At 64.6% G+C, this 56,053-nt stretch carries 52 protein-coding genes and 7 pseudogenes (1 of these 59 cut by a window edge); 25 read left to right on the forward strand and 34 right to left on the reverse strand.

Annotated elements, in window-relative coordinates; genetic code table 11:
- From BLQ77_RS08235 to BLQ77_RS08250, 4 genes and pseudogenes are all read right to left on the reverse strand, one after another.
- Window positions 1-319 (reverse strand): annotated as a pseudogene (locus BLQ77_RS08235) (transposase); the annotation flags it as partial.
- A gap of 279 nt (window positions 320-598) precedes the next feature.
- Window positions 599-1,495: a plasmid partitioning protein RepB C-terminal domain-containing protein gene (locus tag BLQ77_RS08240; protein ID WP_089957782.1), complete on the reverse strand. Its 897-nt coding sequence runs from the start codon at window positions 1,493-1,495 to the stop codon at window positions 599-601.
- Window positions 1,492-2,406, reverse strand: a complete 915-nt coding sequence (locus BLQ77_RS08245; protein ID WP_207545825.1) for a plasmid partitioning protein RepB C-terminal domain-containing protein — start codon at window positions 2,404-2,406, stop codon at window positions 1,492-1,494. The genes BLQ77_RS08240 and BLQ77_RS08245 overlap by 4 nt, the downstream gene beginning before the upstream one ends.
- Window positions 2,403-3,974, reverse strand: coding sequence for a recombinase family protein (locus tag BLQ77_RS08250; protein WP_089957785.1), 1,572 nt, complete (start codon window positions 3,972-3,974; stop codon window positions 2,403-2,405). Before BLQ77_RS08250 ends, BLQ77_RS08245 begins: the two co-directional genes overlap by 4 nt.
- Window positions 3,975-4,093: 119 nt before the next feature.
- Here BLQ77_RS08250 and BLQ77_RS08255 point away from each other — a divergent pair, with 119 nt between their 5' ends.
- The 3 genes from BLQ77_RS08255 (at window position 4,094) to BLQ77_RS08265 (ending at window position 5,051) form a co-directional block, all read left to right on the forward strand.
- Window positions 4,094-4,405: a hypothetical protein gene (locus BLQ77_RS08255; protein ID WP_089957788.1), complete on the forward strand. Its 312-nt coding sequence runs from the start codon at window positions 4,094-4,096 to the stop codon at window positions 4,403-4,405.
- A 75-nt stretch (window positions 4,406-4,480) separates the two neighbouring features.
- Window positions 4,481-4,735: a ribbon-helix-helix domain-containing protein gene (locus BLQ77_RS08260; protein ID WP_008886885.1), complete on the forward strand. Its 255-nt coding sequence runs from the start codon at window positions 4,481-4,483 to the stop codon at window positions 4,733-4,735.
- A gap of 4 nt (window positions 4,736-4,739) precedes the next feature.
- Complete coding sequence (locus tag BLQ77_RS08265; RefSeq protein ID WP_089957791.1) at window positions 4,740-5,051, forward strand: type II toxin-antitoxin system RelE/ParE family toxin; 312 nt, start codon at window positions 4,740-4,742, stop codon at window positions 5,049-5,051.
- A 328-nt stretch (window positions 5,052-5,379) separates the two neighbouring features.
- Here BLQ77_RS08265 and BLQ77_RS08270 read toward each other — a convergent pair whose 3' ends face one another.
- The 6 genes from BLQ77_RS08270 to BLQ77_RS08295 form a co-directional block, all read right to left on the reverse strand.
- Complete coding sequence (locus BLQ77_RS08270) at window positions 5,380-6,240, reverse strand: transporter (protein ID WP_242661658.1); 861 nt, start codon at window positions 6,238-6,240, stop codon at window positions 5,380-5,382.
- 49 nt (window positions 6,241-6,289) lie between these two features.
- On the reverse strand, window positions 6,290-6,811 hold the full coding sequence (locus tag BLQ77_RS08275) for a flavin reductase family protein (protein ID WP_165617051.1): 522 nt from the start codon (window positions 6,809-6,811) through the stop codon (window positions 6,290-6,292).
- A 79-nt stretch (window positions 6,812-6,890) separates the two neighbouring features.
- On the reverse strand, window positions 6,891-8,063 hold the full coding sequence (locus BLQ77_RS08280) for a p-hydroxyphenylacetate 3-hydroxylase oxygenase component (protein ID WP_089957798.1): 1,173 nt from the start codon (window positions 8,061-8,063) through the stop codon (window positions 6,891-6,893).
- A gap of 23 nt (window positions 8,064-8,086) precedes the next feature.
- Window positions 8,087-8,761 carry an alpha/beta fold hydrolase gene (locus BLQ77_RS08285; RefSeq protein ID WP_089957800.1) on the reverse strand — a complete coding sequence of 225 codons (675 nt, stop codon included), beginning with the start codon at window positions 8,759-8,761 and terminating at the stop codon, window positions 8,087-8,089.
- Window positions 8,758-9,228 (reverse strand): nuclear transport factor 2 family protein, encoded by a 471-nt coding sequence (locus BLQ77_RS08290; protein ID WP_089957803.1) that lies wholly within the window; start codon window positions 9,226-9,228, stop codon window positions 8,758-8,760. Before BLQ77_RS08290 ends, BLQ77_RS08285 begins: the two co-directional genes overlap by 4 nt.
- Window positions 9,225-10,139: a VOC family protein gene (locus BLQ77_RS08295; protein ID WP_089957806.1), complete on the reverse strand. Its 915-nt coding sequence runs from the start codon at window positions 10,137-10,139 to the stop codon at window positions 9,225-9,227. The genes BLQ77_RS08290 and BLQ77_RS08295 overlap by 4 nt, the downstream gene beginning before the upstream one ends.
- A 449-nt stretch (window positions 10,140-10,588) precedes the next feature.
- Here BLQ77_RS08295 and BLQ77_RS08300 point away from each other — a divergent pair, with 449 nt between their 5' ends.
- Entirely contained in the window at window positions 10,589-11,332 is a 744-nt protein-coding gene (locus BLQ77_RS08300; protein ID WP_089957809.1) for a TetR/AcrR family transcriptional regulator, read from the forward strand.
- Between the two features lie 2 nt (window positions 11,333-11,334).
- Here the strand turns inward: BLQ77_RS08300 and BLQ77_RS08305 are convergent, their stop codons facing one another.
- The gene (locus BLQ77_RS08305; RefSeq protein ID WP_242661660.1) at window positions 11,335-11,619 is read right to left on the reverse strand and encodes a hypothetical protein; all 285 of its coding nucleotides are present in this window, start codon (window positions 11,617-11,619) and stop codon (window positions 11,335-11,337) included.
- A gap of 116 nt (window positions 11,620-11,735) precedes the next feature.
- Between BLQ77_RS08305 and BLQ77_RS08310 the strand changes: the two genes are divergently transcribed.
- Complete coding sequence (locus tag BLQ77_RS08310; protein ID WP_242661661.1) at window positions 11,736-12,158, forward strand: NAD(P)H-dependent oxidoreductase; 423 nt, start codon at window positions 11,736-11,738, stop codon at window positions 12,156-12,158.
- Here BLQ77_RS08310 and BLQ77_RS08315 read toward each other — a convergent pair.
- Window positions 12,149-12,913 (reverse strand): DNA-binding transcriptional regulator, encoded by a 765-nt coding sequence (locus BLQ77_RS08315; protein WP_089957812.1) that lies wholly within the window; start codon window positions 12,911-12,913, stop codon window positions 12,149-12,151. The genes BLQ77_RS08310 and BLQ77_RS08315 overlap by 10 nt on opposite strands.
- 176 nt (window positions 12,914-13,089) lie before the next feature.
- On the opposite strand from BLQ77_RS08315, the pseudogene BLQ77_RS08320 reads away from it, so the two are divergent.
- Window positions 13,090-13,471: pseudogene (locus BLQ77_RS08320) on the forward strand (transposase); the annotation flags it as partial.
- A 343-nt stretch (window positions 13,472-13,814) separates the two neighbouring features.
- Here the strand turns inward: BLQ77_RS08320 and BLQ77_RS08325 are convergent.
- From BLQ77_RS08325 to BLQ77_RS08365, 9 genes and pseudogenes are all read right to left on the reverse strand, one after another.
- The gene (locus tag BLQ77_RS08325; RefSeq protein WP_089957815.1) at window positions 13,815-14,087 is read right to left on the reverse strand and encodes a hypothetical protein; all 273 of its coding nucleotides are present in this window, start codon (window positions 14,085-14,087) and stop codon (window positions 13,815-13,817) included.
- Window positions 14,088-14,148: 61 nt separating this feature from the next.
- On the reverse strand, window positions 14,149-14,994 hold the full coding sequence (locus tag BLQ77_RS08330) for a formate/nitrite transporter family protein (protein WP_008886915.1): 846 nt from the start codon (window positions 14,992-14,994) through the stop codon (window positions 14,149-14,151).
- A gap of 36 nt (window positions 14,995-15,030) precedes the next feature.
- Window positions 15,031-15,375, reverse strand: a pseudogene (gene nirD / locus BLQ77_RS08335) (nitrite reductase small subunit NirD).
- 570 nt (window positions 15,376-15,945) lie between these two features.
- Entirely contained in the window at window positions 15,946-16,398 is a 453-nt protein-coding gene (locus BLQ77_RS08340; RefSeq protein WP_089957819.1) for an RrF2 family transcriptional regulator, read from the reverse strand.
- A gap of 125 nt (window positions 16,399-16,523) precedes the next feature.
- Complete coding sequence (locus BLQ77_RS08345; protein ID WP_089957822.1) at window positions 16,524-17,210, reverse strand: sulfatase/phosphatase domain-containing protein; 687 nt, start codon at window positions 17,208-17,210, stop codon at window positions 16,524-16,526.
- A gap of 21 nt (window positions 17,211-17,231) precedes the next feature.
- Window positions 17,232-17,795, reverse strand: coding sequence for a sulfatase-like hydrolase/transferase (locus BLQ77_RS08350; protein ID WP_089957825.1), 564 nt, complete (start codon window positions 17,793-17,795; stop codon window positions 17,232-17,234).
- 106 nt (window positions 17,796-17,901) lie between these two features.
- Window positions 17,902-18,000 (reverse strand): annotated as a pseudogene (locus BLQ77_RS29825) (TRAP transporter large permease subunit); the annotation flags it as partial.
- A 769-nt stretch (window positions 18,001-18,769) separates the two neighbouring features.
- Window positions 18,770-19,312, reverse strand: coding sequence for a TAXI family TRAP transporter solute-binding subunit (locus tag BLQ77_RS08360; protein WP_207545826.1), 543 nt, complete (start codon window positions 19,310-19,312; stop codon window positions 18,770-18,772).
- A 7-nt stretch (window positions 19,313-19,319) separates the two neighbouring features.
- A complete protein-coding gene (locus BLQ77_RS08365) occupies window positions 19,320-19,637 on the reverse strand; it encodes a LysR substrate-binding domain-containing protein (RefSeq protein ID WP_165617053.1) in 318 nt (105 codons plus the stop codon).
- A gap of 151 nt (window positions 19,638-19,788) precedes the next feature.
- Between BLQ77_RS08365 and hutC the strand changes: the two genes are divergently transcribed.
- From hutC to BLQ77_RS08390, 5 genes are all read left to right on the forward strand, one after another.
- On the forward strand, window positions 19,789-20,526 hold the full coding sequence (gene hutC, locus BLQ77_RS08370; RefSeq protein WP_165617054.1) for a histidine utilization transcriptional repressor HutC: 738 nt from the start codon (window positions 19,789-19,791) through the stop codon (window positions 20,524-20,526).
- Between the two features lie 407 nt (window positions 20,527-20,933).
- Window positions 20,934-23,333, forward strand: a complete 2,400-nt coding sequence (locus BLQ77_RS08375) for a tetratricopeptide repeat protein (protein WP_165617055.1) — start codon at window positions 20,934-20,936, stop codon at window positions 23,331-23,333.
- Window positions 23,330-24,934: a VPLPA-CTERM-specific exosortase XrtD gene (xrtD, locus tag BLQ77_RS08380; protein WP_089957837.1), complete on the forward strand. Its 1,605-nt coding sequence runs from the start codon at window positions 23,330-23,332 to the stop codon at window positions 24,932-24,934. The genes BLQ77_RS08375 and xrtD overlap by 4 nt, the downstream gene beginning before the upstream one ends.
- 126 nt (window positions 24,935-25,060) lie before the next feature.
- Window positions 25,061-25,591, forward strand: coding sequence for a glycosyltransferase family protein (locus BLQ77_RS08385; protein ID WP_089957840.1), 531 nt, complete (start codon window positions 25,061-25,063; stop codon window positions 25,589-25,591).
- Window positions 25,588-26,127, forward strand: a complete 540-nt coding sequence (locus tag BLQ77_RS08390) for a glycosyltransferase (protein WP_089957843.1) — start codon at window positions 25,588-25,590, stop codon at window positions 26,125-26,127. The genes BLQ77_RS08385 and BLQ77_RS08390 overlap by 4 nt, the downstream gene beginning before the upstream one ends.
- On the opposite strand, the gene BLQ77_RS08395 is transcribed toward BLQ77_RS08390, so the two are convergent.
- The 3 genes from BLQ77_RS08395 to BLQ77_RS08405 form a co-directional block, all read right to left on the reverse strand.
- Window positions 26,113-27,369, reverse strand: coding sequence for a hypothetical protein (locus BLQ77_RS08395; RefSeq protein WP_131821999.1), 1,257 nt, complete (start codon window positions 27,367-27,369; stop codon window positions 26,113-26,115). The two genes, BLQ77_RS08390 and BLQ77_RS08395, sit on opposite strands and share 15 nt — an antisense overlap.
- Before the next feature lie 82 nt (window positions 27,370-27,451).
- Complete coding sequence (locus tag BLQ77_RS08400; RefSeq protein WP_008886572.1) at window positions 27,452-28,069, reverse strand: polysaccharide biosynthesis/export family protein; 618 nt, start codon at window positions 28,067-28,069, stop codon at window positions 27,452-27,454.
- A gap of 149 nt (window positions 28,070-28,218) precedes the next feature.
- Entirely contained in the window at window positions 28,219-28,911 is a 693-nt protein-coding gene (locus BLQ77_RS08405; RefSeq protein WP_089957851.1) for a sugar transferase, read from the reverse strand.
- Window positions 28,912-29,330: 419 nt separating this feature from the next.
- On the opposite strand from BLQ77_RS08405, the gene BLQ77_RS08410 reads away from it, so the two are divergent.
- The 3 genes from BLQ77_RS08410 to BLQ77_RS08420 all read left to right on the forward strand — a co-directional run bounded on the left by BLQ77_RS08410 (window position 29,331) and on the right by BLQ77_RS08420 (window position 31,464).
- Window positions 29,331-30,200, forward strand: a complete 870-nt coding sequence (locus BLQ77_RS08410) for an ExeA family protein (protein ID WP_008887274.1) — start codon at window positions 29,331-29,333, stop codon at window positions 30,198-30,200.
- 157 nt (window positions 30,201-30,357) lie between these two features.
- On the forward strand, window positions 30,358-30,627 hold the full coding sequence (locus BLQ77_RS08415; protein ID WP_131822000.1) for a hypothetical protein: 270 nt from the start codon (window positions 30,358-30,360) through the stop codon (window positions 30,625-30,627).
- A 186-nt stretch (window positions 30,628-30,813) separates the two neighbouring features.
- Window positions 30,814-31,464, forward strand: a complete 651-nt coding sequence (locus BLQ77_RS08420) for a hypothetical protein (RefSeq protein ID WP_131822001.1) — start codon at window positions 30,814-30,816, stop codon at window positions 31,462-31,464.
- Window positions 31,465-31,538: 74 nt separating this feature from the next.
- Here BLQ77_RS08420 and BLQ77_RS08425 read toward each other — a convergent pair whose 3' ends face one another.
- Window positions 31,539-32,570, reverse strand: coding sequence for a glycosyltransferase family 4 protein (locus BLQ77_RS08425; protein WP_165617056.1), 1,032 nt, complete (start codon window positions 32,568-32,570; stop codon window positions 31,539-31,541).
- 273 nt (window positions 32,571-32,843) lie between these two features.
- Between BLQ77_RS08425 and BLQ77_RS08430 the strand changes: the two genes are divergently transcribed.
- The 5 genes from BLQ77_RS08430 to BLQ77_RS08445 are packed head-to-tail and all read left to right on the forward strand — an operon-like array spanning window position 32,844 to window position 37,853.
- Entirely contained in the window at window positions 32,844-33,818 is a 975-nt protein-coding gene (locus BLQ77_RS08430) for a glycosyltransferase family 2 protein (RefSeq protein WP_089957864.1), read from the forward strand.
- A gap of 4 nt (window positions 33,819-33,822) precedes the next feature.
- Window positions 33,823-35,301: an O-antigen ligase family protein gene (locus BLQ77_RS28705; protein WP_165617057.1), complete on the forward strand. Its 1,479-nt coding sequence runs from the start codon at window positions 33,823-33,825 to the stop codon at window positions 35,299-35,301.
- A gap of 5 nt (window positions 35,302-35,306) precedes the next feature.
- Window positions 35,307-36,071 carry an FkbM family methyltransferase gene (locus BLQ77_RS28710; RefSeq protein WP_165617058.1) on the forward strand — a complete coding sequence of 255 codons (765 nt, stop codon included), beginning with the start codon at window positions 35,307-35,309 and terminating at the stop codon, window positions 36,069-36,071.
- Between the two features lie 25 nt (window positions 36,072-36,096).
- Window positions 36,097-36,993, forward strand: a complete 897-nt coding sequence (locus tag BLQ77_RS08440; RefSeq protein WP_165617059.1) for a glycosyltransferase family 2 protein — start codon at window positions 36,097-36,099, stop codon at window positions 36,991-36,993.
- Window positions 36,990-37,853: a glycosyltransferase family 2 protein gene (locus tag BLQ77_RS08445; RefSeq protein ID WP_089957870.1), complete on the forward strand. Its 864-nt coding sequence runs from the start codon at window positions 36,990-36,992 to the stop codon at window positions 37,851-37,853. Before BLQ77_RS08440 ends, BLQ77_RS08445 begins: the two co-directional genes overlap by 4 nt.
- 9 nt (window positions 37,854-37,862) lie before the next feature.
- Here the strand turns inward: BLQ77_RS08445 and BLQ77_RS08450 are convergent, their stop codons facing one another.
- The 3 genes and pseudogenes from BLQ77_RS08450 to BLQ77_RS08460 form a co-directional block, all read right to left on the reverse strand.
- Entirely contained in the window at window positions 37,863-39,014 is a 1,152-nt protein-coding gene (locus BLQ77_RS08450; protein WP_110476887.1) for a right-handed parallel beta-helix repeat-containing protein, read from the reverse strand.
- Between the two features lie 155 nt (window positions 39,015-39,169).
- Window positions 39,170-40,153 carry a glycosyltransferase family 8 protein gene (locus BLQ77_RS08455; RefSeq protein WP_089957876.1) on the reverse strand — a complete coding sequence of 328 codons (984 nt, stop codon included), beginning with the start codon at window positions 40,151-40,153 and terminating at the stop codon, window positions 39,170-39,172.
- A gap of 196 nt (window positions 40,154-40,349) precedes the next feature.
- Window positions 40,350-40,804: pseudogene (locus BLQ77_RS08460) on the reverse strand (transposase); the annotation flags it as partial.
- A 216-nt stretch (window positions 40,805-41,020) separates the two neighbouring features.
- Here BLQ77_RS08460 and BLQ77_RS08465 point away from each other — a divergent pair.
- The 3 genes and pseudogenes from BLQ77_RS08465 to BLQ77_RS29285 form a co-directional block, all read left to right on the forward strand.
- The gene (locus BLQ77_RS08465; protein ID WP_089957879.1) at window positions 41,021-42,079 is read left to right on the forward strand and encodes an acyltransferase family protein; all 1,059 of its coding nucleotides are present in this window, start codon (window positions 41,021-41,023) and stop codon (window positions 42,077-42,079) included.
- Window positions 42,080-42,145: 66 nt separating this feature from the next.
- A pseudogene (locus tag BLQ77_RS08470) lies at window positions 42,146-43,148 on the forward strand (transposase).
- 54 nt (window positions 43,149-43,202) lie between these two features.
- Window positions 43,203-43,464, forward strand: a pseudogene (locus tag BLQ77_RS29285) (transposase); the annotation flags it as partial.
- Here the strand turns inward: BLQ77_RS29285 and BLQ77_RS29290 are convergent.
- Window positions 43,363-43,893, reverse strand: a complete 531-nt coding sequence (locus BLQ77_RS29290; RefSeq protein ID WP_242661663.1) for a recombinase family protein — start codon at window positions 43,891-43,893, stop codon at window positions 43,363-43,365. The pseudogene BLQ77_RS29285 and the gene BLQ77_RS29290 sit on opposite strands and share 102 nt — an antisense overlap.
- A gap of 1,370 nt (window positions 43,894-45,263) precedes the next feature.
- Here BLQ77_RS29290 and BLQ77_RS08490 point away from each other — a divergent pair.
- The 3 genes from BLQ77_RS08490 to BLQ77_RS08500 all read left to right on the forward strand — a co-directional run bounded on the left by BLQ77_RS08490 (window position 45,264) and on the right by BLQ77_RS08500 (window position 51,318).
- Window positions 45,264-48,323 carry a LamG-like jellyroll fold domain-containing protein gene (locus BLQ77_RS08490; RefSeq protein WP_089957885.1) on the forward strand — a complete coding sequence of 1,020 codons (3,060 nt, stop codon included), beginning with the start codon at window positions 45,264-45,266 and terminating at the stop codon, window positions 48,321-48,323.
- Window positions 48,324-48,795: 472 nt separating this feature from the next.
- Window positions 48,796-49,761, forward strand: a complete 966-nt coding sequence (locus tag BLQ77_RS08495) for a glycosyltransferase family 2 protein (protein WP_089957887.1) — start codon at window positions 48,796-48,798, stop codon at window positions 49,759-49,761.
- A gap of 21 nt (window positions 49,762-49,782) precedes the next feature.
- A complete protein-coding gene (locus BLQ77_RS08500) occupies window positions 49,783-51,318 on the forward strand; it encodes an MATE family efflux transporter (protein ID WP_089957890.1) in 1,536 nt (511 codons plus the stop codon).
- A 16-nt stretch (window positions 51,319-51,334) separates the two neighbouring features.
- Here the strand turns inward: BLQ77_RS08500 and BLQ77_RS08505 are convergent, their stop codons facing one another.
- The 5 genes from BLQ77_RS08505 to BLQ77_RS08525 form a co-directional block, all read right to left on the reverse strand.
- Window positions 51,335-52,273: a glycosyltransferase family 2 protein gene (locus tag BLQ77_RS08505; protein ID WP_089957892.1), complete on the reverse strand. Its 939-nt coding sequence runs from the start codon at window positions 52,271-52,273 to the stop codon at window positions 51,335-51,337.
- 93 nt (window positions 52,274-52,366) lie between these two features.
- Window positions 52,367-53,161, reverse strand: a complete 795-nt coding sequence (locus BLQ77_RS08510; protein ID WP_089957895.1) for a CpsD/CapB family tyrosine-protein kinase — start codon at window positions 53,159-53,161, stop codon at window positions 52,367-52,369.
- Window positions 53,162-53,215: 54 nt separating this feature from the next.
- Complete coding sequence (locus tag BLQ77_RS08515; RefSeq protein WP_008886687.1) at window positions 53,216-54,754, reverse strand: GumC family protein; 1,539 nt, start codon at window positions 54,752-54,754, stop codon at window positions 53,216-53,218.
- Window positions 54,755-54,877: 123 nt separating this feature from the next.
- Window positions 54,878-56,047, reverse strand: a complete 1,170-nt coding sequence (locus tag BLQ77_RS08520) for a class I SAM-dependent methyltransferase (protein WP_089957898.1) — start codon at window positions 56,045-56,047, stop codon at window positions 54,878-54,880.
- Window position 56,048: 1 nt separating this feature from the next.
- Window positions 56,049-56,053, reverse strand: partial view of a class I SAM-dependent methyltransferase gene (locus BLQ77_RS08525; RefSeq protein ID WP_089957901.1) — the final stretch only. It continues 1,165 nt past the right edge of the window; only the last 5 of its 1,170 coding nucleotides appear in the window; its start codon lies beyond the right edge, outside the window — the gene reads right to left on this strand; it ends in the stop codon at window positions 56,049-56,051.

A 56,053-nucleotide genomic window follows, 5' to 3' on the forward strand; every position in this document is an offset into this window, starting at 1 on the left:
AAGTCGGGCACCGTCCAGTCAAGGCCGACCAGTCGCAGCAGACTTTCGACGAACCCGGTTGTCTGCCGGAGCGCCATGCCGAACAAAACCTTCATCGAAAGGCACGTCTGGATAGCGGCATCGCTGTAGGTCTGCTGTCGGCCACGCCGGCCTGTCGCCGCGCCATCCCAGCTCATCTCAGGGTCGAACCAACCTCTCGTGACATTGCTGCGCAATGCACTGCCGGTCAGTGGATCGTCAGCGAACCCCGGCGCTTGAGCGCTTCGTTATAGGCTGGCCAGTTCCTGGTCCTGTAGGTCGCGGGTATGGGTCTGCTCATGCATCCCGGCTACCACGCTGGATTCACGAGATGAATCACTCACGCGATTTGTGCAACAGAGCCGGTGGGCGTGCCGAAGTTGCCCGGCCTCCGGCACGCCCCGACGAAACGCAGCCACGAGCGCGGCTGCGCGGCCGGCGAAAACTCGAGCCGGCCTGGTGGGCTCCGAACGGGTTCGCCGCCATCCCCACCGCCGCGCTCGATCCGGCCCACAGTCAGACGTCTCCCGCGGTCCCCGCGCTTGTCGGGTCCGGGTCCCCATCAAGTCTGCCGCGCCGGCTATTCCACCTCGGCCGGTACGACCGACTCCAACTCGGCAATGGTCTGAAACTCGGATAGGAATTCAGGGCACGTCTGCATCAGATACCGCACCACGCGCGCGTTCCCGAGGAGCTTGCCGACGTAGCCACGAAGAACGGTCAGTTTGAGGTGGTCCTGGCCGTAGGTGTCCTGGATCTGTGTGATCCCTTCCTGAAGTCGGGCAAGCTCCTTTTCCATCCGAGCGACCGCCTGCGGTGTTACGCCGTTGATGCGTTTGGGCTTGTTCGCCTCGAGCAGCTGTGCCTGCGGTGTTCCGGCGAGGATCGCCGAGATGTAGGCGACTGAGTAGTTGTTGGCGTTCACCATGAGCTCGGCGGCTTCGATCTGCCGCAAGGGGATCATCTTGCGCAGCGTGGTGAACACGGCCGTGGTGCAGGCCTTGTCCTTCATGATCGCCACGGCTTCCGGGCAAATGCCGTCGAGCAGCTTGACCTTGCGCTGGATGCTGCGCGGGTTGAGGTCCAGCGCGGCCGCGATCTTTTCCTCGGAGACACCGCGCTCGATCGCTTTCAGGATCATCCGGTGCTCCTGAATGGGCGCGATGCGGCTGATGCGCTTGTTGTAGGTGAAGGCCTCGTCGTCGGTCGACACGAGGCATTCGACCTGTTCCTGACCCAGATCCTTCAGGACTTCGATCCGGACATGTCCGTCGAGCAGCAGCCAGCTGCCGCTGGAATCCCCGTTTCGCGCAACCACCGGCGGCTCGACCAAACCGATCTCGCGGATCGACGCTGTGATCTGGGTGTACTTCCGGCTGGACTGGATGGACTTTCTCAGCACCCTGACCGGCAGAATGTCCGCGACCGGGATCGTGACGCAATCGCTCTCGAAGCCGAGCTGAACCTTCTTGGTCATGGCGCTGTCCCCTCGGCGAGGGCGTCCTGCAGGTAGCTGGGCATGGTCTCCAGGCCTTCCGCACGCAGCAGCGTCACGAAATGATCGTCCTCGAGGAGGGTTCGGAATGCCTGGCAGATGAACAGGAGCCGCCCCTGCGTCAGTTCCGCTTTCTTGATCAGAAGCTTCTGGCGGTCCGCTTCCTTCTGGTAAGCGCGCACCAACGCCTCGCTCGTCAGCGGTCGCCGGTTTCGGCTGTCGCGCCCGTACGCTTTCGGGTGCATCTTTTTCCCGCGTGCCTCACGCTGTTCAATCAAGCGCCGGGCCGCCGCGAGCTTCTTCCCTCGCAACTTCTTCTGCGTGTAGGCGTCCATCAGCGCACGCTGCGCGCCCTCGGCATCGGTTTTCGATATGTCGATAGCGAGGTTGAGCGGCAGCAGACCGGTCTCGACAGCCGTCACCAGCCGCTCTTCGCCGCGCTCCAAGAGGCCAGCAATCATTCCGACATAATCCGGCGAGACGCCGATCTTGTCGCCGATCTGTCGTTCAGAGTAGCCACGTTCGCGGAGCGTGCCGATTTCGCGCATCAGATCGATCGGGCGATGCTGACGGCGAGCGCAGTTCTCGACGAGGCTCATCACAAGGCAGTCGGACTCATCCGCGTCGATGACAATGGCCGGGATGGCTTTCTGCTTCAGCTGAATGAAGGCCTCTAGCCGCCCCTGGCCGCAGACGAGATCATACTCCTGCGGGTCGGTGTGGGTGCGTCGGGTGACGGTGATCGGGCGCTTCAAACCGATCTTGGCGATGTTTTCCACCATGTCCGCAAACGTCCTGGGGTTTCGGACCCGCGGATTAAGAACGCGAATGCGGTCGGTCGGGACCAAGCTGACTTCCGTGGCGTGATGCTCTTCCGGGCTCTTTGCCATCATGCCGCCTCCGTCACCTTCGCCCGCCCGGCGAGGGTGTAGAAATCGTCAAGTGTTTCGGTTCGATAGGCGTCGAGCCAAAGGCCGTTCCGCTCGGCCATCTTCAGACGCGCGTCGGTCATGTCGGTGCTGGGCAGCAGGTAGAAGTCGCGCGGCGCGTCGTTGGTCTCGTTCATCCGCACAGCAATGGTGATGTCCGGAACGAGGCCGGTGTCGAGCCGAATATGCCAGCGCAAGGAGCCCGCTGCCGTCGCCTGGCAGCGGGCCAGAACGACCGACACCGTGAACTCGTCATTCACGCGCAGCAGCTGCGTGTCGGCGGCCTGCACCACGTAACCACCTTGGGCGGTAACGCCCTCGATGATTTCCTCAACGACCTGAGGATGGGCCGCGCGCAGCGCCTTGTTGATCTCGATGTAGCGGTAGTCCCGCTCCGGCTCATAGCCGATGAGACGGTACGCGCGCAGCAGGCTGCCAAACCGGCACCGGTAAGCGCTGGACGAGGGCAGATCGTTCTCCTCGTCGATGATCAGCCCGGACAGCTGGCCCTGTCGTTTCAGGATCGCCCGCAGGGCATCCAGCAACTCCTCGTCCGAGAAATGGCGGCTGCGCGCATCCACGATCTCCCGGGCGCGCAGGAACAGCGCCTTGTCGACGACGGCCTGATAGGCGCCCTCGGCGCGGATCCACATATCCCGCGGGTTCACGACACGGCGCTGCTTCAGCTTGAAAGACACCTTGTTGAAGACGTTGTTCCCGATGTATTTTTCGTTGGTCAGCACCTGATGGACAGTCGCCCGGGCCCATGGCCGGTCGAGATCCGTGCGATGTCCTTCGGCGTTCAGGACCTCCGCGATCTCGCTCTCCGGGCGCCCTTCATTGACAAACATCTCGTACATGCGCCGGACAACCCGCTGTTCCTTTTCGGGACCGGGGACCAGGATCACGCGGTCGGTCTGCAGGCTCTTGTGCTCACCGCGCTTGAGTTCGGCCTTCACCTCGCCACGCTCGTTCAGCAGCGCTCTGCGCAACCCGAAACCGGCCGGGCCGCCTTGTCGGTAGCCGAGTTCGATCAGACGGCATTGCCCCGCAAAAACCTTGACCGAGAGCTCCCGACTGTACTCACCAGCCATGGCCCGCTTGACGCTTTTCACGATGGTGGAGGTCGGCGATCCGTCATTCTCGAACTGCTCGGCGCAATAGTCGACCTGCATCCCGGCCTTGCGACAGCGATACTCGTAGTAGGCCGACTCGTCGGCGTCCTGAAATCGCCCCCAGCGGGTGACGTCGTAAACCAGGATCACGCGGTACTCGGCCGCGCCCGACTCGACGTCGGAGATCATCTGCTGCAATGCCCTTCGGCCACCGATGATCAGACCGCTTTTCGCATCGTCCGAGTAAGTCTTGATGATCTCGATGCCGCGCCGTTCGGCGTATTCGCCGATGGTCTTTGACTGATTCTGTGTCGAGTACTGCTGATGCTCGGTGGACATCCTGACGTATTGCGCCGCCAGGATGCGCTCAGGCGCTTCGGCCGGCTCTCCGGATATCGGTGTTCTTGTCCGAGCCACGTCCGCCTCCCGAAAACTCCACGCGCGCTGCCCAAGGCGGATGGCTTCCTAACGCTCGCCCATGCCCAAGCTCCGACTGCCGCTTTTCATGTCTCCCCAGACATTTAGCGGAGAAACATATGAAGTTGCGGGTGAAGATGGGCACAGTTGTGCCGAAGATGGGCACATTTGTGCACCCAGAGGACGTTCCGGCCGATTACCGCGCCGCCGTGGCGATGGCATTGCATGCGGAGCTCGGATCGACCCACCGGGCGATCAAGTCCGCCATGAGGTGGACGGGGGCCAGCGAGCGGACGGTGAAATACTGGTTCGCGGGCGAGCGCGGGCCGAGAGGGGAGCACCTGGTGTCGCTCGCGCGACATTCGGATGCCGTGCTGGTCTTGCTGCTAACCATGGCGGATCGTCTGGTTCTGGAAGACGGCGACGGATAGGCGGCGCGGCGGGCGGGCCCTTGTTTCGTGTTCGTTATTGGTTATCTTGAACACGCACGATCTAGGGAGAGCGCCATGTCTCGGACCACCACCATGACCGTTCGCGTCAGCGGCGCGCTCAGCGAGTTCGTCGCGACCAATGTCGGCGAGCACGGCGCCTACGAGAACGTCAGCGAGTACATCCGAGATCTGATCCGTCGCGACAAGGAGCGCGTCGAGCGTGAGGCGTTCGATCGGCTGAAGGCTGAGCTTAACCGCGCCTTCGCCGCGCCAGAGGAGAGCTACAAGCCGCTGACCGCCGCCGAGGTGATCGCCCGGAACCGGACCTGATCGCATGGCGATCCGAGTCCAGGAAGCGGCGTCCGTGGGTCTAGACGGGATCTACCGATACACGCGCGACACCTGGGGCGAAGCGCAGGCCGAGACCTACATCACCGGTTTGTTTGCCGCGTTCGAGCAGATCGAAACGCGCGGTGTCCATTCGCGGGCTGTGCCGGCCGAATTCGGAGTGGAGGGGTATTTCTTCCGGTACGAGCGACATTTCGTGTATTGGAGGCACCTATCGAACGGCGATATCGGTCTTGTCACGATCCTCCACGAGCGGATGCATCAGATTGATCGTTTCAAGGAGGACTTCGTCGGATAAAGTTCGGCGGACAGTGTCGTGCAGACCATTCTCCAAGGCCTTGAGCCGGCAACGGCAGACAGAATGCTCTTAGTTTGTATCCGTTTTGATCGTGCTTTGTTTTTCAAGCAACGTAAGCAAGCGTCGGCACGGGTACTGAGCGGGTTTGGTGAATTCCTTTTAAGATTCTGTTCTTGAAGAATAATCTTCCGAGAGCAACGTTGCTTTCGATGTCAGGCCCAACCGTCGAACACCTCCCGCGTCATACCGCGACCGCCGCATTGCAGCGATTTTTAGAGGCGGCCTTTGGTTTGGGTCGGCCCGGATTGCCTCCGGGCCGTGGATGGCTTCAGAACACCTTCACAAGGCGCAGCTGGAAGAGGTTATCGTATTCAAAGCCGCCTTCGACGTTGATGTCCTTGGCGTACAGGCCCTGAATCTGGGTGGTCTGGTCGATCCAGTGGCTGCCATAAAGGCGCAGCTGATCGCGGTGGGTCTTGAGGCCGGTTTCGACGCCGTTCACCTTCTGCTCGCCGCCGCGCTGGCCATTGTATCCAAACGTCACCGAGGTGGGGCCCCATTGCTTGCGCAGCATGGTCTGAAGCTGCCACGACGGGGCGCGTTCGTAATCAACGCCGTCCTCGGTGTGGTCCATGCTGAACGCCACGTCGAGCGCGGCGTCCAGGTAAAACCCGTGGCCCAGCCCCTGGATCAGGCCGACCTGCGGCGTGATCGACCAAGTGCCTTCGCCGATGCCGATAGTGCTCGGATCGTAGTTTCCCGTGGGCGCGGTGGCAAACAGCGACAGGCCCAGCGTGGTGCCGGTCTCGGGGTTATCCGGTTGCACCGGCCAGAGCGTGAGCCCAACGGTGGTGTCGCCGATGCCGCTGGTGGTGTCCTGCGGCAGGGTGCCGATGTCGACGTCCCCGATGTTGGAGAACGGCATCACAAGGTGCCAGACCGCCGGAAGGCCACCGTATTCGGTGTAATACAGCCCGCGCAGGATCGCGACATCGGCCTCGAATGTCGATCCGGGCACGTCGTCGCCATCGATATCGAGCCGGTCCGAGCTCAGATGCTGATAATAGATCATGCCCACGGCCGTGCCGCTGGGTACGATGGTGTAATCCGCCGGTCCCACGTCGATGGCTTGCGCCGGCGCGGCGGCCATGGTCAGCGCGACCGCGGTGGCGCCAAGGGTGTAGGTCATCTTCATAGGGTCTCCTCCCTGAGTTTTCGAAGACGGTGAAAGCGGGGGCCTATTCGGCGGCCACCTGCGGGTGTGGCTGCGCCAGCGAGTATTGGCCCCGGTGGTAGAGCAGCGGCGCGCTGTTCGAAGTCTCGAACCCGGTGACACGCCCGATCAGGATCCAGTGGTCGCCGCCGTCGAGGATGTTCTCGCGGGCGCATTGGATCTTGGCGCAGGTCTCGGGCAGCAGCAGGCATCCGCCGTGTCCTTCGGTGACGGCGATCCCGGCGAACTTGTCGTCGCTGCGGCGGGCGAAATGGTTCGACAGCTCGATCTGGTCATGGGCGAGGATGTTCACCGCGAAATGGCTGGCGGCCTCGAAGACGGGGTAGCTCGACGAGGTCTTGTGCAGGCTCCACAGGATCAGTGGCGGCGTCAGTGACAGCGAGTTGAAACTGTTGGCTGTGACGCCGACGCGCTGGCCATCCGCCTGCGCGGTGATCACGGTGACACCGGTGGCAAAGCACCCGAGCGCTACGCGAAAGGCACGCGGATCGAACCCGCTCTCGGCGGGGAAGTTCATGCTGGCCATGGGGGACCTCCAGAGGGGATAGGAAAATCTGAAAGGGAGGACTGGCCCGCCCCGGTGGGCGAAGCGGGCCGTAGATGGATCAGAAGAGCGAGGGATCGGGCTCCAGACCCATCAGCGCGCGTCCGAGGATCTGCGCGCAGATGTCATAGTCGGTATAGGCATGCGCCGCGGTCATGTGGCTGTTGCGGAACAGGCGCTGCGCCTCTGCATCATCGAACCATGCCGACCCGCCTGACGCTTCGAACAGACGGTCTACCGCCGCCACGAACATCTTGACCGCATAGGCCTGATTTGTCCGCCAGAAGGCCATCTGCGTCGGCGTCGGGTATTCGTGGCGTTCGGCATGGTCGCGCATCTCGGCCCAAGTCTTCTCAAGGAAGGCCCGGCCCGCGGCCACCTGGTGGGTGCTTTCGGCAAGTCGCATGCAGGCCGGGATCGACTGGCCGACCTTCGCACCGGTGTAGGCGCGCACGCGGCCTTGCGTGCGTTCGGTGTAAAGCTCGATCATGCGCTCCGCGATGCCGAGACTGACCGCCGAGAAGCAGCTGGCAAAGACGTAGATAAACGGCACGTGGTAGATCTGGCTGCCGGGATAGAGCGCGGCGCCCGCCGAGGTCAGCGTCATCAAGGCGGGCACGCTTTCGATGCGGTGCTCTGGCACGAATGCATCCTTGACCACCAGCGTCTTGGATCCGGTGCCGCGCATACCCGCGGTGAACCAGTTGTCCTTGATTTCATAATCGGCGCGCGGAACGATGGCAAAGCTGTAGACCTTGCCTGCCTCCGCATCGTCGCGCAGGAACCCGAGGATTGCCCAGGTCGCGTGATCGCAGCCCGAGGACCAGCCGAATTCACCGGAGAACCGCACGCCTCCCTCGACTTCGACCGCCTGTCCGTAGGGCGCGATGGAGGAGGAGGATAGAGTGTCCGGGTCATCGCCCCAGATTTCATCCTGCAACGTCTTGGAATAGAGAGCGATCTGGTGCGCGTGCTCCGCCAGCAGCGAAATCGCCCAAGCGGTCGACCCGCACGCAGTGGCGATCAGCGCGATGCAGTTCTCGAAGTCGGGCACCGGCATTTCCAGACCGCCGTAGGCTTTGGGCTGGAAGGCGCGGTGCAGGCCGGTACCTTTGAGCAGCTCGATGTTCTCCGCCGGGACCATGCGGTCCGTTTCGGCCTTCGCCGCGTTGGCCTTGATCTGCGGCAGGATCGCGCGAAGGCGGTCGATCATCGGTGTCGTGTCGTCGAACATGGGTGTTCTCCTCCCTATGTGGTTCAGTCAGTCAGGAATGCGATGGCCGCGTCACGAAAACCGGCGTCAGCGGTCAGGCCGACGTGGCCGGGGCCATCGATCAGCTGGTGCGTGGCGCCCGGCAGAGCCGAGACGAGCCGCGCGTCAGGCTGGGCCACGGCATCTGCGCGGCTGTTGAAGATCAGGATCGGCGCCGTTGCGGCGGCGAGCCGTGACTCGGTCAGGACCGGATTGCCGGGTCGTTCCAGCACGGCGGCCAGACAGGCCGGGTCCGATCCGCTTTTGGCCGCGTAGGCCAGCAGCGCAGCCACCTGCGGCGGGTGATCTCCGCCCGCGCCTCGCAGCGCGGCAACGATGGCGGGGCCGGCGACCTCTGGTGCAAAGAGGTTGTCGCCGATCCCGCCCAGCACCAGCCGCCCGTTGCCGCCGGGGGCGCGCGCCTCAAGCTCCAGCAGCAGCTTGGTGCCCAGCGAAAAGCCGATGGCCCCGTGCAGCCCCTGGGGCAGTTTTGCGGCCAGATCGCTGGCAAGGTCGGCGTAATCGGCGGGATCATGCGATCCGCCCGTTGGTCCGTGGCCCGCGATATCGACGCCGACCGGCTCGAATCCGGCGTCCCGCAGCGCAGCGTCCCAGCCGTCGGCCTGCCATGTGGCGGTGTAGGAGCCGCCCCAGCCGTGGACAAGTGCGACCCGCCTCATGCCCGGACTCCCTTGGCAGCCTGCGCGGCTTCCTTCAGGTCCGGCGTGTCGGCCCCGGCAAAGACCAGCGCCCCCCGCACTTCGCGAAACCGCCAGCCGTCCGGCGTCTTGACGCAGTCAAAGGTGAAGTCCGCCAGCGAGGACGGCGCCTCCAAAGACAAGGGGCGCGCTCCCGTGCCGGAAAACACCGTGACCGTTGCCGCGAGCCGTATGCCCTCGGCGGGCAGTACCCGAAGGTTGGAGCAGAGGTGCCGGGTGCCGCGCTGCCGCTCGGTCGACAGGGCGCGACGGGCAGCGAAGTAGCGGGACAGCTCTGCCGTTCCCTCGGCGCGAAAGCTCTCGATCTCCAGCGCGCCGTCGGGGGTGAACAGTTCCGCGCCGGGCATGTCGTCCGCCTCGTCCACCACCGCCCAGAAGCGCAGGACAAGATCCTGCGCCGCCAGGAAGCTTTCAGCCGACAGGCTCACGATCCCACCGTCATGAAGGTCTCGGCCATCTCGTAGCCCCAGCCGTTCATGACGTCCGTCATCTGCTCCGGTGCGATGTCCACGTCGAGCGGCGGCGTGTCATCGGCGAATTGCTCCATGCCCGACGAGAACTCGTTGCGGTTGCCGAAGGGATCGAAGACGTAGGCGTAGTTGTTGGTGCCAAAGCCGGTGGATTTGCCCAGACCCGCATTGTGCCGCCCCGGCCCGAATTCCCAGCGATGACCGGTGTCCATCAGCCGGTCCGACAGGCGGAAGTAGTGGTTGCCGTCCTCCACCGCAAAAGCCACGTGATGAAGCCGGTCCGAAGGCCGCACTGCCCGCATGTAGGCGATGTCATGGTCGTAGGCCGAGCCGCGCAGCCAGATGCCGGCCAGTTTCCCGCCAACGGAAATGTTCAGGGACGACTTGAAGCCGATCATCATCAGGAAGTCGCGCATCACCGTCGGATCGACTTCGCCCAGCAGGTTGATGTGGTCCATGTCGGTCGGGACATGCGACCCCTTGGAGTCGAAGTCCGAGATGCCTGCGCGGCGCTCGGCCCCGCCAGTGCAGAGCCGCAGCTCGTGGCCCGAGGGGAGGTGGAATTTCAGTGTCGCGCCCTCGCCCGGCCGGCTGTCGCCGTTCAGACGCTCGGCGGCCACGCCTTCCTTCTTCAGAATGCTCTCGACCCGGTCGAGATCCTCCTGGTCGTCGACGCCAAAGGTAAAATTCTCCAGCGATTGCGTACCCTTGACCAGCGTGATGTCGGCGGCCTTGCCACGGCAGGCAAGGTGGACGGTGTCGGCGTCGCGCGACAGCACGGTCAGGCCCAGCACGTCCTCGTACCAGGCAAGCGCCTTTCCGAGATCGCCGACCCTGACGGCGGCGTGGTCGATACGGTTGATCCCCATGATGTGATCCTTCTCTCTCAGTCAAAAAGTGTTCGGGACGGCCGCCGTTTCGGGGCCGCATGACGGCAGGCGCAGAGCGCGTGCCGGAGACCATGCAGACAGGAGCGACCGTGTCCGGATGGACCCGTCTCGCGCGCTGTGGTGTTGGTCATGGAAATGTCGGGTGATGGCGCATCATCGCGCCTCCGGATGGCTTCAGCCCGGTCGTTGTCGTCTGAACATGTCGTCGTCCTCCCTGCGGGCTCTCCCGGGCCCTCGTATCCCGCAGCCCTCCAGCTGCGATGTCCAAAGCCTACGACAGATCGTAATTTAGACAAATAGTCATTTTACAAATTCCGCAGAGTGGAATTGGTGCGAAGGTGCGGCTTCGGGGTGGCCCCGGCGCTGTGGCTGCGGCATACCTCGGACGTTGCCAGTCGCAGTTCATTGTCAGAGGCACTGTTTCGCTCATGTCAAACAACACCGAGAACGCCGACGAAGCCATTGTCCGCATGGGCTACCGCACCGCGCGGAACGGTCGCCGTGCAGAGATCGGTGCCGCGCGTCGGGCCAAGTCGCGCAACACGATCCTCACTGCAGCCTTCGACTGCTATGGGCGCGCGGACGGCCGGATTGTTCGTATCGAAGATATCTGCAAGGCGGCAGGTGTGGCGCGGGGCACTTTCTACAACCACTTCGACGATCTCGAAGCGCTCCGCTATCAGCTGCTTGAAGAAATGACCGGGGAGTTCGACCGCGCCGTGCATCACATGTTCGGCGCACTGGAGAACGCCGCCGAACAGTGCGCCGTCGCCATCCGCTACTATCTGCACGCGGCGGAAAAGAACCCCGCCTGGGGCTGGGCGATGATCCACTCCAGCGCGCCGGGGCACACCTTCGGCGAGATGGTCTGGCACAATTCTCTGGTCACGATCCGTCGCGGTGTGGAGGAAGGACTGTTCCACATTGCCACGGCAGAAATCGGGCGCGACATCCTCATGGGCTCGGTTGCGGCGGCCATGGTGTCGATCACCAGCGGCACGACCCCCGGTGACTACCCCGAGCAGATTTCCGAACACGTTCTGATGGCCTTCGGCATGTCCAGGGCCGCGGCGCGCGAGCTGTCACGCCGCCCCCTGCCCACCCTGCCGCCGATCGCGCATGACACCATCGTCATCGCTTCGATGCCCGCGCTGGGGGACATCGCGGATTAGGGTCACTCGATCTCGGTCTGAGCCAACGGGAAATCGGCGGCGTTCAGCACCCATCCGTCCGGTGTCGAGAAATCCATGCGCGGCGGCGAGAAGATGTCGCCGGGTGGGACGACGAACAGGTGATTTCCCGGATGGTCGGTGACCTCGCCCTCTGCTGTCTCGATGTCGAAACGGACATCGGCGTCGGTCGAGAACGCCATGTACTCGTCCATCTGCCCTCTGCGGGCAAAGGTGGCGGTGCCCTTCAGGCGGACGAGCCGCACCACGAGATTGGTGCAGCGCATCATCCACGCCTGCCAGCCGTCCCCCGGTCTGCTGCGGCGGCTCCTGGCTGAAGTTGCCCACCTCCGGGCCGCAGAACGGGCCGGAAAAGCGGCGCTCCTTCGACATGGAGGTCAGTGCCTTGCGCGGATCGCTGTCATCGAACATGGGGCCCTGCCCGCCGCTGCTGTCGGTCTGGCAGACCGAGATCATGAAGCGCGGCTGGGCCTACGGTCCCGGCGGGCGGGCGCTGCGGCTCAAAACGTTGGGAATCGCGTTCTCGACAGGATCAAACGGCGGCGACTACCAGCCAGACGGCCGATATGGGCGGACGCTCGACGAGGTCACCGTGCCTTTCGAACTGATGGCAGTCCACACCGGCATGCACTATCTGCCGCCCTTCACCCTGACCGGCGCGCGCGAATGCGATGACGCGGCGATTGCGGTCTCCGGGCAGGCTTATCTCCACCATCTCCGCCACGTCGAGCCGCGCCTCATCGCGTCTGGCAAGGATGACGACCGTGCGCGCACCATTTACCCCGAGGACGAGGCCGCTCACACGTAGGGCTCGCCCTTATCGCAGGCCTCCGCGGCAGCGCGCAATTCGGTCTTCAGCGCAGCCACATCGACATTGGCATGCGCAAAATAGGTGATCCCCAGCGTGCCGACCAGCTTGGCCCCCAGCCGAAGCGGTACGGCGATGGAATGTGTCTCGGGCTGAATGTTGCCGGTGCGCTCGCCAAAGCCGCTGGCCCGGGTGAGCGCCACGACCGCCTCCGCGCGCTGCGCGATGGCCTCCGCCTCCGCCGGGCTTGCCGCCGATTGCTGGAGCAGCGCCACGAGATGCGTCCGTTCCTCCGGTGGGCAGAACCCCAGATAGGCGCGTCCATGGGCATAATCCAGCAACGTCATCCGGCGGTTGATCGTCGACTGGTAGTGCGACAGCGGGCTCATGGGGATGGTGCTGAAGCGGATCACCTGCGCATCCACGTCCAGCGTCGCCAGCGCCGCCGGCCAGAGCGTGCGGCGGGTCAGCGCTTCCGCCGCCTCACGCGCCACATCGAAGATCTGGGGCAATCCGTGATGCCCCGCCCCGAGCGCCGCGACCTTCTCGGTCACGCAATAGCCGGCCTGTCGCCCGATCTTGCGCACGTAGCCCGCGCTCATGAGCGTCTCCAACAGGCGTACGACCGTCGGCGCAGGCAGACCCGTCTCCTGCGCGAGGTGCTGCACGCGCACCACCGGGACACGGTTCATCAGTTCGAGTATCTGCAAGGTGCGCTCGACCGAGCGGACCGTCTTTTGCTGCGCAAAATCCATGACGGTAGCCGTACAGGAACGTCACCGGGGCAGGAAGCGTCTTGCCAGGAAATAGACTGCGAAGCGCGACGCGGCCCGCAAATCAGGCGCATGGTCATGACGGTCGAAGAAGGGGCTCTGCCGTAGAAATCCTGCAAGGGATTCATCTCTTGAATTCAGCATGTTAGCTGGGCTGCATGAGCAGCCCCCCGGGCTACAAGACCGGGAACCGGCCGGCCTGTAATGCAGCGCTGAAGCGCCGGGGCTCGCTGACGATCCGTTGACCGACAGGGCATTCCAAAGGAATCTCCCGAGAGGTTGGTTCGACCCCGAGATGAGCTGGGATGCCGTGCCGACAGGCGGGCGTGGCCGTCAGCGGACCTACAGCGACTCCGCCAATCAGACTGCCTTTCGATGAAAGCGCTGTTCAGCATGGTGCTCCGCCAGACGACCGGCCTAGTCGAGAGCCTGTTGCGGCTGGTCGGCCTCGCCTGGGCGGTGCCCGACTTCAGCACGCTGAGCCGACGCCAGAAGGCGCTGGCAGTAAACATCCCGTATCGAGGGTCGAAAGGCCCGCTGGTCCGCACCACCACGGGCGAGAGGTGATCGTGCACGCCGTCGGTCGAGCGCAGGAAGACGTCGCCCACGACCACCGGCAGGCGGCGGTAGTCGATCTCGACCGAGGCCCCGGTGCCGAGCGCGCGGGCGAGGTAGCTGCGGTCGCCGGGCAGGGGTGACGCGGTGATCCTCGGTGAGGGGCTCTGGGCCGGCGGCGCTCAGGCGGCTGACGCGGCTGTCGCCCACGTGCAGCACATGCGCCTCGCCGCCCTTCAGAATCAGCGTCGAAGGGTGCAGACATGGCCCGCGTCCATGTCCTCGAGCGCGCGGTTGCGCCCGCTGAGCCAGGCGTTGGTTGCTGCGATCACCCGGGTGGCGGCGGTGCGCACGGTCCAGCTGTCGGGGGGGCGTAGTCGTCGGTCAGGAGCGACTTCACCGCGAGCTCGGCGGCCTCGGCGCTCACCGGTGACGACGAGATGCCGTCGGCCACCGCCAGCGTGTCTCCCTTGAGCGCCAGACCCTGGCCCCGGGGGACCGGCGCGCCGTGGAAATCCTGGTTCTCCGGCTTGCGCCCGGCCAAGGAATGCTGGTCGATCGACACGCGCAGCGTGGCGGGGGCAAAGGTGTCCTTCGGCATGGCGCGGCTCCGGAAATGGCAAGGGCCCCGCCTCGGAAAGCGGGGCCCTGCGTTTGTGGGGTTACTCGGCCGGGACGCCTGCGATGTCGTCGTTGCGGTTCGCGTTGCGCTTCGGGCTCTCACGGAAGTGCGTGGCGTAAATCATCGCCCCCACGAAGGTCAGGCCGCCGACGAGGTTGCCCAGAACGACCGGGATCTCGTTGTAGATGAAGTAGTCGGCCCAGGTGAACTGGCCGCCCAGCATGATGCCTGAGGGGAACAGGAACATGTTCACGATGGAGTGCTCGAAGCCGAGGTAGAAGAACACGAGGATCGGCATCCACATCGCCATGATCTTGCCGCTGGTCGAGGTCGACATCATCGCCGCGACGACACCGGTCGAAACCATCCAGTTGCAGAGGATCGCGCGGACGAAGACGGTCAGCAGGCCCGCGCCACCGGCGGCGGCATAGCCCAGCGTCCGGGCCTCGCCGATGTGCCCGATCTTCTCGCCCACGGCGTTCGGCTCGGTCGAGAAGCCGGTGGTGAAGACGACGGCCATCAGGACGGCGGTGGTCATGGCGCCGGCGAAGTTGCCGGTGAACACTAGGCCCCAGTTGCGGAGCACGCCGCCCCAGGTGCAGCCCGGGCGCTTGGCGATCACCGCCAGCGGGGCGAGGGTGAAGACGCCGGTCAGCAGGTCGAAGCCCATGAGGTAGAGCAGGCAGAAGCCGACCGGGAACAGCAGCGAGGCCACGAGGAAGTTGCCGGTGTTGACCGCGATGGTCACGGCAAAGGCAGCGGCAAGCGCAAGGATGGCGCCGGCCATGTAGGCGCGGATCAGGGTGTCCTTGGTGGACATGAAGATCTTGGATTCGCCGGCGTCAACCATTTTGACCGCGAATTCCTTGGGAGTGACATACGACATTCTCGTATCCTTCTCAGAGGTTTAAGGGCCTGGTGGTCAGGCGCCGGGGTGCAGTTGGAGATAGATGTCCCGACCGTCGAGACGGACGGGGAAAGCGGCAGTCCGGCCTTTGTCGGCACCTTGTGCGGTGCCGGTTTCCAGCGAGATCACCCAGTTGTGCAGGGGGCAGGTGACTCAGCCGCCGTGCACGATGCCTTGGCTCAGGGGCCCGTTCTTGTGCGGGCACTTGTCCTCGAGAGCGAAGATCCGGTCATCGGCGGTGCGGAAGACGGCGATCTTGGTCTCGTCGTTCTCGACGCAGCGGGCGGCTTGCCGAGGGATGTCGTCGATGGTGCCGATGAAGCGCCAGTCGAGCTCGGTCCGGGAAAGGGAGACGTTCACCCGCGGCTCGGCGTTGAAGATCGTGACGTCGAAGTCGCCCTGTGCCTCGAAGAGATGTTCGAGCATCCGGCCGGGAGCCATGCCGTTGCCGATGATGACGAGCTGTTGCCTGGACATGGTGTCCTCCGGTCGATCTGGCGGAACCGGATCTGTCCGGGCCGCGGCGGTTTCGGTCGGAGAGCGCGGATGCCATCGGGCAGCCAGCGCTCCTTCGGTCTGAGTGATCAGAACGTCGAGCAGCGCCGTTGCTGCGGGGCCCGTTTGGGCCGATGTGACTGAAATCGCCGCGCCGTTGCGGCAAAGGTGAGACGTCGCCGCCTCGTTAAACATTCGGATAATGAGAATGTATTTTTCGGGCAAGCCTTTTTTCACGGGGCGGTGAAAACGCGGTTTTCACGTTCGTAAATTGCGCAGGGATTTGGCAGGAAGTCCTCCGGACCCGTATTCCTGGCGCCTCATTGTGCAGGTTGTGATCGGGCGCTCCGTGGGTCCGAGGGCGAGACTCTGGCGACCACATGCAGCACCCTTCGCAGGCCTCCTCCGCAGCGGAGATTCGGCGAATCGATTCGGTTACTTGACCGGGGCGACGTCGGCATCGGCCTTCGCCGAGCCCTGCAGAACCGACAGGGTGCGCGGGTGCGCGAGCACCGCATCGGCGAGGCTGCTTCGATCAAGGGATTGATAAAAAGCGTTTTTCGCCTCATTCAACCCGCGTACGAGCCCGCAGGTACCGATCAGGATGCAGGTGGAGCAATCGACCAGACCGCTGTCGCCTTCCATGAAGCGGGCCACTTCGCCCACGCGGATCTCGGCCGCAGGGCGTGCGAGCGTGACGCCGCCCGACCGTCCGCGGGTGCTCTTCAGGAAGCCGCCCTCGACGAGCTGCTGCACGACCTTCATCAGGTTGCTCTGCGACAGGCCATGGGCCCGCGTGATCTCGGAGATGGGAACGACGCGGTCTTGGTGGGCGCCCAGATAGAGGCAGACCCGCAGCGCATAGTCGGTGAATTTCGACAGATGCATCGAGAAACCCGGTCCGTAATTACTTCATTCTGGGCGAATGTAATGCGGGCGCCGGGGAGAGTCACCGGGTGGCGGCACGATTTGTGTCGCGCCCCAAACGTCTCGCGCCGGGCAGGGACGCAGGCTCAGGCACGGGCGACCGTTGCGGGCGCGGTCTCGGTATGGGCCAGCTCGGCCCGCAGGAACCGTTCGAGCAGGCGGGCCTTCTGGGCGGCGGCGCCGGGATCGTCCCAGAGGTTGCAGAGCTCGGCGGGGTCGGTCTCGAGCTCGTAGAGCTCGCCCCGCGGCAACCCCTCGAACACCGAGATGCGATAGCGGGCGTCGCGCAGGGAATGCACGTTCGGGCGTACTCCGATCCCATCCATGGGCGCCTGATGCGCGTACTGGATCAGCACGCTGTCCGGAGGGCTCCCCTCTGCCATCAGATCGCGCCCCTGCAGCCCCCACGCCTGCTCGATGCGGGCGCGCTCGTGGAACGTCGCGCCGATGTCGAGCGTCTGGCCAAGCCGGTCGCAGCGCCCGCGCCGGTCACTGGCCGGGTCGGCCCAGATGAACGGCACGCGGGTGATCTGCTCGTATTGCTCCGAGCCTTTGAACAGCAGCTGGTGGTCGCCGAGGTGGTCGCCGTGGCCGGTGACCAGCTCGACATGATGGACGCCGTAGAAGGGCGTGGGGGCGGCGGGGCTTTCGCCCGCCCAGAACGAGGGCTCCTCGAGGCGGTAGTCTGGCGAGGTAAGGTCGTTGCGGACCGCCTCGCTCAGCTCGCCGTTGGCGCAGTGGAGGCCGGGGCGCGTCTCGGGCCGGGGCAGCACCGGCGGGATGCCGGTGAAGGTTTACAGGTGGCTCTTGCCGATCAGCGCGGTGGCGTAGCCCGCGTCGCGCAGCAGCTCGACGAAGGTCACGTTGCGCTTCGACAGCGGGATGCCGTTGAAGCGCACGCCGTGGCCAGAGGGCATCCGGCAGGTCATCCGGCTCGCCCGGTTCGGCATGCAGACCGGGCTGGTCACGCAGAAGCGGTCGAAGGCGAGGCCGCGCTCCGCCAGCGCCTCGATCAGCTTCCATGGATGGCGGCGGATGGCCGGGTTGATCAGGCTCATCGGGAACAGCATCAGGATCGCGGCGATCGAGGCCACCGCGGGCGACAGGCCCGAGACCAGCAGCCAGACGATCAGCGCGATGGGGCCGAAGACCAGCAACAGTTTGAGACAGTCCTGCGCGTCGGGGGCCTCGATCGGCTCGTCGTCCTCGGCGGCGGAGATGCCCGGCTTTTCGGCCTCGAAGAACACCGCGAGGAAGAGGCTCGCGTAGCAGGCGATGGCGGGCACCAGCACCGCCGAGATCACCGCGAGGTAGCTCACCCCTATGACGTCGGCCATGACCAGCGCGGCGGCGCCCATGATCGGCGGCAGGATCTGCCCGCCGGTCGAGGCCGCGGCCTCGACCGGCGCCTGCGAAATTGCCGGAAAAGCCTCGGCGGCGGATCATCGGGATGGTGCTGACACCGGTGCCGACCACGTTGGCCACGGCGCTGCCCGAGACGGTGCCGAAGAGCGCCGAGGCCGAGATCTTCGCATAGACCGGACCGCCCCGAAAGCGGCGCATCCAGGTGGAACGAGATGCGGAACATCGAGCTGCCCGCGCCACACCCCTCGAGCACGGCGCCGAGGATGATGAACGGCGGCACCGTCGACAGCACGATGCCCATGATGTTGCCGAGAATGCCCTGGCTCGCGTCGTACCGGACGTTCTGGGCGATGAATTCGTTCATGTCGCCGACGAGGGTCTGGAACACGCCCGGCCAGTCGGGCCCGGTAGTGAGGTAGAGGTCGGGCCCGGTGGCGAGGTATAGAAAGATCACGGCACCGAGGATCGCGATGGGGGTGCCCCAGAGCCGCCAGCAGGCGATGATCGAGAGCATTGCGGCGATGCCCGCCAGCCATGCCTCGCGGGCGCTGGAGAACATGAAGCTGTCCGTCAGGACCTTGGCGATCACGTAGTGGTTGTAGCAGATCCAGCTCATCAGCCCCAGCGCCACGGCAAAGGCCGCCACGTGGAAGACGGTGAGCCTGCCCTCGCGGGCCTGCCGCAGCGCGTCCCAGATCAGGAAACTGAGGAAACAGAGCCAGTAGAACAGCAGCCGGAACCGGTCGAGCCCGAAGGGCCCGATGCGCGGCAGGACGCCATACGGGGGCAGGACGTTGGCGAGGCCGGCCAGCGCGATGACCAGTCCCACCGCAAGGCCTGTCCATTGCAGGGCCTTCACCCCGCCGGAAACTGAACGTGTCACGAATTCTCCTCCGGGCTCGTTGAGGGCCGAGCGCAAAAGCTGCGGATGGGTCCCGGCCCGCCCGAGGGGGCCGGGACGACGGGATCAATCGGCCTTCAGCCGGTCCGGGATGGCGATGCCCTGCTCTTCGTAGTTGCGCGCGACGACCTCGTCCGGCACGCCCGGCACCCGGATCTCGCGCTGGAGGCTCAGCTCCTGCACCGATTGCTGCTCGACCGCGGCGGACATGATGAACATGTCGAACTGGCCGTCCTGGAGGGCCTGACTGGAGGCCTCCCACGGCAAGCGGATGCCTTCGTAATCGGTGCCGGCGTCGAAACCGCCCGAGGCCTCGCGGCCCTGCGCGGCGGCACCGGCTGGCGGGCCCACGTCGATGCGCTTGCTCTTCAGATCCTCCCAGCTCTCGATGCCGATGTCGGCCCAGACGATGGGATGAAACGAGCCGCCGGGAAAGGTGAAGAGCGTGCCCAGGTTGCCCGAGAGCGCCTTGGCCTGGTCGGCGGCCTGTTCGAAGGGGCCCACGCCGCGCTTCATCGCGCTATAGGCGGGCGGCGGCACCACCGCGAGGTCGAGCTGCCCGGCGCCGACCTTCATGGCCGAGCGGGTCAGCGCCTGCCCAGGCGACACCTGCAGGTCATAGCCCGCGGCGCCGGTCGCGGCGGGTGGTCTCGGCCGACCGCGAAGACGATAGGGATTCGTCAGAGAGGTGCTGGAAGCTCAGCCGGTGCATGGTGGCGGAATCCGCCAGCCGCCCGATGACGAGGTCAAGCGCGCCCTGCCGCAGCCGGGCGAGCAGGTCGGCGTTGATCGCCGCCACCACGCGCACGGTGGTCTGCGGACAGACCGGCCGGAAATCCTCGACGATGGCGGGCAGGGTCAGGCCGCAGACGTTGGGCAGTGCGCCGATGCGCAGCAGCTCGAGCGAGGCGTCCGAGCCGAGCGTGGCATGCACGCCCTTGGTCAGCAGCAGCAGTGCGGCCTCGCCGTCGTCCGCAATTCAAGCGCTTGCCGCGGGCCTTGGGTCCGGCGGCCGATTTGTCTATTCATATTCCTGCGGCCTGTCGGGACAACCGGCGCCGCGACGAGGCGGGGAACGGGAAGGCATGACATCGGCACGGCCGCAGGCAACGCATCACGCGCGGATCCTCGAGGATCTCCGGAGGCGCATCCTTGACGGGCGCTGGGCGCCGGGGCACCAGCTCGACAAGGAGATCGACCTTGCCGAGGCGCACGGCGTCTCGCGCATGACCATGAACAAGGTGCTGACCCAGCTCGCGCAGGAGGGCTATCTCGTGCGGCGGCGGCGCGGCGGCACCTTCGTGGCGCAGCCGCGTGCGCAGTCGGCGGTGATGGAGATCAACGACATCGGCGCCGAGGTCGCGGCGCTCGGACTGACCCACGACTGGACCCTGCTGCGGCGCGAGATCACGCGGCTGGGCGCGGCGGAGCGCGCCTTGCTCGACATGCCGGCGGACGCGGGCACCGGCGATGTGCTGTTCCTGCAGGGGCTGCACAGCGCGCAGGGGGCACCGTTCTGCCTCGAGACCCGCGCGATCAACCTCGCGGCGGTGCCTGCTGCCCGCGACATGGCCTTCGACGCGACGCCGCCCGGGACGTGGCTGACCCAGACCAAGCCCTGGACCGCCGCGCGCAACACGCTGCGCGCCATCGGTGTCGAAGGGGCGGAGGCGCGGCATCTCGGTCTGCCCGTCGGCGCGGCCTGCCTGCTGATCCTGCGCAAGACCCGGTCCGAGCCCGACTGGGTGACCTGCGTGCGGCTCGTCTACCCGGGCGAGGCGCATCAGCTCGTGGCGGAATTCGAGCCCGGACGGGCGTCCTGACGCCCAATCCTTCCGCACATGGCGCGGGTTCCGGCAGGGCCCTCTCAGGGACCCCGGACACCCGTCGCGCGGGGACAAGACCATTGACTCGGCTGGCGCGGGAACGCAATCATTGGCTTGGCGACCTCTGCCGTGCCGGGCAGCCGTTATTCATGTCCGGCGTGTTTTTTCCCGGAGGGCGCTTGGTCAATGACCGATTTTATGTTCTCGGCCGTGCCCTGACCGGAGCGGCCAACCCTTTGATTTAGGGTCGCATCTCCGAGTGCGGCTCGCATGCGTGATGTTTCAGATACGCCCCTCCGGAAGGGATTTTGATGTTTAGTGGTTTTGCCCCTCGTCGATTCTCGATTCGCGCTGTTGCGCCCTCCCTTCCCGTTTCGCTCAAGACTGCCTGCCTCGTTCTCGCCGTGACCGCCGTCTCCGCCTGCAAGGATGACGCGACCACCGCCGCCCGCCACCTGGAGCGTGCCGGCACCTATCTCGCCGAGGGCGATCCCGCCCGGGCGCGGCTCGAATATCTCAACGCACTGAAGCTTCAGCCCAACAACCTGCCCGCCCGCCTGGGCCTCGCCGAGCTGCTCAGTTCCTCGGGCGAGCGCGACGCGGCCTATGCCCAGTTCCGGCGCGTGGTGGAGCAGGAGCCGAACCACCTCGCGGCCCTTCTGGAGCTCTCGGAGCTGGCAATGGAGCGGCTCGAATGGGCGGATGCGCGCGGCTATACCGACCGCGCCGCGGCGCTGGCGCCCGATGATGCGGGTGTGGCGGTGCGGCTGGCGGTGCTGGCCTATGCCGATGCCTCCGAGACCGGCGACGCCGAGCGGATTGCCGCGGCCCACGCGGACCTGCTTGCGCTGCGCAGCCCCGAGGCCGTCGCGCTGCTGCCGATGCACTACGCGCTGATCGACGGTTTCGTCCGGCAGGGCGTGCCCGAGAAGGCGATGCAGGAAATGAACGTGGCCCTCGCGCAGGCGCCCGGCGACCTGCGGCTGCTCTCGGTGAAGACGCAGCTTCTGCACCGGCTCGGGCGGCAGGACGAGATCGCCGGCCACATCCGCCAGATGATCGCGCTCTATCCCGCCAACGCCGGGCTGCGGACCATGCTCGCCGACTGGTATCTCGAGACCGGCGACATCGACGCCGCCGAAGCCGTCACCCGCGACCGCCCCGATGCGGAGACGGTCGAGGCGAGGCTCGCGGTGGTCCGCTTCCTTGCCCAGCATCGCGGTACCGAGGCGGCGCTGGCCGAGCTCGAGCAACTGATCGCCGAAGAGGGCGCGCCGGACGACTACCGTCTTCTGCGCGCCGCCATCCACTTCGACGCCGGCCAGCAGGACGCGGCGCTGGCCGAGGCGCAAGAGGTCGCGCAGGCGGCCCGCGACCGTGGCGAGGCGCCCGCCGGCGCGCTGCTGCTGATCGCCCAGATGCGCGACAAGGCCGGCGACCGCGCCGGTGCGGAAGAGACCCTGCGCGCACTGCTCGCGGATACGCCTCTGCATCTCGAGGCCAACCAGCTGCTGGCGATCTATCTGCTCGACCGCGGCCAGCCGGAGCCCGCGCTGCGGCACCTCGTGGCGGCGCAGTCGGTGAACTCGCAGCAGCCGCAGACGCTGTCGCTTCTGTCCCGGGCCTATGCCGCCTCGGGCGACGCGGTGATGGCGCGGCAGCTCCAGTCCGAGGCCTTCGACGCCTCGGGCCGCGCGCCCGACGCCGCGCTGCGCTACGCGCTGCTGCTGGCAGACGCGGGCAGCGAGAGCGCGGCCATCGACGTGCTCAACGCCTCGCTGGAACGCTTCCCCGAGGATCTCGGGCTGCTGACGACGCTGGGCGAGCAGTACCGCCTCACCGCGCAATGGGAGCGCGCCGCCTCGATCGAGGACCGGCTGCGCCAGATCGGCAGCGGGGAGGCGCTGCTGGTGGCCGAGCGCATCCGCTTCGACCGGCAGGTCGCGCAGGAAGACATCGAGGTTGCCATCGGCTACCTCGACCAGCGCTGGTCCGAGGGGCGCGACAGCGCCGCCAGCTATGCCGCGATCACCCGCGCGAACCTGTCCTCCGGTCATCCGGACCGTGCCCGCCGGGTGCTGGAGCTTGGTCTTTCGCGCTTTCCCGAAGACCGGAACCTTCGCGCCGCCGGCGCCACGCTGGCGATGACCGAGCAGAAGTTCGACGAGGCCGCGGCGATCCTTCAGGACCTGTTGCAGGACACGCCGAACAACGAACCCCTCTGGATCGACCTGCTCCGCGTGCGACAGCGGCAGGACGATCTGGTTGCCGCCGCCGACGTGATCGACGCCGGGCTCGCCGCCAATCCCGGCGCCGCCCTGCTGCGCTGGGAGCTGGCGCTGAACCGCGAGGCTCGCGGCGACCACGATGGTGCCATCGAGGTCTACGAGGCGCTGCTGGCCGATCATCCGAGCAGCGCACCGGTTCGCAACAACCTCGCCACGCTGCTGTCGACGGCGCGCGAGGACAGCGGGAGCCTCGCGCGGGCGGCCGAGATCGCCGCGCCGCTGGCCGGCAGCCCGGTGCCGCATTTTCTTGACACCTATGGCTGGATCGAGTTCCGCCGCAACGCCTTCGCCCCCGCCGCCGAGGCGCTGACCGCGGCCGCGCTGCAGCTTCGGGACAACCCGAAGGTCCAGTTCCACGCCGCCGAGGCGCTTGCCGCCACCGACCGCGGTGACGAGGCACGCCAGCACTACGAGGCGGTGATCCGGCTTGCAGTCAACGACAACGATCCGCTTGCGGCGCGCGCCCGCGCGGCGCTCGACGCGATGCCTGCCGACGGCACGAAGGCGGCGAATTGAGCGTCGGGGACACATACCCGGCGCTCGCCGCTGATCGCGGGGCCGAGCTGCGCGTGGCCGGGCTCTGGCTGCTGGTGCTGGCCTGCGCCGCGCCGGTGTTCGCGCTGGGGCTGGGCGAGCTGGTCGCGAACTGGATGACGCCGGTCTATTCGCACGGGCCCATCGTGGTCGCGATGGCGCTCTGGATCGGGCTGCGCACCCTGCGCGACGAGCCCCGCGCGCTGCGTCGCCATCCTGCCTTGGTGATCTGGCCGGGGGTGCTGCTGGCGCTGCTCGGCATCGCCGGGGGGCTGGTCGGCACGCTCGGGCGGATCGGCGATGTCTCGGCCTATGGGCTGATCCCGTGGATGGCGGGGGTTCTGGTCGTGAGCCTGGGCTGGGCCCGGGCCCGGCGGCTGTGGCTCTCGGTGGCGCTGCTGCTGCTGGCCCTGCCGCTGCCGCAGGTGCTGTACTGGAAGGTGACGACGCAGCTGCAGGCGCTGGCCTCGGAGCTCGCGGCATGGATGATCTCTGCGATGGGCATGTCGGTCTATCTCGACGGCAACATCATCGACCTCGGCGTCTACCGGCTGCAGGTGGCCGAGGCATGCTCGGGGCTGCAATACCTGTTCCCCATCGTGGCCTTCGCCGTGCTCTTCGCCACCATCAGCCGAGAGCCGGCCTGGCGCCGCGTGGCGCTGGTGCTGCTGGCCGCGCCGCTCGCCGTGGCGATGAACGCGCTTCGCATCGCGATCACTGCGCTGGTCGTCGAGCACTACGGGGTGAGCGCGGCCGAGGGCTTCCTGCACGCCTTCGAGGGCTGGGCGATCCTGCTCGCCGCCATCGCCGTGCTGGTGGGGGTGATGCTGCTGTTGCGGGCCTTTTTTGGCCGGGGTACGCAGCGCGGCCCGATGCTGGATCTCGACATTTCGGGCACCGGCGAGGTGCTGGGCCGCGTGCTGCACGTGCCACCCGCCCGGGCGATTGGCGTGCTCTCGGTTGTCGCGCTGGCGGCCGGGGTTCTGATCCTGGTACTGGGCAGCAGCCAGCCCGAGGCTTCGGGGAGGATGACGTTCGACCGCTTCCCGCAGCGCGTCGGTGCCTGGCCGGGCGTGCGGGGCGCGCTCGATCCGGCGGTCGCGCAGGTCGTGGCGGCGGATGACTACCTCAACACCACTTATTTCGAACCGGGGAGCATGGCCCCGGTGCAGATCTTCTCGGCCTTCTATCACAACCAGACGCGGGGGGCCGCGATTCACTCGCCCGAGATCTGCCTGCCTGCCAACGGCTGGGAAGTGTCCGAGATCGGCATTCGCGAGCTCGACATGAGCGCCGCGGGCTATGGCCATTTCGAGGCCAACCGCGCGGTGGTGACCAAGGGCACCGACCGCCAGCTCGTCTACTACTGGTTCGAGCAGCGCGGTCGCCGCGTTGCCAACGACCTTGCCGTCAAGCTGGGTGTGCTTGCGGACGAGGTGCTGCACGGGCGCAGCGACGGGGCGCTTCTGCGCTTCACCACGCCCATCGATGATAGCGCCGGCGGCCTCCTGGCGGCCGAGGCGCGGGTTCGGGACCTGATGCGGCAGGCACTGCCGCAGATGCCGGGGTTCATTCCGTTTTGAGACCAGAAACAGTTTTTTTGACGAATTTTGAGAGGGGCACAGGACATTGATGGCACGGATTTTCACAGCTCGCGGCACTGCATGCCGCCTTGTCATTCGGACCACCGCAGCGATGGGGCAGGGGCAATGCTGAGCCTCGCCTTCTCCTCGCGCGGAAAGCACGCCGAGCCGCGTCCGGAGCGCCCGGCGAAACCCGCGGCGCGGACCCGTCCCACCCGGGTGCTCGCCATCGCCTCGGCTGGCGGGCACTGGCAACAGCTGATGGAGCTGCGCCCTGCCTTCGAGGGCTGTGACGTGCTCTTCGCGACGACGCTCAAGGGCCTGCCGCAGGAATTCGACGCGGCACCGTCCATCATCGTGCCCGACTGCAACCGCAACGATGTGCTGCGGATGCCGTGGATGGTGCTGACCATCGGCGCGCGGCTGCTGACCTACCGTCCCGATGTCGTGATTTCGACCGGGGCGCTTCCGGGGCTCGTCGCCCTCACGCTGGCGAAGGTGATGCGGGCCCAGACCATCTGGGTAGATTCGATCGCCAACGCCGAGGAGATGTCCATGTCCGGCAAACACGCGCGCCGGGTCGCCGATCTCTGGCTCAGCCAGTGGCCGCATGTCGCGGAGGCGGAGGGCGCGGACTATTTCGGAGCGATACTATGATCTTCCTGACCGTCGGTACCCAGCTCGCCTTCCCGCGCCTTGCCCGCGCCATGAACGACTACGCGGCCAAACATGACGAGCAGGTCATCGCGCAGGTGGGCGGCGACGATGCAGACCTGCCGAACCTCGACGTCCGCCATATGCTGCCGCCGGACGAGTTTGTCGATATCTTCCGCCGCGCCCGTGTCGTGGTCGCTCATGCCGGGGTCGGGACGATCCTGTCCGCCCGCCGCTACAAGCGGCCGCTGGTGATCGTGCCGCGTCGCCATGCGCTGGGTGAGCATCGCAACGATCACCAGCTTGCGACTGCACAGGCACTGGTCGGCCTGTCCGGCCTGCATGTGGCGTGGGAAATCGAGGACCTGCCGAAGCTGCTCGACGGAGGGGCGCTGAAGTCGGCCGACGGCAGCACGGGCAGCCGTCATGCCGCGCTGGTGGATGGGATCGGCCAGTTCATCGCGTCTGGCGGCAAGGGCATGGCGCCCGCCCGCACCCCTGGGATTGTCAGTCAGAAAGTGGTGTCACGGGCGCCATGACAGCGCCCGCTGCACGCCCAGATAGATGGTGTTCTCGCTCTCTGCGTCTTCGTCGCCGGTGCGGCTCCGCTCGTGCGAGAAGCTCGCGACCATGTCGATGTCGCTGGTGAGCTGCCGGGTCAGGGACATGTCGAGTTCGAGCTTGCGCACGCTCTCTGAGCCTTCGGTGAAGTAGTCGTAGTTGCGGTAGGCCAGCCCGGTCTGGAAGTTGGTGACGTCCGACAGGGCGTAGCTGTAGCCAACGCTGACCTGATCGACGAGCGTCTCCTCACCAAAGATGCTGGTGTTCACGCTCCGCTGGTAGCCCGCTTCGAGGCTGCCATTGCGCGACTCGCGCCCGTAGCCGACCTGCAGAAGCCCGTCGACGTCTCCGTCGCCGCCGCGCGACAGGCCAGCCGACCAGTCGAATTCACCGAGCCGGAGCTCATGACTGCGCCCGGCGCGGACCTCGACCCGGGTGCCATCATCCGTCAAGATACTGCTGAGATCGAAGCGCGCCTCGCCATTCGGCAGGTCGCGCAGGATTGCCAGAGCGAACGTCGGGCCGCGGTCAGTGCTTGTGGGGCCGCCGTCGGCGCTTTCCTCGATCTCCACGTAGTTGAGGTCGAGCGACGCCCGCAGGCTTTCTGAAATCCGCAGGTCGGCGCCGGTGCCGAAGGTGGTGGTGGTGCGGTCGGTACCGGTTCCCTCGGATTCGGTGTCCTCGACACGGGCGGTGAGGCGCAGGTCCAGTCGGGGATCGACGGTGAAACGCAGCGTCAGGTCTGAATCGCGGCTGACGTAGTCGTTGAGCGAGTCATCGGTAAGGTCGGTGTAGTTCACACGCCGGACCCCGAGACCGAAGTCCCCTCCGAACGGGGCTTCCTTCCCGAATGTGAGCCGCGCGCCGAGGCGGGTGTCGTTGCGGTAGCCGGTGTCGTTGCGAAGTTCGATCGAGTCCGGCGTTTCGTCGAGTACCAGCGTGCCGATCTCCTGCCGCAGGAAGCTGGCGAAGGCCTCGAACTCGGCGTTCTTGCCGGTGCGGCGATAGGAGAAGCGCAGTTCGGGATCGGCCAGCTCGAACTCGTCGTCGGCGTCCGGGTACTCGAGCCCCGTACTGATACCAAGCTCGAACCCCTGCGTGCGGGTTACAGAGCCGAGGGAGAACGCCAGATCGCCGCGCGCGCGCGTTCCGTCGTCGTCCGAGATGATGCCGATGCCCGTTGTGGCGGAAGCGGTGATGCCGCCTGCTTCCTGTGCCATGGCGCTGTATGTGGTCAGACCGGCTGCAGCGGCGAGGATCGCTGCGGCCGGTATCTTGAAACCGTTGTGCATGGGCGTGCCCTTACTCGAACAGGCGGCGCTCCGGCACCACGATCACGTCCCCCTCGATCAGCGAGATGTCACGGTTGAGAGCAGCCCCGTCCATGATCGCGCGGTAGTTGACGCGGTAGACTTTCTGCGCACGGGTCACAGGATCGGTCCGGCGCAGCTGGAGCCGCTTGGTCGCGGCGAAGGGCGTCAGCCCGCCGGCCTGCGACAGCGCCTGCAGGAAGGTTGTGCCCGGCTTGACCTCGATCATGCCGCTGCTGCCCACCTCACCCATGATGTAGACCGAGATGACCGGCTTGGGGGCGGGCTCCCTCGGCGCTGCGGGCTCGCGCGGGGCGGGCTGGACACCGATGAAGACGTTGGGCGTGGCCGCGAAGTTGCCGGCGATGGCCTGGGTCACCGAGGTGCGGATCTGATCCGCCGTGCGCCCGGCCGCGGGCAGCGATCCGGCGAAGGGGAACGAGAAGCGCCCGTCGGGAAGCACCACGACGCTGCGGTTGAGCGAGGGATCTTCGAGAACCTCGACCTGCAGCGTATCGCCGGCGCGCACCCGGTATTCCGATTGCGCCATCGCGGTGCCGGAAACCAGGCAGAGCATCAGCGCGAAAAAGTATTTGAACAGAACCTGCATCGAACCGACCTTCCTCGTGTCGCGTACGGAAAATTGATTCCATGATTGCAGCGTATATGCACGGAAAATACTGGAGAAAATGCAGAAGCGTGCCGTTACGCCGGATCCTGTCACCGGGACGACACGCTCTCTGACGTCAATTCCGGCGTTCAGACGCCGGTTGCGCGGAAAACCACGGTGATGGTCCGGCGCAGGATGTGGACGTCCGTCCCGAGGGACAGTTCCCGGTCGTAGGCACTGTCGAAGCGCGCGCGCTCGACGAAGTCGCTGAGGTGGCGTTCGGAAATCTGCCACGGGCCGGTGATGCCGGGGCGCAGCCGGTAATAGGCGCGGCCCGGGTAGAGCTCTTCCTGCGAGGGCATCATCGGGCGCGGCCCGACCAGCGACATGTCCCCGCGAAGCACGTTCCAGAGCTGCGGCAGTTCGTCGACCGAGGTCTTGCGGATGATCTTGCCGATGGCGGTGACGCGCGGGTCGTTCTTCAGCTTCTGCGTCGCGTCCCATTCCTTGCGGGCGTCGGGATTGGCAGCAAGATGGTCCTCGAGCATCGCGTCGGCGCCATGCACCATGCTGCGCAGCTTCCACATCCGGAACAGGCGGCCACCCTGGCCGACGCGGATCTGGCTGTAGAACGGGTTGCCGCCGTCGATCGCAACCAGCGCCGCGAAGAGCGCTATCACGGAAAGGGCAGTGGGCAGCATGAAGATGACGCACATCACGTCGAGCGCGCGCTTGAACAGGCCGCGGTACCAGTTGATGTCACCGGCGAAGACATAGGAATGTTCGAAATCAAGTGCTTGGGAGGTTCTCCCGTGGTCATCCTCTTCGACATAGCTTTTCATAGGATGATACCTGCAATCTTAAAAATCATTTCAAATCCCCCAAAAATGGCGGCTTAGGTAAAAGTAACTGCGCGGAGTCCAACCCGGGTCATCCGACCCTTGCCTGTCCGCAACCATGAAATCTGACGAACCGCTGAGACAAAAACGTGCGGCCCGCGTGTAACCAATAACCCTCACCACGGCAGCAGCAAGGGATCCTCGAAAAAATACCAGCGACCGAAGCGCTCAACCTGTAATTAATTGATCACATGCGGTCTGGGCAACATCATTTCACGCCATGGGATAGACATTTTCAATGATTCGTTGCCCGATCCATGCTCCGGCCCTAGACAGGCCGCACCGGACGCCTCATCCTTTGTCATGAGCGGCGCCTTGCGTCTGATTCCGATTTTCATTTTACACAATTTCATGGGCGACACGTGGCAAGCGAGCTTTTCAACTCACACTTCGGCTTTCGGGAGACGCCATTCGCGCTGACGCCGGACCCTGAGTTCCTGTACTGGTCTGCGCTGCACCGCAAGGCCTACACCGTTCTCGAATATGGCGTCGTGACCGGCGCGCCGATCACCGTCCTGACGGGCGAGGTCGGCGCCGGCAAGACCACGCTCCTGAGGCGTCTGCTCGGGTCGATCACCGCGGACCTCACCGTCGGGCTGATGTCGAATGCGCAGGCCGATCGCGGGGACCTGCTGCGCTGGGTGCTCGCAGCCTTCGGGCTGGACGCTCCCGACCGCGCGGATCCGGTCGCAATGTTCCACGCCTTCCAGGACTTCGTGGTCCGCGAATATTCGGAGGGGCGCCGGGTTCTGCTGATCATCGACGAGGCCCAGAACCTCGGGGCGCGGCGGCTCGAAGAGCTGCGGATGCTCACCAACGTGAACTCGGGCAAGGACGAGCTTCTGCAGCTGGTGCTGGTGGGGCAGCCCGAGCTCAAGGGCCTGCTGCGCTCGCCAAACCTGCGCCAGTTCGCGCAGCGGGTGTCGATCTTCTACCATCTCAAGCCGCTCGATCACGAGGGCACGACACAGTATATACAGCACCGCCTGCGCCACGTCGGCGGCAAGGGCGACGAGTTCAGCGCTGCGGCGGTGGCACGCATCTACAGCGAGTCGCACGGCGTCCCGCGCGTCACCAACAAGCTCTGCGAACTGTCGCTGGTCTATGCTGCCATGTCGGACAGCCCGACGGTCGAGCTCGAGCATGTCGTCGAAGTGCTCGACGACGGGCTCTTCATCGATACCGAGCCATTCGTCCTCGGTCCCGATGCGCTGAGCAAGGCGGCGGAATAGGGCTGTCGATACGTTCGGGCTGTGCCCGACAATTCGCCGGGACTCCGTGTAAGAAATCCGCACATCTCATTCCGTATGGGAGTTGCGGCAGCGAATGCTTGAAATGAACATTTCGATGCTACATTGATACCTCGTATATGTATCTGACGAGGTATCAGTGTCGCAGGACGGGCAGACTGATTTCCAAACGCAAACTCCGGTGTTGCTTCTGGCACTCGCCGTGTCGAGCCCAGTGTTCTGGATCGTCCTGGCGATTGCGCTGCATTCGGGATCCGGACTGGCGACATCGCTGCTCTGGGCGGTGGCCTCTACCCTTGCGTCCTTCGGGTCTGCCTACGTGTTGCTCTACCTTCGCAAGCGGCTGACCGAGGCGAATCTTCGTGCCGAAGCTGCAGCGAAACCCGGCGCGCCGGAACCGCATAGGTAGAGTAAATTCTGCCATCACATCCTACTGTTGACATTTGCCGGCCGGGTAGTCAGTCGTTGTACGGTCTCCGGAAATATACTTAATATATTTCGGGAGCTTGATCCGTAGACACGTTTGCGACCTTGAGATTTCCCTCAGATCGGGCAAACTATTGGAACAAATTTTTATATTGGGTGAAGCATAGACATGGTCATACCGCGATATATTCCCAGCCTAATGGCGGCCTTGGTTCTTGCCGTTTTCACCAGTGTCCCGCAGCACGTCGCTGCAGAAACCTATCCCACCTTCACCATCGACCTTGATCAGTCGGAGATCTCCGTCACCACGGCGAGCTGTGCCTCGAACTGCGGTGTCGCGGGCAGCTTCTCGCAGTCCGGCGAGGTCGACGTGAACTTCTCGGGCAATGGCGATGTGGTCGCCCTGTCCAACCTCATCCAATGGACGATGGCGGCGCCGGCCGCGGTCTTCGGGGGTATCTACAACGTCACGCTCGACCTGTTCTTCTCGGCGCCCGATGAGCAGGCGTCCTCCACGAAGGGGGGCGGTCTTTTCTGGTCCTTCCTCGGTATCGTTTCCGGCGGCACCGTGGCCTGGATCGATGCCTACCAGACGGTGAGCTTCGATCAGGGGTCCGACATCGGCGTATGGCTCGAGAAAGGATCGGCCTTCTCGTTCGGCAAGACGGTCACGAGCGACGTTTACCTGGTCGCCGAGAACCTCGTTCCGCTTGATGCTCCCGCGCCGACCCCGGTCCCGCCGCTGCTTCCGGTCTTGGCGCTGGCTCTCGGTGGACTGTTCTACTGGGGCAAACGTCAGAAGCCGGCTCTGTCAGTCTGACATCTTCCATGTTCTGAATTCCGCTGCCCGATCTGGCCCAGGCCAGGTCGGGTTTGCTTTTCGCTGACGCGGAATCAGGAGGCGTATTCGCCCAATTCCAGGCCAAGCCGTTCAGCCAGCATGTGGGCGCGCCGCAGGCCGACGTCCGACCAGTCGAAGGCGCGCACGCCCTTGGTCGAGCGAGCCGCCCATTGCGCGCGCGTCTCGGGATCGAGGGCGAAGTCGCGCAGCGCCGTGGCGATGCTTCCGGGATCCAAGGGATCGACGATGCGCACGTGGCCGGCATCCCCAAGCCGTCCGCCGCCCATCGTCGTCGCGATGATCGGCAGCCCGCGCGCCGCGGCCTCGTAGGTCACCAGCGGATCGCCTTCCTCAAGCGAAGGCAGAACGAAGGCGTCTGCCTGAGAATAGAGCGCATCGACGTCCCGGACGAAACCGAGCGTGCGCACGTCGTCGCGTTCGAGGTGGGGCGCGAAGCGTTCCTGCAGCGCGGGCTCGAGCTGGCCCGCGATCCAGAGCTCCGCGTCGATCCCGGCTTCGACCCAACCGCGAAGCAGCAGGTGCAGGCCCTTGCGAACGCTGCCCCAGCCGACGAAGAGGAACACGGGGCGGTTCCGTCGCACAGGAGACAGGCTGGGCGCGGGCGCCCGGTCGAGATCGACGCCGTAGCTGGTCGACAACAGCGCCGATTCGGGTAGCTGCGAACCGACAAGTGCGCTCTCCACGCCGGGGCTGGGCGCAAAGAAGATGTCCGTCATCGCCAGCTTCTCTTCTTCCTCGGCGATTCTTGCGTCAGTAATGCCATGCCCCGGGGAGAGCCCCTCGGCGTCATAGGCCTCGTCGAGAATCGTCCGGGCCGAGGCCATGCGGGAGTTGATTCCCTCTCCTACGATCGGCACCCCGAGGCTCTTGGCCCAGTGGTAGGCCTGCAGGCTCGCGTGGGGCCAGAGATAGGCGATGTCGCCTTCGCGAAGCGTCCTGCGGAAGCAGAGTTCGGACCGTCGAGTCGCGGTTGCCTCGACGTATTTGTAGGGGAGGGATGCCAGAAATCCCGGCAAGGCGGTCTGGTAGCTCACGCCCGGGCGTTTCGCGCGGGCACGGTTCACGAAAAGCGGTCCGGACAGACCGCCGCGCGCCATCGCCGAAAGCAGGGAGGCGCAGGTCTGGCTGGGGCCAACGCCATCGGCGGCCATCGGCAGAAGTGTAAGAAGACGTGTCAGCGTGCCGCTCGCTTCTCGAAATCAAAAGCTAAAAATATCTTGTATTCCAACCTTGCCTGACGGCGCATGCAGGTCAATGCTTGCAATGTTCCGGCAACCCGGGCATGGTTCAGCTATTGATATTATCAACGCCAACTCCTTTTTGGGAAGCGTTTTCTGATGCTGAATATTACCAGTTCCGATCCGGTGCTTTCAATTGTCGTGGTCAGCTACAATACACGTGAGATGACACTGGAGTGTCTTCGCTCGATAGTTGCAGAGACACGGATTCCTTATGAAGTGATCGTCGTCGACAACGATTCGAATGACGGATCCGCCGAAGCCATCGCCGCAGAATTCCCGACCTTCGTGCTCATGGCCGAGACCGAGAATCACGGCTTTGCAAAGGCCAACAACATCGCCGCGCAGCGCGCCCGAGGCGAATACCTCCTTCTTCTCAATCCCGACACGGTGGTCCTCGACGGGGCGCTCGACAAGCTCGTGAGCTTTGCCGAACGCCGCCCCTCCGCGCGGATCTGGGGTGGGCGGACGCTCTACGGCGACCGATCGCTCAACGTGACCAACTGCTGGCGGCGGATGACGCTCTGGGGGCTCACTTCGCAGGTGTTGGGGCTCAACTCGATCTTCCGTGACAGCGCGATCTTCAACCCCGAGGGCTACGGCGGCTGGCCGCGCGACACCGAGCGCGAGGTCGATATCGTCACCGGTTGCCTGCTGCTCATCCGGCGCAGCTTCTGGGAAGAGCTCGGTGGCTTCGATCTCTGTTTCCGCATGTACGGCGAAGAGGCGGACCTCTGCCTGCGCGCACGGGCGTACGGCGCACGGCCGCTGATGACGCCCGGGGTCGAGATCGTTCACTACAAGGGCGCCTCTGAGAAGGTGCGCGCCGACAAGCTCGTACGGCTGATGCGCGGCAAGATCTCGCTGCTCGACGTCCACATGACCGGGCTTGCGCATCCGGTCGGCCGCCTTCTGCTGTCGCTCTGGCCGCTGAGCCGTGCCGTCTATTCCACCCTACTCGGGCGTCGCGAATCCGCTCGCACTTGGCGCGAGGTCTGGTCACGGCGCGGCGAGTGGCGCGATGGCTGGCCAAGAGAGATCGCCACGTCACCAGTGACGGCCAAAGCGGTCTGAGCCCATGGCCAAGGCTGCCGCACTGCCAGGCACCGCAAGCGCCAACACGATCCGGGTGATTCCGGAGAGCACGAGCACCCTCGGCGTGGGGATGGTCGCGCTCTTTATCGTGGCGCTTCTGGTTCCGCTGGTTATCCAGGTCGGCCCGCTGCGGCTGTCCTTTTATCGTGTCGTTCTGCTGGCGACTTTCTTCCCGACCGTCGTCCAGATCTTCCGCAACCCGTCCATACGGATCTGCAGCGTCGACATTCTCGTCACGGCATTCACCTTCTACGTGGCCTTGTCCTTCGCCGTGACCGGGGCATCGGTCGCCACCATCGGCATCCACATCGTCGAGACGCTGGGGCCCTACTGCCTCGCGCGGGCCTTCATCCGCACCTCCGAGGATTTCATCCGCTGCGCCCGGGTGTTCGTGCTCTGCATCATCCTGACCATCCCATTTGCGCTTTACGAGAACGTCACGCGGGACCCCATCATCCTGACCGTGCTCGGCAAGTTCCTGAAGGTGCTCCCGAACGTCCCGCACGAGCAACGCTTCGGGCTCGACCGCGCGCAGGTGGTCTTCGATCATCCGATCCTTTACGGCCTCTTCTCTGCGGGCGGATTCTCGTTCGCGCTCTACACGTGGCGCCTGCGCTCGGGCACCCGGCCGGCGTTCGTCGCCGGGGCGCTGGTCGGCCTCGCGGCTTTCCAGTCGCTGTCCTCCGCTGCGCTGGTCTGCGTCGCGCTTCAGGCGGGGCTCTTCGCCTACGACCGCATTATGCGAGCGTGGCGGGGGCGGTGGGCCGCGCTGCTCTGGAGCGGGGGCATCCTCTACACGGTGCTTGAACTGGCATCGAACCGTTCGATGGCGCAGATTTCGATCTCGTTCCTCGCGATGAATCCGGGCACCGCCTGGACCCGCCTCCTGGTGAACGAAGCCGCGGTCGAGGAAATCAAGAAGTTCCCCTTCTTCGGAGCCGGACTCGGATACGAATGGCACCCGCCGTCACACGTGGTCACCACCAGCATCGACAACTTCTGGCTCGCGGTGGCCTTTCGCAACGGCTACCCCTCCGCTGCCCTCATCCTCGCTGCGGCGCTTGCAGCGCTGATCGTGGTCGGGCGCGTCCGCCAAGAGGACGAGCGCGTGCGGGCCTGCCAGACGGCGTTCTGTATTACATTGGCCTCACTCTCGGTGTCGACCTTCACGGTTCACATGTGGAATGCCAGCTATGTCCTGTTGTTCTATCTGCTGGGCTGCGCGCTTTGGGTGCGGGACGCGCCCGCTGCGGTGGAAACGACAGTGCCGGAGACGGAGGAGGCCGATACGGGCTCGCGTGTCCAATATACCCGCTTCGCGTCGCGCGGAAATTCGAGGGTGCTCGCAGGAGCACCTCCCGTGAACCGGACCCAGTCCTCCGCCGCATCGCAGCCGGCGAGTCCCACCAACCATGCAGCACCGCTCCGGTCGACCGGACGGGTGCCCCCCATTGGAGACTAGAGACAATGGCACTTCGCGATCAGCTTGCACGAAGCCTTCCCGTTCCCCTGCGGCGTACGATCTACAACCAATACCGGGCCTTCAGCCTCCTCAGAAACCGCATTACCGCCCGCGATGGCGTGGTGACCCTCAACGGTGTCCGGCTGCACGCCGATGCCGCCAAGCTGGGACAGGAAGTCGTCGACCTGATCCTGCGCGGTGACTATGAGGGGCGCGAGGCGCGCATGGTGCGCATGTTCCTCGAGCCCGAGGATGTGGTCATCGAGCTTGGCGCCGGCATCGGCTACATCGGTATGCTCTGCGCGCAGACGGTCGGCGTTGAGAGCGTTCACAGCTTCGAGGCCAACCCGCTGATGGAGCCGGTGATCCGGGCCAACTACGCGCTCAATGCCGGGGCCCCGCACCTCTCCATCGGGTTCCTGACCGACCATGATGGCGAGGCGACGCTGCACGTCCCCGAACTGTTTTGGGCCGCCTCGACGACCCCGATGGCCGGTGCGCGCGAAGTTCGCACGCCCTGCATCGAGCTCAACCGGACGGTAGCCGAGATCCGGCCGAGCTTCCTCATCATGGATATCGAGGGCGGCGAGATCGACGTCATCCAGCACCTCGCGCCGTCCACGATCCGCAAGGTTGCGATGGAGCTGCACCCTGGTGTGGTCGGCGAGGAGGCCATCGCCGGCATGGAGGCCAAGCTGCGCGACATGGGGTTCGAGCGGCGCTGGATCTCGAATGCGGGAGAACACGCGTATTATGAGCGCGCCGACTGAGAATCGCGGATCCGGAGACCCTACGTTGAGTGAAGTACCGACAGTTTCTGTCGTTTTGCCAGTGCACAACCGCAGCAGCCTCGTGACGCGCGCCATCGACAGCGTGCTCGGGCAGACGTACCGCGATATCGAGTTGATCGCCGTCGACGATGCGTCCACGGACGACACGCCCGACACGCTCGCGCGATACTCCCACGATCCCCGTTTCCGGACGGTGCGCAACGCGCAGAACCTTGGCGCGGCGGGCACCCGGAACGTCGGCATCGGGCTCGCCCGTGGGCGCTACCTGGCGTTCCAGGACAGCGACGACCGCTGGTTCCCCGAGAAGTTGGAGACCCAGCTCAAGGTGCTGCAGGCAAGCGCGGATTGCCGCGCCTGTTACAGCGGCGCGGTCTATTATTCGAAGGAGCATAGCTACTACATTCCGCGCGAAGGGGCGCGCGGAGCGCCGAAGGGCGACATCTTCGCCGACACGCTGATGATCAATCCGACGACGCCGCAGACGCTGCTGATCGAGCGCAGCCTGCTGACCGAGACCGGGGTGTTCGACGATACCCTGCGGATCAACGAGGATTGGGATCTCGCGCTGCGACTGGCCCGTGCGACGCCGTTCGCCTTCGTGCCCGAGCCCTTGGTGATGATCTACCGAACTCCGGACAGCGTCTCGTCGCACATGGCGCGGGACACCGCTTTCCGGGTCCGCATGCTTGATCAATATGCCGAAGATTTCGCGCACAACACCGCGGCGCGGAGCCGTCAGAACTACGTCCTCGGAAGCCAATACCTCGCGCTCGGCGATCATCGGAACGCTATGCGCTACTTCGCCGAAGCGATGCGCGACGTCCCGTCGTCGCGCGGGGCGGCACAGATGCTGCGGGTGGCGCTGAGCTGGTCGACCCGATGGGCGAGGAAAGGGCGATGACCTACACCGCCGCAATCATCATTCCCCATTTCAACGACGGGGCGCGGCTGGCCCGCTGCCTCGAGGCGCTGGCCCCGCAGATGCGGCCCGAGGTCGAGGGGATCGTCATCGACAACGGTTCGCGCCAGCCGCCCGCAGTGCCGGCGCCGTTCCGGCTGGCGCACGAGCCGCTGCCCGGTGCCGCCAACGCGCGCAACCGCGGGGTGGCGCTTTCCGCGGCGCCGCGGCTGTTCTTCATCGACGCCGACTGCCTGCCGGCCCCCGACTGGCTCGACACGGCGCTGGCCGTGGCCGACCGTGGCGATCTCGTCGGCGGGGCGGTCAGCGTCTTCGACGAGACGCCGCCGCCGCGCACCGGGCCGCAGCTCTTCGAGGCGATCTTCGCCTTTGATAACCGCACCTACGTGGAGCAGAAGGGCTTTTCGGTCACTGCGAACCTGCTGACCACCCGCGCTGTCTTCGACGCGGTGGGACCGTTCGAGCACGGGCTCTCCGAGGACTTTGACTGGTGTCACCGTGCACGCGACAAGGGGTTCTCGATCGTCTACGCCGAGAGCCTCCGCGTCGGTCACCCGTCGCGCGGCGACTGGGCCGCGCTTCGCAAAAAGTGGAAGCGTCTGACGGAAGAGAGCTTCGCGCTGAACGGCACCGGGCCGCGGGCCAAGCTGGCCTGGGCGGTGCGCGGCTTGATCATGCCGCTCAGCATATTGGCCCATGCGCCGCGTGTTCTGTCGGCGCCCGGTGCCAATTCTGAGGAAAAGCTGCGCGCAGTGGGGACGCTCGCGCGGATCCGTCTGGTGCGGATGGGCTGGATGTTCGCACAGCTCCTGCGCACCGACCGGGCCGGCACGCGGGGCTGATCCGCTCCGCTACCGGTCCAGCAGCTCGCGCAAGCGCTTCTGCGCCCCGTAGCGGGTGCCGAGCGCCACCGGCGAGCCGGCCGTCGGAACGTAATCCTGCCAGGCCCTGCCGTTGCCCGCGAAGAGCTTGGCGAAATGGTTCGGAGCGCTTGCCCGGGTCGAATAGACGTAATTGTCGCCGACCGTGGCGTTGCCCTGGTTAATGATCCCGGCAGTTACGTTTCCGTCGACAACAACGCCGCTCGTGGTCGAGTTGATGCGAATGGTCCCGCCGTCACCTTTCGGCCAGGGCAGCACGGTGTTGTTCAGGACCTTCACGCCGCCCGAGGTGTTGGCGACAATGATCGTGTTGGGCGTGCCGCCCATCACCAAGTTTTCCTCGATAAGGATGTTGTTTCCGCCAATGGCGAGCGGTTGCATCCAGAGCTCACGGTCGCCGGTCGACGGATCGTCGTAGATCAGGTTGCCCCGGATCACGATGTCATGCGGCCAGTCGGCGCCACGGTTGATGAACTGGATGCCGTCAGCGTGGGTATAGGTGCCATCCGGGTATCTTTGCGGAGCCGCATCCTCGAGCGAGTTGTTCTGGATCGTGCCTTGCGAGGACGCGCCGATGATCCGGATGAGGTCGTCGTTGATGCCACCCGGCACGCGTCCAATGACGTTGCCGGAAATGTCGAACGTATCCACGGTATCGAAGTTCAGGGTCGCGGGAATGTCGTTCCCCTGCAGCTCTATGTTGCTGCTGAATAGAGCCTCGGACCAGGCTTTGAGCCTCGAGTTGACTATCCGGACCTTGTCGGCGTCCTTGATCACGAGCCTTTCGGTCACCGTAACGCCGTCGATGATCAGGTTCCCGCCGGAGACCGTGAAAGTTCCGAAGACAGCACCGCCCGGGCTCGACGCTCGTAGCGAGACGGTCGCGGGGAACGCACGATCAATGGTCAGATCGCCGTAGTCGCCGTCGGGAAGCGAGATGACCTCGCCGCCCTTTGCGCCCTTCAGCGCAGCGATGAGGTCCTGCCGGTCGTTTGCGTGAGCGGTATCGGCAACCATCAACGTGGCGAAGAGAGCGATCATGGCGCTGCGCAGGCCCGGTTTCGGTCGCCAGCCTGCTGTACGGCGCACGCGTTCTGCCGCGCTTGTCTGGCTTGAGGTCATGTCAGGGCCTGTTGGATAGGTATGACGCAAGCGATTGCCGTTCCGGCTCCTTGAGGCGCGTGCGCTTGTTCAGGCGCCCATGCGTTTTTGCCGAAAGGGCCGAGCGATATGTCATCAGGGCAGTGGATGTGCCGCGAGAGGCGCGCATGCTGGCGTCATACATGTTGGGAAACGAAGCGGCGAAAGCGCTTGGCCAACACGCGCTGAATGCGTGGGATGCGATCGATTGCACGATTCAGGCGACTCGGTTTCCAGCTATTCCAGGCCGAGTTTTTGAGCGCCTCGACCCAGCGGTCCAGATATGGGTGGGTGCAGCCATCCTCCCACGGTTTGGGGCGGCCCGAATAGTGTATGATATAAGGGTCCTGCAAAAGCGCCTGAAAGACCTCGGCCGAGTAGGGGGTGTCCCGCGCTGCATCCAGCTTGAACACCGATGCCATCTGGTTCCATCTCGGATCGACGAGTTTGAAGCTATCGTGAAAGACGATGTTGAGCGCGTCATTGTCGGGAAAGGTCAGATCTGGATAGTTTCTGAGGCATTCAATCAGCTCGGATGCACGGGTCTTGGTGAATTCTTTCATGTCGAACACCAGCACGCCCGACTGGAAATAACTGTCGCCATCTTCGATGCCGTAACGGGAGATGTCCTCCGGTGACAGCAACGCTCTCAGTCTCTTGATGTGGTCGTTCGAGGTGGGAAGGTCCTGGATCGCAAGCAGTCCCGCTCCGTCGAACGGCGTGTTCCAGAGAGGGGACAGGTCGGTCGCTACGATGATGTCCGTGTCCAGATAGATCGCTCTGTCGATATTCGGGATAACTTCAGAAATCAGGAGCCTGGCATAGGCCGCGGGAGGATAGGGTCGATTGGAGGATGTAAAGAGGTCTTCCAGAAGCTTCCGGTTTTCTCCGGTGATTTCGTGCCAACAGAGCGTGTCGTCCCTTCCATCAAATTGTGACGCGATGCTCTTTCTGTTGGATCGGCTGATACGATATGAGAGGACGTGGATATTTATCGGAGTCCCTTCGGCTCTGTTTTCAAGGGCGGATGCAATTGAAACGCCGAGCGGAAGGGCTTGTATGTTGTCACATGCGTAAACGACATTTATTCTTTTGTCTGGCTGGTGGGTGGAAATAGACATCCGTGATCCTGATGAGCTGAGCGTTCAAATGCAGTGTGTAAGAAAAATCGGACTTGTCTGAATTCTTAGCATTACCGGGTCTTCGTCGCAACGTTTGATGGGTGCACGCGGCATTGGGGCAGAAGTCGGCATCGGGACATGATGGCCCTTTCCCAGCTGAGGTCAGGCCACGCGTTCGATCTCGGCTGCCGGAGGCCCTCGAGGTGATCCGCTGGCCGAAGGATTTCGGGGTCCTCATCCGGGCCTCGACCCGGCTGCGGACATGACAGCGGGACCACCTTTTCCAGATCGCCCGGACGAGGCGCCGGGTTGCCCTCAGGATATCGTGGCGGACCAAGGCGGCGGGGCAATATTCTTTCCAGAGGCGGCGATTTCTGCGGATCAGAGCGGCGGCATGACTGCCCCCCGGTCCGAAGGAATGCTGAGCCCCTGTGCCACCGCGCGCGAGGATCGCCGCATGGCAACGGCGGGTGTTGAAGGCGCCATCACCGGCAACGGTGCCGATGTCCTCGCCTTCCGGGATCTGGTCCAGAAGATCAGGGTGCAAGGGCCTGTCCACTGCCCGACAGTGGTTTGCGCAGCACAACCACGAGAGGGGCCCTCGCGGCTAGATGTGAATTCCAACGCCCGGATTTCGCCGGTCGCCGTGTCTTCTGGGCGAACGCTGCCGATTCGCGGCGTGATACGCCAACTTCCAGCTTTTGGCTCGACCGCAGACGGAACTCGTTGCAAAGACGCTTGTCCGGAGGACAAGATCGGCCAATTTTGGTGACAGACTGCAGACCACCTTAGGAAAGTCGGTTGATGTCGGCTATACCCTTACCATTAGATTTAGCAAGGTTTGCAAAATGTACATTGAGCATCGCAATGGAGGCATCGGCGATGGTTCTGGGTGATCTGGCGCAAGGGCGCGACAACAACCTGAACCTGATCCGTGCAATCGCCGCAACCGCTGTCCTTGTCTCACATGCATGGCCGATTGCGCTGGGAGGGGAAACCCCCGAGCCTCTCTCAGGTCTCACGGGCCGATCTCTCGGAACATGGGCAGTCGACGTGTTCTTCGTGATCTCGGGTTTCTTGATCGCGGCAAGCTTTTCTCGTCGACCAGATGCAGGCGCCTTTCTGTCCGCGCGCAGCCTTCGCCTCTTTCCCGGCCTGTTTGTGTCGCTTCTGCTTGTCGCTTTCGTCATGGGGCCACTCGTCACGACGCTGCCGCTGGCAACCTATCTGAATGATCCGGACCTGAGTTGGTTCATGATCAGAAACATGGCCTTGGTTTCGCCCCTTTACACTCTGCCCGGAGTGTTCGAGACCAATCCCTATCCAACCGTCGAAGGGTCAATCTGGACACTCGTTCATGAAGTTGTCTGCTACATGGGGGTTCTGGCGATCGGTCTTCTGGGCGCCTTTCGGAATCAACGTAAGATGGCGGCAGCACTCGGTCTCTATGCCGTAGCGTGGACAGCATATGCGGTTTTCGGACAGGGATTGCATGCAAAGATTGACGCCTTGCACAGGTTGTCGCAGCCATTTGCGATTGGGGTTCTGTTCTTCTTTCTTCGCGACCGGCTTCGAATGACGGTTTGGGCAGCCTCCGGGCTATGGGGGGGGGCCTATGTATTCGCCGGTTCCGCCATAGCTTCACTTTTGCAGACCGCAGCCTTGGCCTACACGGTTTTCTTGTTGGCCTATGTGCCGCGGGGGCCTCTTCTCGCATACAACCGGATCGGGGACTATTCATACGGCATATATATCTATGCTTTCCCATTGCAGGGTCTGATGATTTGGCTGTTCGGTCCCATGACACCCGGGATGAACATCCTATTGTCTCTGCCGATCACTCTCATGTTCGCCATCCTGTCGTGGCACCTTGTCGAAGCTCCGTCACTGGCGCTGCTTCGGCGGCGCTCGGTGCTTACCGTTTAAGAGGGCTCTTTTGCACGAATCGCGTGAGCGATTCATCTTGTGAATCGAGTATGCTAGCTGGGTTCCATGAGCCAACCTACACCCCCAGCCTACAAGACCAGGAACTGCCCAGCTTACAATGATGCGCTCAAGCGCCGTGGCTCTCTGACGATCCGTTGACCGGCAGTGCATTGCGCAGCAATGTCACGAGAGGTTGGTTTGACCCCGAGATGACTTGGGATGCCACGCCGACTGGCAGGCGTGGCCGGCAACAGACCCTTGCCGTGAACATCCCCCATCGCGGCTCCAGGGGGCCGCTGCACCTGTTGATCCCTCTCGGGACAGTGCTGCGCAATGCCCTGCGAGGCAGCGGATGGACCGGAATCAGGATTGATGGCGAAGGCGAGTGGAACGCCCGCAAGCATGGCGGTCCCAAGCGGCGGGTCTGGCGCAAGATCCATCTCGGGATTGACGAGCAAACACTGGACGTCCGAGCCGTTGAAATCACAGGAAACCATATCGGCGACGCACCTGTTCTGCCCGATCTGCTCGGCCAGATCCCGGCGGATGAGCAGATCGGCAGCGTCGCCGCCGACGGTGCCTATGACACGCGCAAGTGCCACGACGCTCTCGCCGACCGTGGTGAGCATGCCGTGAACCTCCCAGGGCTCCGCCCGTTCAGGGCTGAATTGATCCACCGGATCAATTCCAGGCCGCCCTTCACCCCCGCAGGAACGCCAGGCCATGGAAGACTGTAACCGCTGGCGCGGTCGCACGAAACGAGGCACTGCGCGCATCGAAATACCTCGGTCGCGCCATCTGGCGACCCCTCTCGGCAGCATCCTGCGGATGCGCCTGCCGGGCAGTGGATGGACCGGATACCACCGCCGAAGCCGCGTCGAGACGAAACCTCTCGGGACATTTCCTTCGGAAATACCCTGCCGGTCAGTGGATGCACTGTATGAAACTGCTGGGCCAACGCCTCATGGCCCGGGATTGCGACCGTCAGGTTGCGGAAGTCCAAGTAAGAATCGCCGTCATGAACGGTTACACCGCGTTCGGCATACCCGTTCCTGTGGCCGTGGGATAATTCCGTCCGGGGAAAGGGGGGAGCCTGATCATCAGCCGATTTGTGCAACAGGGGCTGGTCTACATGTCAACTCCTCGCCAGCACCGGACGAAGCTGCACTCGACCAACACATTGGAAAGGTTTACTAAAGAGGTGAAGCGTCGCGCCGATGTCGTGGGCGTTCCGGCTTTCCTTCGGATCGGTTGCAGTCACGCCCTCACTCCCCAACGAGGCCTCAATCATGCGCCTGATCGGCGCGGTGCTCTTCGAACAGAATGACGAGTGGCAGACGGCAAGCCGCTACAGGATGGTCGGGGCCTTCGCCCGGATCGACAAGGAGGAACTCGACCCCATTCTCAGCATCACAACGAAAGTCGCCTGATAATGCCCTCAGGCGATCCGGGACATTACACCGGCTTGACGGATGTGACCCGAGCCGGGTCATCTCGATCAGCTGCTGCCAGTCGCGGCTGTTGCGCGCAAAGCGCGACACGTCCCGCGCCGCGACCGCACCGACCTTGCCCAGGCTGACCTCGGCGACCATCCGGTCGAAGCCCGCCCGCGCAACGCCGTCCGCTGCGGACCGGCCAAGGTCGTCGTCGATCGTCTCGATGCAGGACCAGCCGAGCGTCGCCAGCCGGTCGCGCATCGCATATTGCAGAGCGCCGCTCTCGCGGTTGTGCAGCACCTGGTGGGCGGTGGACTGTCGCATGTAGAGGATCGCCTTGCGCTCCAGGTGGTGCGAACTGATCATTTCATGCTTCATGTCGTGCTTCCGTCCGGCGAGGTGCCTGAGCGCCGGCGGCGTGGTCGAGGATCAGGCGGGTCATCAGTTCGGTCAGCGTCACCCGCGCCTCCTCCGGCAACGTCTGCCAGTGCGGCGCCGGGACCGGATCGGCGTCGCTGGGCCGAGTGAATACCTCGAGCTGTTGTGGTGCTGGCCGGCGTGGCATCGGCATCTCCCGGAATCGCCTGTTGGGAGCTCGATGCTGCGCTCGAATCTGGCATTTGCGATGCGCCATCACGAACGCCAGCCGCATCGTGCAGCAATGCCGCCAGAACTCGCAAAGCCGCCACTGAGGCAACCGGCGTCGCCCCGACGTGCCAGCACTGACAGGCCGCCCGATCGAACATCCAGACGGGAACCTCCAGCCGTCGGTCCGACGACATACCGCTCAGGCTACAGCGAAACGCAGCCCAGCCTGCCTTCGAGATCACGTCGTGTTCGTGAACAGCTCGCCCAGTCCAGGGGGGCCAAGGGCAGAGCACCTCGCGCTCCTACGTCCCGTGGGTGGTCTGTGATTGAGGTGTACAACATGGTCAGACCGCATTCAGCTCTCGGGGGCTGGACACCGGTCGAGGCCCATCAGGGCCCTGACCTTCAGGCGGCAGCAGGGTCACCAGGCAAGCTTAGCAGCGCAGCAAACCTGTCCGGGCAATCGCGACCACCTCATTGCCAGAGGAATCTGTCGTAACGTCAGCTTTTTGCCCGACGTCTCATCTACTTAGGCGTGGTCCAGTGTTGCGCCTCAAAGTATAGCTGCGCTGCGGCGAAAACTTGCCGAGTGTTGTGATTTGTGCGTTGCTGATCAGTTTTCGACCTTGACCAGAACGTGCCGCGCTGCGGTGGTCGGGCATGCCCGCAGCATCGGGTCCTAGTATGCATACAAATGGATGTGTTTCCAATCGCTTCCAAGATTGACCGAGGACGGCGCAGTTCGGACATGATGGGCATCGTACCTAGCCCGTATCTATGCGCAGGGGCCGGGGGCCGCAATTTCGGCGGAAAAACGGTGTGCTGCGCATACCGATCTCGGCGTGAATATGCCGCCGACTTTAGGCCAAATTGCGAGGTTCGTGAGCCGGTGCTAGGAGTGGTCACCAAGTCTTAAGTCTTTCGTGAGACATTGAGAAGGTGGCCACTGTGTGGCCCTCAGTGAGTGACCAATACCTTTGGTATCCGTAGGCGCGTAGCTCGATCGTTATTGGGCTCGTGCCGGTACGATTTTCAGCCCCGTTTTTTTAGTCCTGACAAAAGGACCGGTTCTCACCGGGCGCTGGTCTTTTGCGGGCGTGGGGCAGTGACACTCTGAATCCGTAGGGACGGATTCGGCCATTACGAATGGAGCAAGAAGTATGGCAACCATAACCGTGGGCACCAGTGCCCAGCTCGCCCAAGCCCTGAGCGAGGTCTCATCTGGTGACACCATCGTCCTGGCAGACGGCAACTACGGGAACATGACGATCGCGACGGACTTCCCGTCGAACGTGACGATTACCGCGGCAAACCCGCTTGGTGCCGCGTTCGGAAGCCTCTCGGTCACGGGAAGCAATCTGACCTTCGACGGTGTTTCGTTGACCGGTCGCCTGGTCGTATCCGATGCGCAGCACGTTGCGATCGTGAACTCGAAACTCGGATCCTGGTCTGATGTGCGCTACAGTCAGGATATCACGCTGAAAGGCAATGACGTTCCGGGCAGCATTCAAATCGATACGGTTGATACGTTCGATCTTTCCGACAACATTATCGGTCGTGTGCCGGGGGGCATCAACGATGACCTCGTCCGGATCGTGGGGAAAACGTTCAACGGAACCATCGAGAACAACACGCTCGAGGACGCGGCGCCCCAAAAATACCCTGACGGCACCTACACTCATGCCGACGGGATCCAGTTCCTCGCCCGCGGCGCGGACTGGCCGCATGACATCGCGATCCGGGGCAACCTGATCTACGACGATCCGTCGACCGGCGACAGTTCTCTCTGGATGCAGCCGCTCGCCATCGGCGGCTACAACATCCTGATCGAGGAAAACCTGATCATGGGCGGGACACCGAACACGATCATCGTTGCCAACTCCTCGGGCGGCATCGAAGTGCTCAACAACACCGTCCTGCCTTGGCCCGGCGGCGGCGGCGGCATCATTCGTGTCAACTCGACCACGAGCGGCGTTGTCGTCGACGGAAACGTGGCCGCGGGAATCCTTAACCAGGGCAACGCGATTGTCGGCGACAACTACGTCTATTCGATCAGTTCCGGTGCGGCGGACTATTTCGGCAAGATCCTCTCGGGTGACGGTCTCGACTGGCAGGACTACGTTCCCGTCTCCGGTTCCGCCATCGATTTCGGCTCCGGCTACGGTGCTCAGGAGCGTCTCCTCTACCTGCTCGAGAACGGCTGGACGCCCTTTGAAGGCGGAACCGAAGAGCCCGTCGTCGAGGAGCCGACTGTCGAGGAGCCGACTGTCGAAGAGCCCACCGTCGAAGAGCCGACTGTCGAGGAGCCGACTGTCGAAGAGCCCACCGTCGAAGAGCCCGGTGCGGAAAAACCCGCAGAAACGCCGAACGTCGAAGAACCCGGTGTGCAAGAGCCCGCCACCCCGACCGATGCGAGTGTCGTTCTTGCCTCGGCCGGGATGCACCAGATCAACGGCGCTGGCGACGTGATTGAGATGGCGCCCGACGCAGGCTGGGACGTCGCCGAGGGGACGATCCGCTTCAGCTTCAACGCGGATACGGTTTCGGGGCGCAGCGGTCTGGTGTCGCGTGACGCCTATGGCGATGGCGCGCATTTCACCTCCTACATCCAGAACGGAACACTATGCGTCCGCTTCCAGGACGCCGGTGTTGACACGACGCTGACGTTCAGCGGCATCGAGGCCGGGACCGACTACGAGGTCACAACCTGCTTCGGGCCGGACGGCATCATCCTGTTCCTGAACGGCGAGCAAGTTGCTTCGAGCGGAAACGCCGCAAGCCTCGAGGGCAATGGCCAGTACCTCCAGATCGGTGCGAACGGCTGGGCCAGCGAATCCGGCTCGGCGGGCTTCACCGACATCCTCGATGGCAGCATCGGCGAGGTCACCATCACGGACACCGCGATGACCGCGGCAGAACTTGATGCGATGCTCGAAGGTTCGGAAGAACCGGCGGTCGAGACCCCGACGGAAGAGCCGACGGAGACCCCTACCGAAGAGCCGACAAAAGAGCCGGTCGAGACCCCGACCGAAGAGCCGGTTGAGACCCCAACCGAAGAACCTGTCGACGCTACGGAGGTCACGCTGGTCCCTGGCATGGTCGACATGTCCAGTGCGGGGGACGTCATCGAATGGGCGCCGGACCACGGCTTCAACGCGGCGGAAGGCACGATCAGCTTCAGCTTCGAGGCCGACACCGTCTCGGGCCGCTACGGCCTGCTTTCGCAGGACGCTTACGGCAACGGTGATCACTTCAGCGCCTATATCGAGAACGGCGACCTGAACATCCGCTTCCAGACCGACGATGGCGAATCCGTCCTGAAAGCCGACGTCGCAGCGGGCACGCTCTACGACGTGTCGATCGATTACGGCAGCGACGGCATCGACCTCTTCGTGGACGGCGCTCTCGTGGCGGAAAGCGACTTCGTCGCGGACCTGACGGCGAGCGGCCAGTACACCCAGGTCGGCGCGCTCGGCTGGGCGAGTGCGGACGGTGCGTCGGGCTTCACGAACGTCTTTGACGGGCGGATCGGCGAGGTCACGTTCGGAACCGCTACGGACGGAGTGGACGACTCGCTGGAAGGTGGGGCGACGCCGCCGCTGCTCGACGACATGCTGTACTACCTGGAGGGTGGAGACATCTCGAAGCCGGCAGATGTGACCGAGTTCGATCCGGGCGACGTCCTTGACCTGACCGAGGCCACCATCGCCTTCACCTTCGAGGCGGACCAGGTGTGGAACCCGGGCGGGTTGGTGAGCCGTGACGCCTCCGGAAACGGCGATCACTTCACGAGCTACATTGAGAACGGCAATCTCTACGCACGTTTCCAGAACGACGAAGGCAGCAAGACGCTGTCCACGTCGGTCACGGAGGGTGTCGAACATTCGGTGCAGATGACGTTCAATGGCAGCGTCGTCACTCTCGCCATGGATGGCGAAATCGTCGATCAGGCCGACTTCGACGCGAGCTGGGAAAACAATGGCAACTTCATTCAGGTTGGCGCCAATGGCTGGGCCAGCCGGCAGGGGACTGCCGGGTTCGCCGACGTCTTCGACGGGTCGATCACCGACGTAATGATCTTCAATTCGGCGATGACCCCGGACGAACTCAGCGTGCTCGACACGGTCGACGTGGCTGCAGAGGCCGACATGCTGGTGCTCAACGCCGAGCTTGCGGACTCGTCGCAGAGCCTGCTGTTCTGGGACGACATCCTGGGCTGAGCTTGCCAACAGGATCCCCTGCTCTATCGAAGGATCGACGGAGCAGGGGCACAACAGAGTTTTCAGCGGGGGCGGTTCGCGTTAGCGAGCCGCCCTCGTTTCGTCTCTGTCGGAATACACCTCCAAATGCTGGACCTGGGCCGCCTCGCAAAGCGCGGCATCTTCATTGTCCAGACGCCCTGCGAAGGCCGGAAAGACCATAAAACATTGACGGGTCCGGGCTCCTCGCGTAGCGTTTCGGAGCGATCCCGCACATCGGAGTCGTTGCTTTGTTTTGCCTGATATCGCTTCGGCGAAAGTTCATTTTGTAGATCCCGAGTGTCCGGATGGCCCGCAAGGTCCGCTTCGGCGTTGCCGGCACGGGACATGTGTTACCGGAATTGCCAACCATGCTTTTCACCTCCGAAATTCATGAAATGGGTCTCCCCGACGGGCGGCTCGGAGCATTGGTGCGCTGCCGCGAGTGCCCGCTATGAGCGGAGCCGACCTGTGCATCATCATCCCCGTCTATAACCGTGCCGCGACCGTCGGACGTGCCATCGCCAGTCTGAAGTGCGCCGGTCCCAATCCGATCGAGGTCGTCGTGGTCGATGATGGCTCGAGCGATGACAGTGCCCAGGCTGCCCGCGCGGCGCTGGCGCTCAACCCCGATCTGCGGGGGCGGGTGATCACACAGACCAACGCCGGACCGGGAGCCGCGCGAAACACCGGGGCCGCGGCCACGGATGCTCGCTACCTCGCGTTTCTCGACAGCGACGACTACTGGCTGCCCGGGGCGCTGGACGCGCTCGTCGAGGCGATCCGCACGGCGGAAGCTCCGGCGCTGATCTTCCTCAAGACCGTGGATGCCGCGGATGGCGACACCCTCGCGACCGGTTCCGAGCCGATGACCGCTCGCAGCCATTCGGGCTTTCTCGAAGCGGTCGAAAGGGATCCGGGCACGCGCTACGGCTCGTGCAATGTCGCGGTCCGCGCCGATGTCTTTGCCGGCCTTGGCGGTTACGCCACGGACATCCGCTGTTCCGAGGACACCGACCTCTTCCTCCGCGCCGCCGCCGCCGGGCCGTGCATGGTTCTCGGGGGGCGCCCGCTTGTGGTGCATCACGTTGGCCGCGGCGACAGCCTCACCTCGAATTTCCCCTCCGTCCTCGAAGGGTTCGAACGCATGCTGCGCGCGGAGGGGGAGGGGCGCTATCCCTGTCTCCCGGGGGACGCCGACGCCAAGGCCCGGTTCCTCGGCAAATGCACTGCGCATACCATCCGCGAAGCCTTTGTCGCCGGCCGCCCAGCGAAAGGCTACCGGCTGCTCTTGCGGCACACCGGGCTTCTGGTCCGGGCGCAGAGCTGGCACTGGCTGATGCGACTGCCGATTTTCCCCCTGCTTTCGCTGATCCGGCCACAGTCCTACCCGATGCGGTGGGCGGCGGGCCGGGACTGAGAAAGCGTACAGGACAAGTTCATGACACTGGTTCCCCCCCGCAAACTGCGTGTGCTGGTCAATTCCGCGAGTGGCATTGGCACGGTGTTGGTCAACGTCATCTTCGTCTTCTGGCTCTACCAGTATCTGCTCGCGCGCGTGCCGGCCGAAGAGTTCGCGATCTACCCGCTGATTTCGATGCTCCTGCTGCTGGTGCCCTTCATCATCTCGTCCTACGCCAGCGCCCTCAGCCGGTCGGTGATCACCGCCTATTCCGAGGGCCGACCGGACGAGGTGATGCGGTTGCACTCCTCTCTGGTCTTCGCCCTCATGGGGTTCATCGCGGTGCTGCTGCTGGTCGGTAGCATCGGGGCCATGCACATCGACTGGTTCCTGAGCATCGACCCCGAGATGCTTGGCAAGGCGAAGATCATGGCGCTACTCGTGCTGATCGAGCTGTCGCTCACGGTTTTCGTGGTGCCCTTCACCATCGCCTACGAGGTCCGGCAGATCTTTTTCCTGCGCGACGCGATCAACGTTGGGCTCAATCTGCTGAAGATCTGCCTGACCTTCGCCTTCCTCTTCGGCGTGAGCACCAGCGTCGTTTGGGTGCCGCTCGCCTCCTGCCTGACGGCCGGGGCTGCCGCAGTCATCAACATCATCGTGGCGCAGCGGATTCTGCCGGAGTTTCGCCCCGCGCTGCATCGCTTCAGCCTTGCAGCAGTGCGGGACATGCTGTCCTTCGGATTCTGGACCACGCTGGGCGGCGTCGCACTATTCATCCATCAGGGCGCGGCGATCTTCCTGTTGAATCTCTTCGGCACCCCGCAACAGGTCAACGGCTTCTTCATCGGCACGATCTTCGAACGCCGCATGACGAGCGTCATGGGCATGGCGCTGGCGCCGATCCAGCCGGTCATGGTGGCGATGGCGGCGCAGGGCAACCTGCCGCAGCTGGGCAAGACTTACGCGCGGGGCGGGCGCTATGCGCTGTGGTTGAGCATGGCCATCGGTACCCCCGGTATCGTCTACGCGCAGGAGTTTATCACACTCTACCTCGGGCCGGATCACGCGGCGACCGGTCAGGTGATGCAGATCATGTTCCTGACCTTCCCCTTCGCCTACGCCTCGGGCCTGCTGTCGCGCGTGGTCATCGCGCTGGGCGAGTTGCGGAGCTTCTTCCTGCACGCGGTGTTGTCCGGGCTCGCGATCGCCGCCGGGGTGTTCCTCGTGCTGACCCTGACCGACTACGGGCTCCTCGGAGTCGCGCTTGCGGTTCTGGCGGTGCACATCATCTGGCAGCTCGGGGTGTTCTGGCCGATGGGGCTGAAGCTCACCGGGTTGCGCTGGTCGGAGTTCCTGCGCGACACGGTCGTGAAAGGCCTGCTTCCATCACTTGGTGGGCTCTGCATCTGGTTGCCGCTGAAATACGCTGGCCTCGCCGACGGCTGGGCCGGGTTCCTGTCCTGCGGATTCTTGGGAGGGCTCGCCTATTGCGCCACGGTGGCGCTGTTCTGCCTGACGCGCGAGGAGCGCTCGCAACTGTCGGCACGGGTCAGGGCGCGGCGCGCGACCTGACCCGGACCTTCGAAATTCAGCTCGGGCGGATCCGGTCGGCGAGCACGAGTTTCAGCTCGCCGCCGAGGATCCGCCAGTGCCGTCGCATCCAGCCGAGCGCAACCGCCGTTGCACGGGCCCGCTGCGGTACAGGCATCGGGGTAACGAGCGCTGCGCGCAGGTAGCCGAGCCCGAGCCGGATATTGGTCGCCGGGAACCGTTTGCCGCGCTTGGGATCGAACCATGCGGCGAGCTTGCGCTCGACCTCGGTGCCGCTCGAGGCAGTCTTCTCGGCCGAGATGACCGACCCCTCGTCGTGGCTGCGGCGCAGGAACAGCGGCCGCTCGATCTCGAGAAAGTCGCCCTTCAGCGCCAGCTCTACCAGAAGAAGGTGATCCGAACGCGGCCAGTTCGAGATCAGACTGCTGGTCTCGAGCGCGCTGCGGCGGATGAGGCCGAAGACCGGAAAGCACATATGGATGAGCGACGAGGTGTGGTCGCCGGGTCCGATCAGCTCGTCGAGCCGGGTGGCGGGCGCCTGGCCGCCGCGGCGCATGGCGGCATCATAGAGCCCCAGCGGCGCGCCTTCCTGGTCGATGAGGAGTGTCTGGGGATAGGCGAGCGCGGCCCGGCCCGCGCTATCATTCTCGAGCGCGGCGGTGGTTTCCGCCAGGAAATCCGGCGCGAGCATGTCGTCGTAGGCTGCCCATTTGAAGTAGCGCCCGGTGGTCTCGTGAAAGACGTAGTTGAAGTTCCCTGCGGCGCCGATGTTGCTGGCGTGGCGCACGTAGCGCACCCGGGGGTCCTTGGCGCAGAACTCTCTGGCGATCTCGGCGGTGCGGTCGGTCGAGGCGTTGTCGGCGATCAGCAACTCGAAATCCTCGAAACTCTGCTCAAGGATCGAGGTGATGGCGCAGGCGAGGTATTTTTCCCCGTTCCAGACGGGCAGGCCGATAGAGACCAATGGCTTCGTCATGATGGCAACCTATGAATTCAAGTCAAAATGCGTCTTTCATAACGATCCAAGGGGGACGCAACGGAATTGTCGCGACTCCGGTGCGCGGATCGCTCAGTGATAGTCGTAGTTCGAGTGCTCGATGCCAAAGCGGCACTTGTTGAGTACGACGCCCGCGATGTTGCAGTGCTGGGACAGCTCGCGCTCGGTGGCGTCGATCTCGGCGATGGTCGTCTGCTCGGCCGCGCCGACGATGATGACGCAGTCCATCAGGTGGGCTGCCGCCATGGCATCGTCGCTGACGAAGAAGGGCGGGGAGTCGAAGAGCATGATGTCCGGCGCGAACGTGCGCTCGATCTCGTCGATGCAATCGCGGGCGCGCGAGGACTTGAGCAGCTCAGAATCCCGGTTGTGCCCCTTTGCGCTGGCCGACACCGCAAGGTTTCCGCCGATCCGGTACATCTGTTCGGCGGCGGTGACCCCGCCTGACAGCAGTTCCGTCACGTCGTGTTCGGGGCGCAGCCCGAGGGCGCGACCCAACCCGGAACGGGGCTGGTCGAGGTCCATGAGCACGCTGCGACGTTCCACCTGACGCTGGATCGCCAGCGCCAGCCCTGCGCTCACCGTGGTCTTGCCACAGCCCGGCGTCGGCGAGGTGATCATCACCCGCTTCCAGCTGTTCTTCTGCGCAAGCTCGAGCAGCCGGGTACGCAGCAGGTCAAGCGCGGCGCGGGCAGGGCCGCGCGTGTTCACCGCGATGCGGTTGCGCTCCAGATGCTTGGGGTCGGGGGTGAACGAGGCGAGCGCGTCCCAAGCCTGTGTCTTGTCGGTGGGAAGGCGGATGCCCGGGGCGATGCCCGCGGTGCGTTGCTGCCGTGCCTGTGCGATTGCCGCCTGTAGCTTGTCCATCTCGTGTCCTCTCTGTCTTTGTGCACCGTTGCGAAGCGATGGGCGATTGGCCCCTCAGAGCTTCGCGTGGGCCATGATCTTTTCGGCGAGCTGTTCCAGCGGCAGAAGCTGCTGGTCGACCGCCAGCAGCCCTGTAACCAGCGCCAGGACGATCATCGCCAGTGCGGCGACACCATACCGTCGCCGTCCCCATCCCCAGGACTTGCGGGGAGGCTCCACGAAGGGCAGCGTGCCTAGCGGCGTGATGCCGAGCTTCTTGGTCAGTTCAGACGGCTGCCGGATCTTCGGATGCAGGAATTCGAGCAGCAGGACCATCGCCGCGCCAAGGAACAGGCCTGCGGCCACCGCGCCCGCGGCGATCATCAGGCGCCGCGGCTTGGCGGGTTTGGTCGGGATGTCCGCCCGCTCGATGACCGAGAGACGCTGGCCCTTCGACATCACCTCGATGCGCTCGCCGGTGGCGGCCTGCGAGAGCCGCGATACCGCGGTGTCGTACTGAATCTGGACGTTGTCCCGGTCGCGCTCCATGGCATTGAGCGTGATCGCGTTCGAGGGCGTCTGTTCGATGTTCTCGCGAAGAGCCCCGATCTCGACTTCGAGCCCGTCCGCCAGCGTCTCGAGCGAGTTCAGCTGGCTGTCGATCTCGACCAGCTGCGCCCTGAAGACAGATTCGCGCGGGTTGGTGCCGTCTTCGGGCTCGGTGGCAGCCCCGGCGAGTTCCGCCTCGAGCCGGTTGACCCGGTTCTGCAGGGCGACAACCTTGGGATTGGTGGTGCTGAACACCGCCAGCGCCTCGCGCAGTTCGGACTGGAGGGCGCGCAGTTCCTGCTCCTCGGGGCTGAGCGGGCGCTGCTGGACGAGATCGGCGCGGCCCGTGGACTCGAAGAGATCCACCAGCCGCCGTCGCTGTTCGCCCAGCTGGCTGATCTCGCGCTGTGTCTGGGCGAGCCGTTCCTGAAGTTGTGACTGGCGGCTCAGGCGGTATTCCTGGGTCTCGGGCAGCGCGTCCACGTTCTCGTTCTTGAAGTCGAGGATGCGCTTGTCGGAAATGCTGAGCTCTTCGCCGAGACGGGCGACCTCGTTCTTGAAGAAGGTCAGCGTGTCCGCGGCAACCTCGGTCCGGAAGGCTGCGTCCTGACCGAGGGCGCGGGTCACCAGCTCGTTGACAATGCCCGCCGCCGCGGCGCCGCTCGAGGCCTCGGCCGAGATCGTCGCCGTGGTCACACGGCCGCGGCCACCGGCGAGGTAGATGTCGATCCGGTCCCGCATCGACTCCACGATCTCGTCCGGCTGCATGTCGGGCTGATCGGCGTAGAGATCGAACTTGTGCGCAAGGTCGAGCAGGTTCTCCCGGGTCATCAGGCGCTGCTGGATGATCTGGATCTGTTCGGTCAGGTCGGTGCTGACGGTCGAGGTCGCAAGCGTGGTGGGAATCTGGGAGTTCTCCACCAACAGGATGGCTTGTGCCCTGTAGACCGTCGGCAGCGTCTTGATCAGGATAAAGCCTGCCAACATCGCGGCGAAGAGCATTGCCAGGAAGATCGGCAGCCGGGTCCAGAAAATGCGGAGATAGAACTTTGGGTCAAGAAACATGGTGGGCTGTCCGGCAATAACTCGGATCGAATCCAAAAGTCACAAATGTGATCCGGGCTGAAGCATAGCACAGATCGGAAGGACGCGGGTGTCCTTTGGGGGGACGGGATGGGCCAACTCTGCTCAACCCGTCACCACGGCGAATTCCGGTGCGAGGCCCATGTTGCGGACCTGTCCGGTGATCTCGGCCTCGTAAAGCGCGTTCGAGATCAGCACCAGGTCGGGGCCGATCTCGGCGAGCTCGCCGGGGGCGACGACCGGGAGGGCGACGCCGGGGGCCAGCAGCCCGTGCTTGCGGGTGTTGAGATCGACCATCGCCGCGAGCGGGGCGCCGGCGGCGCCAAGCGCGTTGGCGAAGGTGATGCCCTTCGAACCCGCGCCCCAGATCACCGCGCGCCCGTGTACGCCCGAGAGCTTCTCGCGCCAGCTGGCAAGCGCGCCGGTGGCCGCATCACCGAAGGCGCGTGCCGCGGCCAGGACCTCGGGGGCGCCGGGGTCGAGGTAGCCGGGTTCGGGATCCGTGGGACGGGCCTCGACCATCAGGAACTGCCCGCCGTAGCCCACGCTGACCGAGGTCGGCGCAAAGCCCGCGCGGCGGAACAGCGCGATGATTGCCGGTGCCGTCCAGTAGCCCACGTGCTCGTAGATCACGTCCCACATCGACACCGCGTCGAGCATCCAGCCCGCGTTCGGCACCTCGAAGTAGACCGGCACATCGCGCTCGCCGATGGCGCGGCGGATGTCCTGCAGAAGCGACATGGGCGCGTCGAGATGTTCGAGCACGTGCCGGCAGAGGATCGCGTCGAAGGGCCGGCCGAGCTGGTCCGAGCGGAAGTACTCGGGCACGATCTCGACGCCGTCGCGGGCGGTGTAGGGCGTGTCCTTGCCTTCCATCGACGGGTCGAAGCCGGTGGCGGTCGCCACGCCGTTCGCGGCCATCAGGTCGAGCATGTGGCCGTCGCCGCAGCCGATCTCGAACACGTGCTTGCCGGCAAGGTCGAAGCGCTCCACCAGCCCCGCCGCGAGGTCCTCGGCAAAGGACTGGAAATGCGGCGAGAAGTGCAGGGCGTTCTCGTAGCCCGGCGCGTATTCCATGCAGTCCGGGTCGAAGGCCCGGTTCCAGATGAAGGCGCAGTCGGGGCAGACCACCAACTCCACGTTGCCCGAGGGCGCGGTGCGGGCCGCGCCCGCGTCGGGCCAGAGCTGGTTGCAGATCACCGGCACGTCACCCAGCGTGTAGACCGCTTCGGGATGATCGGCGCCGCAGAGGGGGCAATGGGTCGAGAGGCTCATGTCACA

It is taken from the genome of Salipiger thiooxidans, assembly GCF_900102075.1.
Taxonomy (GTDB): Bacteria; Pseudomonadota; Alphaproteobacteria; order Rhodobacterales; family Rhodobacteraceae; genus Salipiger; species Salipiger thiooxidans.

Coding starts and splice junctions, on each gene's coding strand:
- BLQ77_RS08330 (WP_008886915.1), bottom strand. CDS start 14,994: ATGTCGTATGTCACTCCCAAGGAATTCGCGGTCAAAATGGTTGACGCC.
- BLQ77_RS08395 (WP_131821999.1), bottom strand. CDS start 27,369: ATGGCACAGGAAGCAGGCGGCATCACCGCTTCCGCCACAACGGGCATC.
- BLQ77_RS08285 (WP_089957800.1), bottom strand. CDS start 8,761: ATGAGGCGGGTCGCACTTGTCCACGGCTGGGGCGGCTCCTACACCGCC.
- BLQ77_RS08445 (WP_089957870.1), top strand. CDS start 36,990: ATGACCTACACCGCCGCAATCATCATTCCCCATTTCAACGACGGGGCG.
- BLQ77_RS08295 (WP_089957806.1), bottom strand. CDS start 10,139: ATGGGGATCAACCGTATCGACCACGCCGCCGTCAGGGTCGGCGATCTC.
- BLQ77_RS08495 (WP_089957887.1), top strand. CDS start 48,796: ATGAGCGGAGCCGACCTGTGCATCATCATCCCCGTCTATAACCGTGCC.
- BLQ77_RS08340 (WP_089957819.1), bottom strand. CDS start 16,398: ATGCATCTGTCGAAATTCACCGACTATGCGCTGCGGGTCTGCCTCTAT.
- BLQ77_RS08505 (WP_089957892.1), bottom strand. CDS start 52,273: ATGACGAAGCCATTGGTCTCTATCGGCCTGCCCGTCTGGAACGGGGAA.
- BLQ77_RS08255 (WP_089957788.1), top strand. CDS start 4,094: ATGAAGTTGCGGGTGAAGATGGGCACAGTTGTGCCGAAGATGGGCACA.
- BLQ77_RS08350 (WP_089957825.1), bottom strand. CDS start 17,795: ATGGGCGCCGCCGCGCTGGTCATGGCCGACGTCATAGGGGTGAGCTAC.
- BLQ77_RS08450 (WP_110476887.1), bottom strand. CDS start 39,014: ATGACCTCAAGCCAGACAAGCGCGGCAGAACGCGTGCGCCGTACAGCA.
- hutC (WP_165617054.1), top strand. CDS start 19,789: ATGACATCGGCACGGCCGCAGGCAACGCATCACGCGCGGATCCTCGAG.
- BLQ77_RS28710 (WP_165617058.1), top strand. CDS start 35,307: ATGGCACTTCGCGATCAGCTTGCACGAAGCCTTCCCGTTCCCCTGCGG.
- BLQ77_RS08430 (WP_089957864.1), top strand. CDS start 32,844: ATGCTGAATATTACCAGTTCCGATCCGGTGCTTTCAATTGTCGTGGTC.
- BLQ77_RS08245 (WP_207545825.1), bottom strand. CDS start 2,406: ATGATGGCAAAGAGCCCGGAAGAGCATCACGCCACGGAAGTCAGCTTG.
- BLQ77_RS08490 (WP_089957885.1), top strand. CDS start 45,264: ATGGCAACCATAACCGTGGGCACCAGTGCCCAGCTCGCCCAAGCCCTG.
- BLQ77_RS08300 (WP_089957809.1), top strand. CDS start 10,589: ATGTCAAACAACACCGAGAACGCCGACGAAGCCATTGTCCGCATGGGC.
- BLQ77_RS08325 (WP_089957815.1), bottom strand. CDS start 14,087: ATGCCGAAGGACACCTTTGCCCCCGCCACGCTGCGCGTGTCGATCGAC.
- BLQ77_RS08465 (WP_089957879.1), top strand. CDS start 41,021: ATGGAGGCATCGGCGATGGTTCTGGGTGATCTGGCGCAAGGGCGCGAC.
- BLQ77_RS08385 (WP_089957840.1), top strand. CDS start 25,061: ATGCTGAGCCTCGCCTTCTCCTCGCGCGGAAAGCACGCCGAGCCGCGT.
- BLQ77_RS08455 (WP_089957876.1), bottom strand. CDS start 40,153: ATGTCTATTTCCACCCACCAGCCAGACAAAAGAATAAATGTCGTTTAC.
- BLQ77_RS08265 (WP_089957791.1), top strand. CDS start 4,740: ATGGCGATCCGAGTCCAGGAAGCGGCGTCCGTGGGTCTAGACGGGATC.
- BLQ77_RS28705 (WP_165617057.1), top strand. CDS start 33,823: ATGGCCAAGGCTGCCGCACTGCCAGGCACCGCAAGCGCCAACACGATC.
- BLQ77_RS08280 (WP_089957798.1), bottom strand. CDS start 8,063: ATGTTCGACGACACGACACCGATGATCGACCGCCTTCGCGCGATCCTG.
- BLQ77_RS08405 (WP_089957851.1), bottom strand. CDS start 28,911: ATGAAAAGCTATGTCGAAGAGGATGACCACGGGAGAACCTCCCAAGCA.
- BLQ77_RS08520 (WP_089957898.1), bottom strand. CDS start 56,047: ATGAGCCTCTCGACCCATTGCCCCCTCTGCGGCGCCGATCATCCCGAA.
- BLQ77_RS29290 (WP_242661663.1), bottom strand. CDS start 43,893: ATGAAGCATGAAATGATCAGTTCGCACCACCTGGAGCGCAAGGCGATC.
- BLQ77_RS08500 (WP_089957890.1), top strand. CDS start 49,783: ATGACACTGGTTCCCCCCCGCAAACTGCGTGTGCTGGTCAATTCCGCG.
- BLQ77_RS08240 (WP_089957782.1), bottom strand. CDS start 1,495: ATGACCAAGAAGGTTCAGCTCGGCTTCGAGAGCGATTGCGTCACGATC.
- BLQ77_RS08400 (WP_008886572.1), bottom strand. CDS start 28,069: ATGCAGGTTCTGTTCAAATACTTTTTCGCGCTGATGCTCTGCCTGGTT.
- BLQ77_RS08390 (WP_089957843.1), top strand. CDS start 25,588: ATGATCTTCCTGACCGTCGGTACCCAGCTCGCCTTCCCGCGCCTTGCC.
- BLQ77_RS08260 (WP_008886885.1), top strand. CDS start 4,481: ATGTCTCGGACCACCACCATGACCGTTCGCGTCAGCGGCGCGCTCAGC.
- BLQ77_RS08275 (WP_165617051.1), bottom strand. CDS start 6,811: ATGGCCAGCATGAACTTCCCCGCCGAGAGCGGGTTCGATCCGCGTGCC.
- BLQ77_RS08305 (WP_242661660.1), bottom strand. CDS start 11,619: ATGATGCGCTGCACCAATCTCGTGGTGCGGCTCGTCCGCCTGAAGGGC.
- BLQ77_RS08420 (WP_131822001.1), top strand. CDS start 30,814: ATGGTCATACCGCGATATATTCCCAGCCTAATGGCGGCCTTGGTTCTT.
- BLQ77_RS08515 (WP_008886687.1), bottom strand. CDS start 54,754: ATGTTTCTTGACCCAAAGTTCTATCTCCGCATTTTCTGGACCCGGCTG.
- BLQ77_RS08270 (WP_242661658.1), bottom strand. CDS start 6,240: ATGACCTACACCCTTGGCGCCACCGCGGTCGCGCTGACCATGGCCGCC.
- BLQ77_RS08315 (WP_089957812.1), bottom strand. CDS start 12,913: ATGGATTTTGCGCAGCAAAAGACGGTCCGCTCGGTCGAGCGCACCTTG.
- BLQ77_RS08510 (WP_089957895.1), bottom strand. CDS start 53,161: ATGGACAAGCTACAGGCGGCAATCGCACAGGCACGGCAGCAACGCACC.